Below are 57,671 nucleotides of genomic sequence, written 5' to 3' on the forward strand. Positions count from 1 at the left end.
CCCTCTTTGCGCAGCATGTGATCCTGCAGCTGGCGGAAGGCATCCGGCATCTCTGTAAACGGCGCGCCATTACGAAGGGCACCTGGTTTGCGTTGGATAACAGCAAGATAGTGGCGCCAGTCATAGATGACCTTGCCCGGCTTGCGTTTGGATCGATCAATAATCCGCGCATGCTCGCAAACCGTTTGCCCCTCAGCAACGATGACCAGCCGTTCGGGGTACACGTGTAAGCTGATCCGATGGTTCGCAAAGCTGGCAGGAACGCTGTAGCGATTGCGTTCGAATGTGATCAGGCACGTCGGCGATACACGTTTGCTGTGTTCTATGAAGCCGTCGAATGCCGGCGGCAGTGCCATAAGAACGGACTTCTCAGCTTCCCAAACATCAGTAATGGACCCCGGCAAGGACTTGTGCGGTGTCTCCGCCCACAGAGCGATGCAGCGATCTTCAAGCCACTGGTTCAGTTCTTCCAGATCGGCAAAAACAGGCATGACCTGCCACATGCGGTTGCGAGCATCCTGCACACTCTTCTCGACCTGGCCTTTCTCCCAACCCGCCGCAGGGTTACAAAACTCAGGTTCAAACACGTAGTGGCTGGCCATCGCCTTGAAGCGTGCATTGATGTCGCGCTGCTTGCCTTTGCCGACGCGGTCCACCGCCGTCTTCGCGCGTCCATTGTTCTTGAACCAATGGCGAACAAGGACTTGCTATCGTAAATCCCGCGACCGGGTACGCCGCCGAAGACCCGGAAGCCATGCCAATGAGCATCGAACAGCATCTCATGGGTTTGCAGCGGGTAAGCCCGAACCAGAAACGCTCGGCTGTGCGATAGCTTGATATGAGCAACCTGAAGTTTGACCCGTTCACCGCCGATATTGGCCCAATCTTCGCTCCAGTCGAACTGGAAGGCTTCCCCGGGCTGGAACACCAAAGGTACATAGGTGCCGCGCCCCGTTGTCTGCTCAGCGCGGTGCCGTTCGTCACGCCAGGCCCGCGCAAAAGCCGCAACGCGTTCATAGGAGCCGTCATATCCCAGCTTCACCAGATCAGCATGCATTTGCTTGACTGTGCGTCGTTCTTTGCGTGACTTTCGTGTCTGGATCAGAAGCCAAGCGGATAACCTATCTGCATATGGGTCCAGCTTGCTCGGGCGCTTGGGCGTATTGAACTTCGGCTCTACAGCGCCCTCACGCAGGTACTTCTTTATGGTGTTGCGAGACAGACCCGTCCGCCGCGCAATCTCTCTGATTGGCATATTGTCACGCAATGCCCAGCGTCTGATGACACTCAAAAATCCCATGTCGATCACTCCAAATACCCCCAACCAAAACCGTCGGGGCAGTGTGTTCACATGGGTCAATTCTCAGTGACAATTTATGGGGCTACCGGGTCAATTCTCAGTGACAATCAACATGTGAGCCGCCACCGAGATAAATTCGTAAACAACAGAAAACCTGTTTTACTTTCAAAATTCTAAGCGCGAAAATCGTAATGTCCGACATTATTGTTGATTTTGTCGGACATTATGTGTAAGCCTTGTCTCAGCAAACGCAGAGCAGGACCCGCCGTGACCCAGCCGACCAACTCAAACCAGCAAACACATACGCAGGCCGCAGGCGAAACGCTTGAGACCCTGCCGCCCGGGAGCACAAGCCGGGATGTGCTGGATGCGCTGTCGCGGATGATTGACCGCGAGGGGCTGCGGATTGGGGACAGGTTGCCGCCAGAGGTGAACATCGCTCGGCGGCTCGGCATCAGTCGGGCCAAGGTGCGTGAGGCGCTGACGTCCTGGCAGAGCATGGGCATTGTGGTGCGCAACAAAAAGGCCGGCACCAGGCTGGCAGCTGAAGTGGCGGCAAACGCCATCCATCTGCCGGTGACCATGAAACTGGAAGCCGAGAGCCTGCTGCGGACCCATGCGGTTCGCCGCCCGCTGGAGGTCGAGGCGGTGCGGCTGGCCGCGCAGAACCGCACCCCCAAACATGCCGCCATCATCACCGCCCGCGTCAGCGAGCTGATGGCGGTCTATGACGCAGGCGAAGACTGGCGCCCGGCGGATGACCGGTTCCACCGCGCCATCTACGACGCCTGCGGCAACCCGCTGTTCGAACAACTGATCTTACAGATCCAGCAGGGCTTCAAGGAAGTCTATGAAGCCCCGCTGGGCAAGCCCCATCTGGGCCATGAAACCATTCCGCTGCACCCGCTGCTGGCACAGGCAATTGCAGAGGGCAACGAGACAGAAGCGACCCGGCTGATGGAAGAGATCCTGACCATGGTCGAAGCCGAAATCCGCCAGGTGCTGGAGACCAAGAATGACTGAAGATACCGCCCTTGCCACATTGCTTGCCGCCACTCACGGGGCAGGGGGGGCGGTGACGCCTCCGATCGTGCAAAGCTCGCTGTTTACATTTGACAGCTACCAGGACTTTGCCGATCGGATGGCGGGCCAGACCAGCGCGCCGGTCTATACCCGTGTGCAAAATCCCACCGTTGCGGCCTTTGAGCAGATGATGGCGCAGGCGGAGCAGGGCGAGGCGGCGATTGGCTTTGCCTCTGGCATGGCGGCGATTTCATCGACCCTGCTGGCCTTTGTGAAACCGGGCAGCCGGGTTGCCTGTGTCGAACATGTCTACCCGGATGCCTTTCGGCTGATGGAACGGTTGCTGCGCCCTTTTGGGGTCGAGGTGAATTACCATCCCGTCAGCGCATTCGAGAACAACCCGGAGCTACTGGCGGGGGTTGATATTGCCTATCTGGAGAGCCCCAGCTCCAACATGATGGAGGTGATGAACCTGCCACGGGTGACAGAGCATGCCAAACGCCACGGCACCCTGACGATGATCGACAACTCCTGGGCCGCCGGGGTGTTTCAGCAGCCGCTGACACTGGGCGTGGACATCGTTTTGCATTCGGCCTCGAAATATATCTCGGGCCATTCGGACACGGTTGCGGGCGTGGTTGTTTCCTCCCACGACCACATCACCCGCATCCGTGATCTGACCGTGCCGCTGCTGGGCGCCAAACTGGCCCCGTTTGAGGCGTTTCTGCTGAGCCGCGGCATGCGCACGCTGGTGGCGCGGATGCGCCAGCATGAGGCTACCGCCAATCGGTTTGTCGACCGGCTGAGCGCGCTGCCGCAGGTGCGCAAGATCCGCAGCCCCGGCCCCGATGACACGCCGGGCCTGACCGGGCGATCCGGGCTGATGGCGGTGGAATTTGATGACAGCGTGGATGTTCCGACGTTCTGCGACACGCTGCGCCATTTCAAGCTGGGGGTCAGCTGGGGTGGTTTCGAGAGCCTGGTGATGCCGGCCCGGATTGGGCTGGCGCAGGCGGGGGAGCAGAATTCAATGCAGAAATTTGGCGTTTCGCCAAATCTTGTGCGGCTGAACCTGGGCCTGGAGGAGGCCGAGGATCTATGGGGCGACTTTGCTGCTGCGCTGGCAGCGGCAAGTCAGCACTGAAGCCGTGACACCAACACCAAAAACCAATGCAATAGGGAAGGGAAAGATGAAACATCTTCTGAAAGGGATTGCTGCCGCGGGCATGTTGATGGGTTCAACAGCCTATGCCGATACCACGCTCAAGCTGGTCGAGGTGATCACCAGCCCCGAACGCACCGAGACGCTGCAGGCGCTGGTGGATGAATATGAAGCCGCCAATGACGGCGTGACGGTGGAGATCGTCTCGCTGCCCTGGGGTAGTGCGTTTGAAAAGCTGGCAACCATGGTTGCGGGCGGTGACGTGCCGGACATCGTGGAGATGCCGGAACGCTGGGCGGCGCTTTATGCCGGGTCGGGCCAGCTGGCGGCGCTGGATGAGCAGGTTGCGGGTTGGGAACATGGCAGCACGCTAACCGAAAAGACCGTGCAGATGGGCACCCAGACCGGGGCCATGCATATGCTGCCTTATGGTTTCTATCTGCGGGCGATGTTCTACAACAAGAAGCTGCTGGCCGAGGCCGGTGTCGAAACCCCGCCGGCCACCATGGAAGAATTCAAGGCCGCCTCGGCAGCGGTGTCTGAGCTGGACGGCAAATCCGGCTATTGCCTGCGCGGCGGTCCCGGTGGGCTGAACGCCTGGGTGATGATGGCGGCCGCGATGAACGGCACCAATGAGTTCTTCACCGAAGACGGCAAGTCGCGGATGAATGAGCCGGGCTCGGTTGCCGGATTGCAGTTCCTGATCGACATGTATCAGGACGGCAATGCCCCCAAGGACAGCGTCAGCTGGGGCTTCAACGAGATCGTGGCGGGCTTCTATTCCGGCACCTGTGCCTTCCTGGATCAGGACCCGGATGCGCTGATTGCGGTGGCAGAGCGGATGCCTGCCGAAGATTTTGCGGTGGTCCCGATGCCGGTTGGCCCCTCGGGCAAGGCCTTCCCGACCATTGGCTACGTTGGCTGGTCGATGTTCGCGGCCAGCGAGCACAAAGACGAAGCCTTTGATCTGATTGCACATCTGTCCTCGCCCGAGGCCAACGCAACCTGGACCAAGCGGGTGGGGGTGATCCCGATCCACAAGGGCGCGGATCAGGATCCCTATTTCCAGACCGAGCAGTTCAAGGGCTGGTTTGATACGCTGAACGGGTCGCAATATGTGCCCACATTGATGCCTGCCTATCTGGAGCAGTTTGGCTATTTCGCGGACAGCATTGCGCTGGATTCCAGCCAGGAGGCGCTGCTGGGCCAGCGCACGGCGCAGGACATCGCCGATGAATGGGCCGACTTCCTGACCCAGGAATACGCAAACTGGAAGGCGGCGCAGTGATTGCCCGCGCTACAAAAACTGTCGTGCCCCGGAAACCCCGGGCACGGCGCTCGCTGTATCTTCAGTATCTGGTGGAGCCTTTTGCCTATCTGTCGCCTGCGATCGTGCTGATCGGCACGGTGATCCTGATCCCGCTGATCATCGGAATTTCCTATTCTTTCCAGTCGATTGAGCTGCTGCGCCCGTTCAACAGCGGTTGGGTGGGGTTTGAAAACTACCTCGCCCTGTGGACCGACAAGAAATTCTGGATCGCGCTGGAGAACACGTTTTTCTGGACCTTCTGGTCGGTGGTCTTGCAGTTTCTGCTGGGGCTGGGGCTGGCCTTGCTGCTGAACACGCGGTTCTGGGGCAAGCGGCTGTTTCAGGCGCTGGTGTTCCTGCCCTGGGCGGTGCCCACCTTCCTGTCGGCGCTGACCTGGGCCTGGCTGTTCAACCCGGTGATTGGTCCGCTGCCGCATTGGCTGGCGAGCCTTGGCATCCTGAGCGAGCCCGATAACATTCTGGGCGACCCGGAGCTGGCGATCTGGGGGCCGATCCTGGCGAATATCTGGTTTGGGGTGCCGTTCTTTGCGATCACCCTGCTGGCGGCGCTGCAATCCATCCCCGGTGAGCTGTATGAGGCGGCCGAGATCGACGGTGCCAGCGGCTGGCAGAGCTTTTGCAAGATCACCCTGCCGTTCCTGGCGCCGATGATTGCCATTACGGTGATGCTGCGCACCATATGGATCGCCAATTTTGCCGATTTGATCTACGTCATGACCGGCGGCGGACCCGCCAATTCGACCCAGATCCTGTCGACCTATATCTTCACAACCGCGTTCCGCAAGCTGGACTTTGGCTATGCTTCGACCATCGCGGTGGCGCTGCTGCTGATCCTGCTGGTCTATTCCGGGATCGTGCTGTGGCTGCGCAAGAAACTCATCAAGATCTAAGGACACACCCATGTCTGCCGTTCTCCGACGTCGCCCGGCTGTTGCAATTGCAAAATATGCCGCCCTGGCGGGCTACCTAGCCTTTGCCCTGTTTCCGCTGTACTGGCTGATCAAGATCGCCATTACCCCGGATGCGCTGATCTATACCGAAGGCACGCAACTGCTGCCCAGCTCGGTCACCTTTGACAATTTTGCCAAGGTCATCCTGCAAACGGATTTCATGGCCTATTTCGGCAATTCGCTCTATGTCTCGCTGGGCACCGCGGCGGTGACCACCTTGGTGGCGGCAGCGGCGGGCTATGCGTTCTCACGGTTTGATTTCGCGGGCAAGAAGCTGCTGATCGCGGTGATGCTGATCACCCAGATGTTCCCGCTGTTGATGATCATCGCGCCGATCTACAAGATCATCTCGCAGATGGGCATGCTGAACTCGCTGACCAGCCTGATCGTGGTCTATACCGCCTTCAACATCCCCTTTGCCACCTTCCTGATGCAGTCCTTCTTTGACGGCATCCCCAAGGATCTGGAAGAGGCGGCAATGATGGATGGCTGCTCGCGGTTTCAGGCGCTTTACAAGGTGGTGTTTCCGCTGACCCTGCCGGGGCTGGGGGCGACGCTGGGCTTTGTCTTCACCGCCGCCTGGTCGGAGCTGCTGTTCGCCTTGATGCTGATCTCCAAGAATGACGCGATGACCTTCCCGGTGGGGCTGCTGACCTTTGTGTCGAAATTCTCGGTCGACTGGGGGCAGATGATGGCCGCGGGGGTGCTGGCGCTGGTGCCTAGCTGCCTGTTCTTCATCTTCATTCAACGTTACCTCGTGCAAGGGCTGACGTCCGGCGCGGTCAAAGGCTAGGGAGGCCCAAATGGCACGTATCCAACTGAACGACGTCAAGAAAAGCTATGGCGATGTCAACGTGTTGCGCGACATCAACCTGGATATCCAAGACGGTGAATTCATTGTGCTGGTGGGGCCTTCGGGCTGTGGCAAATCCACCCTGCTGCGGATGATTGCCGGGCTGGAGCCGATCAGCGGCGGTGATTTCCTGATCGACGGCGAGCGCATGAACGATGTGCGCCCGCGCGACCGCGACATTGCCATGGTGTTCCAATCCTACGCGCTGTACCCGCATATGGATGTGGCCCGCAACATGGGGTTCTCGATGGAGATCCGCGGCGATGCAGCGGAGGCGCGCAAGTCCAAGGTGGCCGCCGCCGCCGAGACGCTGGGCCTGTCGAAACTGACCAGCCGCCTGCCCAAGGCGCTTTCGGGCGGGCAGCGGCAGCGGGTGGCCATGGGCCGCGCCATTGTTCGCGATCCGCGCGCCTTTTTGTTTGATGAACCGCTGTCCAATCTGGATGCCGCGCTGCGGGTCGAGATGCGGCTGGAGATTGCCCGGCTGCATCAGAAACTGGGCGCGACGATGATCTATGTGACCCATGATCAGGTTGAGGCGCTGACGCTGGCGGACCGGATCGTGGTGCTGGAGGGCGGCGACATTCAGCAGGTGGGCAGCCCGCTGGAGCTGTATGAGACCCCGGCCAATAGATTTGTCGCGCAGTTCATCGGCTCCCCCACCATGAATGTGGCGCCGGTCGAGGCCGGGGCAGGGGGCGTGACCCTTGGCGGCAGCCATCTGGCGCTGCCGCATCTGGGCGATACATCCGCCGCGCATGAACTGGGCATCCGCCCCGAGCATATCGACGTGGTGGCCCCGGGGCAGGGCATGCTGAAGGCCATGGCTGATGTGGTCGAACATCTGGGATCCGACACCAATATCTATCTGCAGGTTGAGGGCATCGGCCCGATGATGGTGCGGGTGCATGGCAATATCCCGGCGCGCTCCGGTGATCTGCTGGGGCTGAACATCCAGCCGCAGAACGCCCATGTATTTGCCGCCGATGGCACCGCGCTGCGCGCCGCCACGGCGCTGGCGGCCTGACCCCGCTTCCGTGATCCCGGCGGCCCGGTTGCGGCCGCCGCCCCCCATTCTTCCCGGCCCGCACGCACGGCGTGGCCGAATGATGCCGGTCGCCTGAGCGTGACCGCCAGACGAGGTTTTTCGTGATGAGCAAGACTGACCAAATCCGCACTGAGTTGGAGCGCAAGACCCTGTGGCTGTCGGCCTGGATGATCCACCATGCCAACCATCTGCGCGAAAAGGGCGCGATCAAGGTGGGGGGGCATCAGGCTTCCTCGGCCTCGATGAATGCGATCCTGAATGCGCTGTATTTCGACGTGCTGCGCCCCGAGGACCGGGTGGCGGTGAAACCCCATGCCAGCCCGGTGTTCCATGCGATCCAGTATCTGCTGGGCAACCAGAGCCGTCAGCAGCTGGAGGATTTCCGCCGTCTGGGCGGTGCGCAGCCTTATCCGTCGCGCACCAAGGATGCGGATGACGTGGATTTCTCAACAGGGTCGGTGGGCATGGGGGTGGCGATGACCGCCTTTGCCAGCCTGACGCAGGATTATCTGGCGGGCCATGGCTGGTTGCAGCAGCCCAAGGGCCGGATGATCGCACTGGTCGGCGATGCCGAGCTGGACGAAGGCAATATCTATGAGGCGCTGCTAGAGGGCGCGAAACACGACCTGCGCAATTGCTGGTGGATCATCGATTACAACCGGCAATCGCTGGACGGGGTGGTCTCGGACGGGTTGAACGCGCGGTTTCGCGATATTTTCACCGCCTGCGGCTGGCAGGTGATCGAGCTGAAATACGGCCGGTTGATGCAGGCTGCCTTTGCGCGGCCTGGTGGTGCGGCGCTGCGCCGGTGGATCGACCAATGTGACAATGGGTTGTATTCGGCGCTGACCTTCAAGGGCGGGGCGGCCTGGCGGGCGCAGCTGGAGCAGGATCTGGCGGCGGATGCCGAGGCGCTGGCGCTGCTGGCGGATCATGATGATGCGGCGCTGGCGGCCTTGATGGGCAATCTGGCAGGCCATGATGCGGCGCTGCTGGCGGACACCATGAACGGCATCGACCATGACCGCCCGGTGTGCTTCATCTGTTATACGGTCAAAGGCCACGGGCTGCCGCTGGCCGGGCATAAGGACAACCATGCGGGGGTGCTGACCGCGGGCCAGATCGACGGTCTGCGCCGCGAGATGAAGATTGATGCGGGCGATGAATGGGAGCCTTTGGCGGGGATCTCCGACCCGGATACGGTGCAGGATTTCCTGAACAAGGTGCCGTTCAATCAGGGGGGCAGCCGCTGCCACAAGGCCGCGCGGGTGCCTGCGGATAAACAGGTGCAGCCGCGGCTGAAAGATGTGATCTCCACCCAGGAGACATTTGGGCAGGTGCTGGCGGCGCTGGCGTCCGATGCGCCGGAGCTGGCGGAGCGGATTGTGACTACCTCGCCCGATGTGTCGGTCTCGACCAATCTGGGGGGCTGGATCAACAAGACCGGGCTGTTTGCCAAGACCGGCGTGGCGGATGTGTTCAAGGATCAGGCGATTGCCAGCCTGCAAAAATGGCAACGCAGCCCCGAGGGGCGGCATGTGGAGCTGGGCATTGCCGAGAACAACCTGTTCACCTTTCTCGGGGCGCTGGGGCTGGCGCATTCGCTGTTTGGCCAGCGGCTGCTGCCGGTGGGCACGGTCTATGATCCGTTTATCTGCCGCGGTTTGGATGCGCTGAACTATGCCTGCTATCAGGACGCGCGGTTCATGCTGGCGGCAACGCCGTCGGGGGTGTCGCTGAGCCATGAAGGCGGCGCGCATCAGTCGATTTCAACCCCGCTGATTGGCATGGCGCAGGATGGGCTGGCGACGTTTGAGCCCGCCTTTGCCGATGAGCTGGCGGCGATCATGCATTGGGGGTTCGATTACATGCAGCGCGACGGGTCGGGTGTGGCCGAGGAACAGAGCTGGCTGCATGATGAGCGCGGTGGCGCGGTGTATCTGCGGCTGTCGACGGTGCCGCTGGAGCAGCCGCAGCGGCAGATGGATGCGGCATTGGCGCGGCAGGTGATTGATGGCGGCTATTGGCTGCGGGCGCCGGAGCCGGGGACCTTGGTGGTGATAGCCTATAGCGGCGTGGTTGCGCCGGAGGCAATCCGCGCGGCGGGGCTGCTGGCCGAGGATCTGCGCGGCGTCGGCGTGCTGGCGGTCACCAGTGCCGACCGGCTGAACGCGGGCTGGCAGGCGGCGGAACGGGCGCGCCAGCGTGGTCAGGACACCGCCATGTCCCATGCCGAGCGCCTGCTGGCGCAGATGCCGCGGGATGCGGGGCTGGTGACGGTGACCGATGGCCATCCCGCCGCCCTCAGCTGGCTGGGCGGGGTTGAGGGCCACCGGGTGAAATCCCTGGGGGTTGAACATTTCGGCCAGGCCGGCACGGTAGAGGACGCCTATCGGCTGCATGGGATCGACTGCAACGCCATCCTGCATGCGGCCACGGCCTTGCGACCCGGACGCGGCGCGCGCTATGCGATGCCATTGGCCGGGTGATGGTGCTTGAAAGTTTGTTTGCCGAAATGGCGATTTGGAGAGATTGATGCCTGATATTCTGAACGACAGCACCGCGGACAGCGGCACCCTGTGGATCACCGACCCCGGCCACCGCGCGGCGCTGCTGCATGAGGCGCGGCGGCAGTTTGACTTCTTTGCCGCCAGCGTCGATCCGGCCGGGGGCTTTGACACGCTGGATTTCGACGGCAAGCCGCTGCCCGGTCAGATGCGCGAGCTGCACACGGTGACGCGGATGGTGCATTCCTACGCGCTGGCGCAGATGCTGGGCGTCGCAGGCGCCGAGCAGATTGTCGACCACGGGCTGCGTTATCTGGCCAGCCACCACCGCGACGCCGAATATGGCGGTTACCTGTGGGGGCTGGAGGGCGACACCCCGGCGGATATCCGCAAGCTGGCCTATGGGCATGTGTTTGTGCTGTTGGCTGCCGCCAGCGCCCATCAGGCGGGGCATCCGCAGGCGATGGCGCTGCTGGAGGAGGTCTGGCGGGTGCTGGAGGAGAGATACTGGGAAGAGGACCACGGGCTGTTTGCCGATGAGTGGGACCGCGACTGGACGCCGTTTTCCACCTATCGCGGCATGAATGCCAATATGCACGCGGTCGAGGCGCTGCTGACCGCCTATGAAGCCACCGGGCGGGAGATCTTTGTGCAACGCGCCGGGCGGATCCTGGATTTCTTCGTGGGCCGGATTGCCCCGGCTGAGGGCTGGCGGCTGCCGGAACATTATGATGCCAACTGGCAGATCGATCGTGCCTATAGCGGCAACCCGATGTTCCGCCCCGCAGGCAGTACGCCGGGCCATTCGTTTGAGCTGGGCCGGCTGCTGCTTCAATATTGGGACCTGCGCGGCCGCCCCGAGGGCAACGCACCGCAGGATGCGCGCCGGTTGATCGAACAGGCGCTGGAAGATTCCTGGGACGCGGTGCGCGGCGGCTTTGCCTATACGCTGGGGGCGGGCGGCAAGGTGGCAATTGCGGATCGCTACTGGTGGCCGGTGACCGAGGCAATCGGCGCCATGGCGGCGCTGCTGAAACTGGATGCCCGACCCGAGGATGAGACCTGGTATCGCCGCCTGTGGGGTTTTGCCCATGCGCATCTGATCGACCACGCCCGCGGGGGCTGGTTCCCGGAACTGGACGCTAATAACAAGACCGTGTCGAACCAGTTTATGGGCAAGCCTGACATCTATCATTCGGTGCAGGCGGCGCTGTTCCCGCTGGCCGCAGGCCTGTCGCGCAATGCGGCGGACCTGAAACGGCTGGACCCGCAAACCGCCGCGCTGCGCTGACCTGAACCGATCTTAATAAACGCGGCCCGCAAGCGCCGCCTGCAATGCCCGAAGGTGGGACTTCCCACCCGCAGCCGGAACTGCCCCACGGGGTGGTTCCGGTTAATTTGGGGTCTATTGCCGGACGGGACAGAAACCTACGCTAAGGGGGGATTACCTTTTAAGGGCTTTGATGATGTAACCGCCCCCCGACGGCATCAATGTGCCAAGGTGGGTCTGCAACGATCCACATAGGAGAGCGGTCATGTCGGAGATTATCACGGTCGGGCTCGATCTGGCGAAGAGTGTGTTCCAGGCGCACGGGGCCGACGGTAATGGTCGTGCGCAAGAAGTTGCGGCGGGCTCAGGTGCTGGATTTTTCGGCCAACTCCCGGCCTGCGTCGTGGCGATGGAAGACTGCGGCGGCACTCATTTCCGGGGTCGTGAGATCGGCAAGCTGGGTCATGACGTTCGGCTGATCCCACCCGCCTACGTCAAACCCGTCGTGAAACGTCAGAAAAACGATGCGGCCGATGCCGATGCGATCTGCGAGGCCGCGCTACGTCCGACGATGCGGTTCGTGCCTGTGAAGAGCGAAGAGACGCAGGGTGCGGCGATGGTGTTTCGCGTGCGCGAGCTTCTGATCCGGCAGCGGTTCCAGGCCATCAATGCGCTGCGAGGCATTTGAGCGAGCTCGGACAGGTCGTGCCACAGGGGGTAGCGAATGCATCGAAGCTGATTGCACTCGTCGAAGATCCGGAACGCACTCTACCTGCCGATGCGATCCCCACCCTTAAGGTTCTGGTTGCGGCACTGACGCAGTTGGAGGAAGAGATCACCAAGCTTGATGCCGAGATCACCCGACGCGCCAAAGAGAACGAAGGGGCGCGGCGTCTGATGACGGAGCCGGGTATCGGGCCGCTGATTACGACAGCCATCGCATCTTTGGCCTCGCCGCCTGACACCTTCCGTCGAGCGCGTGATTTTGCAGCCTGGCTGGGCCTTGTGCCCCGGCAGCACTCGACCGGCGATAAGCAGCGGCTCGGAGCCACGACAAAGATGGGCGAGCGGTCCCTGCGACGCCTGCTGGTCATCGGCGCCAACAGCGTCATTATCACACCGCATACCCACGCTTCGGCCAGCCGTGATGGCGACAGCCCCGTGTTAGCAGACCCTCTTGGGCAGATCCTAGAAGACGAGCAGATCGGTACCGTGACTGCCGGCGGTGTCTATGACATGCGACGCTGCCACAAGATCATCATCGAACGGCAGGCCATGCCAATCATTCCAGTCCGCAAGAACAGCCGGTTATGGAAGGATGACAGCCCATCGGCACGCGCCCGAAGTGCAACCCTGCGCGCAACGCGATATTACAGCAGGGCTTTCTGGAAACGATGGACAGGATACCACGCCCGCAGCCGCATGAAGGCGAAGATGGGCTGCCTGAAATCTGTCGGCGAGCGCATCATGGCAAGATACCTTGACCCCCAACAGCCTCATCATACCGGCTCTGTATCGGGTATGCCAAGAGCGGTGTAGCGGTTGAGCGCAGCGACGTGGGCTTGGATTTCCGTGACCTAGCGATCATACTCTTGGACCATTAGGGATTGACCCAAGAGTTTGATGCAGTTCATCTTGCTCTCAACGCGGCTCCTGTGGTGATATCCGCTCTATTGCCACCGCTTCGAAAGCACCTCAGTATGCGATGCGCGTCATCGGTGTCTAGATCGCTTTCTACAACAATCGCCGCCCTCATCAGGCCCTTGCCATGCGCACGCCTGTCGCGGCATTCAGATCAGCGGCTTTACCTGAGCTGATTCAGCTGGGTCGATACAGCACAGCAGATATCGGAGGTCAGAGACACAGGGCTGTCGGATACTACACCTCTGAGACCTACAAGGCAAGGTGTGGCTACCTAGAACGGAGGCAACCAGACGAGAAAGAGAACTAGTGAGAATGGCAGGCAGCGTGGAAATTGTGGCGCTACCCGCGCGTGACTAATACGAGCGAGGGCCTGAGTGTATTTTCACAAGGGGTAACGATATCGCAAAGCTTCTCAGATCTGAGGGCTTGGCTAGGAGATACCACGGCTACAGACGGTCAGTCTTGTATCATTGGATAAAAATGGGATCTGTGAGATTAAGACCTAAGGGCGGGTTAGCCGATGCAACAGTAGCGCACGAAGTCTGCGAAGGACATCGGACGAAAAAAAGCGAAACCATGAGCGTTGATCATGACCAGATTGATGGCGACGAAGCGTATTCAATTCGGCGAGTTGGGATTTGTAGTAGTCAGCAAGCCAGCGCTCAGCAATGCGCTGCTCAGATGCGCTCCAATATCCATTCAAGACACGCTCTCGAACCTCATCATGGCCAAGGGATTCAAGTTGGTCCAAGAAGTCACAGCTCATATCGAAATCCAGACGCATAAAAATTTGGGGAAACAGCCAAAGCCATTGAAGGCACACGAAGGATCTAGCCAAGGTAATTATGGTTGGACGAGAGGACAGGTCAAGTCTGACAACGAGGAAACGTATTGGAAAACTGGAGCCAGTGTCTCGCTCTCCAACAGAGCTCGAACCAGTTGAAGGGATATTTTGATCTTGTAACATAGAAATGAACCAAGTGAAGACGAATGCGCGAGGCACGTTTTACAGAAGAGCAAGATCTTCAGCATTTTATCAAAGTATGTGCATTTTCAACGAAGGCTGTCGATCAGGCGCATCGACGTCAAATTGAGGCATCAAGGCACGCCAACATCATTTTAACTCGTTCAGTGTTCCGCGATTGTTCTGAAGAGGTTCTGGTGGCCAAACTGGTGCCGTATGTTTGTCTGCGCATATCTCGGATTCTGCACGCGCGACGGTCATATAAATGCCTTCAAGCACTAGTTCATATTGAGCTCGATCATGCTTCTCGACTTGGCTTTACACAGTAACCATTTTGCGTTCTAGTTTCCATATTATTGAATCTTTTCGGCGGCGCGAAACGGCCCGAGCCCACCTGTTCAAGTAAGCTACTTTAAGCGTTGCCGAATAAGACCTCAGGTTGATCCTCTCAGGCACTGAAGTGCCAGGTGACTAAGGTTCTTTGCTTTCTGGTAAGTTCTGTGAGCAATGCATTCTGAGTTTTAACTAGAAGCGGTCTCATTTTATTAGGATTTTGCGATGCATGGTTATGGCGAAGCGAATACGATTCGCTTCGCGGGCCACTGTAAAGGTTATGTAATGGATAAGTTTTCGATTTCTGCACGTGTGTATCTTGGATATGGCATGCTTCTCATAGCATTGGTGGCCGGTTCAGTATTTGCTTATCTAAATGTGAATAGTCTGGGCACAACGTATCAAGGCTACCGTGGGACAGCGAAGCAGACCATTCGCATCAACAATATCGTCGAAGACCTGTTCGAGGCACGGATCGCGGCGTTGAAATATAGAATTTCACTCAGCGAGAGTGATGCTGACGACGTTCGCAACAACATTGGTGAAATTCTGCGTGATTTGAAACAGGATACGATATTGAGCGAAAATTCAATGCTCGCCAGCAAGATTTCCAACGTTGTCGAACTATCGCAAGTCTATGATCAGCTTTTTGAGGACCTACGCACCGCCGATGGTCAATTGGCTATCGCAAAGCAGGCGTTTGACACTAAAGTTGTTACGCTGTTGACGGAGCTGCGTGACCTGAAGTCGGCTGCTATTGCGAAAAATGATGCACAGTTGGTAGCTAAAATTGCCATCGCGATTGAAGCCCTAGATGTGGTCGTGGTCGACGTCAGTAGAAATGCATATGCCGAGATCAGCGAGCGAATGCGAGCTCTGGACACTGCAACGGCTGTAGTGATTGAAAACGGGGAAGGCATACTCAACGGAGAACAGGTTTCATCTCTGCAGGATCAAATTGTGGGCCTGCGCGTCAACTTGTCTGATCAGGCCAAAATTTATGCATCAATTGAAGACATCCGTTTGAATGGCCTGGATACGATTGGGCCTAAGGTTCAATCCGACCTAGAAAGCATCGTCGAGGCAATTGTTACCGAACAAGATAAGCTTGGTCCACTTGGTCAAGCTAAAGTAGACCGCGCGTTGCTTCTGACGCCGTTGATCGCGGGACTGGTTTTTATCGTGTCGGTGATCATGGCGTTTGTTGTCGGCAAGTGGATTACTAACCCGATCTCAAATTTAGTGGCGCAGACGATATCCCTGTCTGAGGGAGATACGGACGTCAAAATTACCGGCGGTGAACTGAAGCATGAAATCGGAAAAATGGCTAAGGCGCTGATCATTTTCCGCGAGTCGATTGTCGAACGACGGGCGGCTCAAAAGAAAATCGAAGCTGCGCAGAAAAAGCAGCAGAAGGTTGTCGAAGCATTGCAGATTGGGCTTGCAAACCTTTCCGAGGCCAAGCTGACGGTGCGCATTCAGGATGATTTGGGTACAGAATACGAAGCGTTGCGCAATCACTTCAATGCAGCGGTCGGAGAATTGGAAAAGACCATCAGCAATGTAGTGGAAACGACTTCCTCGATCAGTGCCAAGGCTGATGAGATCAAGGGGTCTTCGAGCGAGCTTGCCGCCCGCACCGAGAGTCAAGCCGCAACGTTGGAAGAAACCGCAGCGGCGGTGGAAGAGATCACCGCATCCATGAAGAACGCTGCAGATGGCGCGCGATCTGTCGAAGAAATCGTTCAAAATGCAACGCATGATGCTCAAAAAAGTGGAGAAATCGTTCAAACGGCGGTGGCTGCGATGGAAGAAATTCAAGCCTCTTCAATCAAGATTTCTCAAATTATCAGCGTCATTGACGACATTGCATTCCAAACCAATCTCCTTGCACTGAACGCAGGTGTTGAGGCGGCACGGGCTGGAGAAGCAGGACGCGGGTTCGCAGTTGTGGCGTCTGAAGTGCGTGGGCTTGCGCAGCGCTGTACAGATGCTGCCAGCGAGATCAAGGCGCTGATCAATAGCAGTTCACAGCAAGTGGAGAAAGGCGTCTCCTATGTTGACGAGGCGGGCGAGGCGTTGGCGGGTATTATTAGGTAGGTTAGTCATATTTCGGAGCTGGTTTCAGATATCGCCCGTAGCGCGTCAGAACAGGCGACAGGGCTTAACGAAATCAACCTCGGCGTGACACAGCTAGATAGTGTCACGCAGCAAAATGCTGCGATGGTGGAGGAGGCAAACGCTGCAGGGGAAATGCTCAACCGTGATGCCTCCTTCTTATCTAGTTTGGTCGCGAATTTTGAAGTGAGCGGAGGGGCCAATTATGATCAGGCGGTGAAACTGAATGAAGCGGTGTCGCAGGATATTGCATGGGGTGACTTTGATGAGACGGAGCCACCAATGAGAGCCTCTGGCGACAAATGGACTGACTTCTGATAAATTTCGGCAGAAACAAAGTTAATGTGTTGCCGTGTGAGACACAGGTTGTTTCAAACAAAACAACACGTTGCCAACGTGCCGCCAAGCGTTCTTAAGATCAGTGAAACGAGGGCCATAAGCTATTGTTAGATCTTTGACCCATCACTACATGTCATGTATCAATAGCTAACCAAAAGATACCTACCTTTTTTGACCAGGTGAAATATCCAAAGAATAGGATCGGAAAAACGGCTCTTCTTTTATGCGCTCACTAAGACGCATCAGGTCGCCTCTTTCTCCACGCCATGCCAAGTACTCATTTTGAGCATCGCGGTTCTTCCACCTGTGTTGAACCAAGATTTCTTTGCGTTTATGAGATATCGCTAGGAATGCATCGATACAGCCGGGAAACTGCTTAGCTTCCTCCACCATAGAGGGGAACTCATCGACTAGCTCTTCGAAGTACTCATCGAGAGGTCGTATGATCAGTATGGCGAGTTCTTGTGGCATAGGTTCCACCTTCACATGGCTGGAACTTTTAAGATATGTTAACTACTTTAACCAAGTTAACGGAAGTATATGATTTCTTTGTCATGTTGCTTGGCGGCAACCAAATTAACACTCCACGTTGAGTGACCGAAGTGAGTGGAAGGCCTGGACGTGTATCATTCGGAGCAATGATCCAAATGCGCGTCAATTAGGCCGAGCAGGTCCTTATCGGCGGATAAGACGCTTAGATTTGGGTCGGGCCATCTTGAGCAATCGGGATTGTACCAAGTGTCAGTGATATCACGCGATTAGGGCGGCGCGTGGGCGCCTTGGACTTTGGCTCTACAACATCTTTGCTGAGTTACTTCTTTATGGTGTTTCGAGGCAGCGCCGTCCGATGCGCAATTTCTCTGATTGTCATTTTGTCATGCAATGCCCAGCATCTGACGACACTCAAAAAAAACCTATGTCGGTCAATCCAAACACCCAACCAAAACCACCGGAGTAGCGTGTTCACATGGGCCAATTCTCAGTGACAGACTATTGGCTACCGAGTCAGTTCTTAGCGACAACTAACAACGCACCAGCCAGACGCTCCGTCATGGGATGGCTTTGCTTGCAGGCGCTTGGATATCTCGAAGCTGGTCGATGCACGTGTTTTTGCTCCGACTTCAAACGTTTCGTCGAATGAATGCGATGATCGCGAGGATCACGAATACGACGAAAATAACCTGTGCGATCCATGACGCGGTACCGGCAATGCCGCCGAACCCGAGTACCGCCGCCACGATGGCAACTACTAGAAATATCAAAGCCCACTGAAGCATGGTTTTTCCTTTCATTTTGCCTGACAACGCTGAGGAGCTCTCGCGGTTCCCTGCATTGTAGAAATTAATCGTCAGTTTTTTGCTTGCCATGGGAACCGTCGTGTGTTTGCGGCGTTCACAAGGGTTCGATAGATCAAGAAAACAAGGAGAAGGTGATGAACTGGGATCAAATTCAAGGTAAATGGAAAGAGATGAAAGGCAACGCGCAAGCCAAATGGGGCGAATTGACGGACGACGAACTCGACGAGATTGACGGCAACCGCGAAGCGCTGGAAGGAAAGATCCAAGCAAAGTACGGTAAGTCGAAGGAAGAAGCCAAGCGCGAAGTTGACGAGTGGATGAACTCGTAGCGATTGTCGCGCACGGTTGAACGAAGTGTTTGAAGCGCGGAGCGACCTCGTCGCGCCTCGGACACTTCGTTCAGTAAGAAAACCGTGATTTCGCAAAACCTTATCGACTGAGAAAATTACCGACAGGTTTCAGAGTTTCAAACTCGTCCGCAACAGCTTTGAATACCAGCAGGAACGGAACAGCGAGCAGGGCACCGGACACTCCCCAAAGCCATGTCCAAACGACGACGGCAAGGAATACAGAGACAGTGTTCAATTCGAGTTGACGTCCGACGAAATAAGGCGTCAGAAATTGCCCTTCCAGCGTGGTGAGAGCTTGATATGAAAATGGCGCTAAGAGCGCGTAAGCCACACTGTTAAACGTGATGATGGCGTGGGCGCCTACTAGAAGCGTGCCGATTACCCCCCCAATGAATGGCAGGTAGTTCAGCAAGAAGGCAGCAATGCCCCAAATCACCGCATTCTCGAGGCCGAGGAACCAAAGCGTCGTTCCAATCGCCAGACCAAGAACTGCGTTGATCACAGTGATCGTTAAAAGGTAGCGTGAGACTCGACGTTGGATCCCATAGACAACGGACAGAGCACGCTTTTTATCTTTCATCGATGAAAAGGACTGCACGAGCTTTGTATAGAAGAGTTCCCCTGACGCTAGGAGAAAAAATGCCAGAATCAGGGCGACCGCAATGGTCGTGGCGGAGCTTGCGAAACCGGTCACCGCAGAGGTCAATAGGCCTGGTTGCTCGACAACCACCTGTTGTTTTTCTCCAGTATTTTCCCCTCCGGTATCCTTACCGAGACGTTCCACTTCTTCCGAAGCCTCTTGGACTGCTTCAAACGCGTCTGATAGGCCGCGCAGTTTGATCTCCAGTTCTCGCCCAATATTTGGCGCATCTTCTACCCATGCGGCAACAGTCCCTCCTGCCAGATAAATGATCGAGACAATCCCGCATCCCGTTGCAAGTGTTAATGCCCCTGCTGTTAGCCCAGATGGAACGCCCACCCGAAACGAGGCCCGCGCAATCGGACTCAGCGTCATCGCGATAAGGAAGCCGAGCATGACTGGGAGGATGAGATCGCGCGCGAAGTAGATAACCACGAAGATGGCGATGACGGATAGTATGCTGGCGCTCTGACGCAGCGCTTTTAGATGTGTGTCTTGGTCTCTCATCCTAGTAAGTATCCGGGGCTTCAGCGCGTTTGTCACGAGCGCTTTCGCCAGCTATCTTCGGTTGAAGAAACAGCCCCAGCTCAACTGTGTCAGGGCACATGAGTAAAATTGTCTCTCCTTTGGCAGATCCAAAGTAAAACAGGCCCCAAATGGGCCTGCTTCACATCTATTTTGGTGCTTCAATTCTCGTATTCGGGTTGCTGCTCGAGCGCCTCCCTAGTTGCGTCAACGTAGACGCGAAAATCGTCGCCGCCTTCGTTGCGCAAAATTGTGAGCTCATCAAACGTCACCGCCACCGGGCGCTCGCCGATACCGAGGAACCCACCAACGTCGATGACGACCCGCTCGATTTCACCACCATCAGTGATTAGGATTTCCGATACCTCTCCGACATCTTCATCGTTTGCACCGTAAACACGTGCGCCAGTCAGGGTTTCGGTGGTCAACTGCTCACGCTCTGCAACCGAATATCCTTCGCGCTCGACCTGAGGGGCCGCCAGCATTGTCCGCTCCATAGCATTGTTTGCTATTGCTTGATCGTCCATTTTGGCACGTTCGAAAACTGGTGCGTTTTCCAGCATCTCGCGAGTCGACTGTACGAAGAGGAAGAGTTGGTCACTTTCGCCATCTTCGCGCATGAAACTCAAATCACCCATATTGATCGCCACATCACGTTCACCAACACCAAGAAAGCCGCCGACGCCAACAATTACGGCCGCTACGTCGCCTTCGCGAGTGACGACGATTTCGTTGATTTCGCCGATGTCATCCCATTTCGCCCGGTCCTCGTCCGTCGTTGGTGCCGCGGCATCCACTTCCTCTTCAGCGGTATAGATGCGCATCCCTATCAATTCAGAGGCAAAAAGATCGGTTTCGGATGTCACTGTGTAATCCAGGAAGGCACCGGTGTGCCCATCGGCGAGCGCGGTTGAGCCCATAGCGACGACGATTGCTGTTGTGCTTAGGAAACGTTTCATAAGGAACTCCTTTCTGTAAGTTCCCTTGGCAACGCTACAAGGGCTCAGCGGTTCCTTTAGAATTTCACGGCAGGCAGATTGGCGGTCACACATCGCAGGGATGAACGATCGTTTCTTGCGAGAGCATCCTGTGTCGCGGATTATGGCTTTTGCCAATCCATGGTGCAGCGCAGCTAACCTGCTTGAAGAGAACTAGGGCGCCAGGCGTTTCGGTCTTTGCGGCTGGAGAACTGAATGTATCCGTCGTCAAAACCCGCCTCATGTTCTAGCTTGCCGCGATCCTTTACAAGTAATAGAGCATTCCTAAAAGAGATCACGTCTTCGCGTTCAAATGACCGCAAGGTCTTGTTCATGTGAACAACGGATATTCCCAAAACGTCGGCAAATTCTTCCTGAGACATCGGGATGATGAATTGCTCAGGATCAGTGATTCCAATGATTTCGAGCCGCGCCATAAGTTCGCAAAGGACATGGGCTGTGCGTTGACGAGCGGTGCGGCGGCCTAATGACACGATACGCTCAGCCAAAAGGCTCTCCTCATGGGCGTTCACCCAGAACAGTGCGGCTGCAAACATTGGATCCCGAGCTAGGGCGCTCCCTAAGCGATCGGCTGGTAGGCGAAAGGCGGCTACATCCGTCTTGCATCGCAACTCAAAATCCGATGTTGAAAACAAGAGCGCGTTCATCGCCACAAAGTCGCCCGGTAAAGCGACGTTTACAATTTGACGAGCACCGGTTTCCAAGTGACGGGATCGAGTAACCCACCCGCGCTCCAACAGGAAAACGTCACCATAAACACCGTCTTGCGGCACGATAACTGTGCCTGCTTCTAACTCCTCCAAATCAGTGCAGATCTCGGAGAACGAAGCACTCACTTCATCAGTGATATCGAAAAATCCAGAGACCTTTCTGATAAGTACTTCTGTCACTTGGATCAGCCTATCATCGACGGTAAAAGCCATGACAGTACTCCGTTCGCGGGAAAACAACGCCTGGGCCTGCCTCGAGCGATTGGAGCATTTTTGTGATCAAAGGTCTAGCCTTACTGAGTTTCCCTCGACGCGGATTCGGTTCAAAATGGTTGCCGCTACATCGTTTTCTGAAGCCGTGTGATCTTCGTGGTTGTGTCTGTGAGCGGAAATTGCCGCATCAAAAGCATCATCGATCTCGTCTGTTTGAAGAAGCCCTTTTGCCTGTAACGTCAGAATAATCGCTTCGAGTAGTGACATCGCAGCGATTCCGTAAACGTTGGACTGTTCAACTTCGTCGTTCTGATCTTCCTGCTTGGACATTGCGATTGGCTCCTTCCTTCACATTCTGCGGACAAGATTTAGTGGGCCCCTAGGCTGTAATTTCGGCTTAAACAGTGCGCTTCAAACGTACGGTATCCACGCGGTGCCACTTTTCGAAACTTGCCTTTATCCTTCGGTCACTTAAGCCATGTCCGGCGAAACGCCCGCCGTCGGTCATTGTTCCGGCAGTCTGAGTTTGCCAGCGTTGGGATCCATTGCATCGACTATGTTCTAGTTTAGAGACACGAGCGCTCCGCACGCGTGATTGTTCCTACAGACAACGCACCAATGGACAACCGGTTCCTACCCGGATGTCAGGTTTCCGGGGGGCATTATGCTGGATGGGACTCTCAAAGAAATACCGTCATCGACCGTTCGCAATGGGGAGGTTGTAGAGCTATCTGAATCCGAGCGTTTCGATTTAGGTCTGCTTGCATATCGTAAGAACCTGAAAGCCTTCGCGTGCAGCCTCGCTCGCGATGTCGAGATCGCCGATGACTTGGTTCAGGAAACGATCTTAAAGGCCATCGTGAACAGGGATAAGTTCGATTTCGATACCAACCTGCGTGCATGGCTTTTTACCATTCTCCGGCACTTATTCGTCTCGGCCGTACGCAAACAGGCGCGAAGTGCTGAATTGACATACAGCATCTCCAATTGTTCTGACCGCGCTGTTGGCGGTGCTCAAGAAGATAGGCTGTTTCTGAAGGAAGTTGTTCAAGCACTCAGAGCGTTGCCATCGTCCCAGCGCAATGCGATTTTGCGTGTTGGCGTTCTTGGTACTTCTGTTAGTGAAGTGGCGTTGGAGGAAAAATGTAGGCCCGGAACCGTGAAAAGTCGAGCCAATAGGGGCCGCGAAACGCTTGCAAAGCAGTTATGGTAGCGTGGTGGGCAAGCCTGAAAGCACTCGCTTATAGCCGCGAGATCACTCGGCTGTTGGCAAGTTAGGCAAAAGTTCCATTGGAGGAGGTGTTTATATTCAACCTCTTGCGTGTATCAATCTGATTGATCGAACATTAAACGATTTATCGCTACCAAAGGTGCGATACTAAGCAAGGTCAGCTTCTCTACCGACCGCAGGTGAGCACATGTCAAAGCGACAGAGCGAAGAAAACACGTCCGAAACGAACTCTCAGAATAATATGTCCCGAATGCTAGCCGAATGTGCTTCAGCAAATGAGCAAGCAGCTGAGTTCAACGCGCTTGCCAGTAATTTTGCGCGCTTTGCCTCAGATGAATATCGGGTACGTAGCACCCGTCTAAGCGAGAAGATGGCGATCAAATGTGAATGACCTAATCTTCAGAGCTTCTTCTATGAAGCTAACTGGCTTTCCTTCACACGTTCTTTCGGCACACTTATTGTAAATGTGCTACCAGCACCCTTCGATGAGAGCAAAGTTACTTGGCCACCCCAATTTTCAACTGTTTTCTTAATGAAAGCCAAACCTAGACCGCTCCCTGCATTATCTGTCGAGAGTCGTTGAAATGGTTCGAATATAGATTCTTGGAATTCCTCAGGAATGCCGGCCCCGTCATCGCGAACGTGGATGTACACAGATCCGCTGTCATCCGTAGCTGTGACTTCCACAATTCCTTCTGCAGCGTCATGATGCTTGATCGCATTCCCGATCAGATTTCGCATCACCGCTTCAAATGCGATAGGGTCGACGTCTATAGCGGGCATCGTAGTCGGCTTGGTGATCAAAAATGTTTCTGGCGGACGGAGTACATCAAGCACCCTGTCTAACCTTTCACCGGAGTCGATCACTTGCCGTCGCCCAGCTTGTGTTCCAACCGAAGCATACAGGAGCAGATCATCCACTAGATCTTTCATCAATTCTGCCTCATCGCGTATCAGGTTGAGATATTCATCGACCTCATCAGGCACGGTAAAATCAGCTTCAGATAGGTCTTGTTGAACGAACTCGACAAGAGGGCAGATTCTTGACAGAGGGCTTCTAAGGTCATGTGCTGCGATTGAAGTAAAGGTTTCTAATTGATCGTTAGACTGCTGAAGTTCTTCTGCTTGATGCTGTATGGTATTCTGTAGTGCTGCCTGCGCAGTTACATCAACACGGATCGATGCATAATACTCGTCTCCTAATGAGAAGTCTCGAGCTTCATATACCAGTCCTTTTCCTGTTTTGACCATTCGCCAGTTGTCTTCTCCTTGTATGACTGAAGCCACCAAGTCCCTTACATACTCGCTGGTCGATCTACCTTCAGTAGCTGCTGTAACCAGTGCGGTTTCGTAAGAACGCAAAATCAAGTCGCCCATCGTTGCTCCGGCATCAACCTCTTGGACAAGACTTGGGAAAGCCTTGGCAAATCCGGCGTTTCGATGAATTGCGCGCATATCTTTGTCATAGATGACTATCGCGCCATTTATTTCATCTAAGGCACGGATGAGAAGGTCATTCGCTTTGTTTGCCTTCAAGATGCGAGATGCTTCACGCCGGTATTGATAAATCCTCCAGGACATGAAGCTAATGACTGTACCACAAATCGTCGTAGCAATCAGTACAAGCCAAAATCCTGTTCTTTCATACAAATACGCTTCTCGACCAAACCACTTCTCATGAAGTGATGCGACTTTAGCAGGGGGCAGGGCCTCGAGCAGCGCGTCGTCGAGCACAGCGACCAGACCGGGGCGTGTGTTCGATACAAGAAGGCCGTAGGGCATCGATACCAAACTAGGGGACAGTGAAACAGTGAGGTCCGAGGCCTTTGCACGGCGAAGTCTAGCAGTGAAGGCCGCTTTTGCTGACACTACTGCATCGATCTCACCTACTAATAGAGGAACGATCAACTCGTCGGTCTCTTGAAACTCGATAATTTCTGCGAACGGGATCATCTTGGCTGCCGTGATACCCGCACTTCCTTTGACCACCCCTACTCTCCTGCCAGCTAAGTCAAAATTGTCAGAAGCGTCGCTACTGCTGAGTACAAAAGCCGCTAACTCAAAATTTCCGATTTCACGCGTCGCAAGTGCGCGCTTCAGTCGTTCTGGTGTTGTCGCTAAAAAAGTTGTTAGGTCTGCTTCGCCTGCCTCAAGCAGTTCTAGGGTTCGAGCCGGGTTAACCGAGTAAACAAACTCTGCTTCGTAGCCTGCGGCCTTCAAAACATGCCGCACCACGTCGATAGAGAACCCCTCAGCAACACCTGCTTCATTCGTGAAACTGTAAGGGTGAAAGTCCCCGTAAGTGACTTTGAGACTTTCAGCTCTAGACACATTAGCAGAAACCAACGACATGGAAGTGATAATCATCCATCTGGAAAGTAAGCTGCGAATAAAACAAAGTTGCGGCATTTTGCACCTAATAGTTCACTGCCTTCAACGAGGTATAGCTGGAACGTAAACCAGTGGTTAACAGTGTTCCAGCAACGCGTTGCTTTTACAGCGTTTTAATGAGGTGATGAAGAGTTGGACAGAGGGTTTTTCGAGCGGGCATGGAGGGCACGTGACGTAAATTGAGCTTATCGGCGCCTGCATATTCTGCTGAGCCGCGACGCATCGACGACATGAACGTGAAAAACGTTCTTGGTCAGATCAAGGCCAACGGTCGTTGGGGTCATGGAACTCCTTTTTCAATGTGGGACCCGTATAAGGTCCCTTCTAAGGAGCGGGGCTGTCTTTCCCATCAATGGCCGACTACGTGACGAGCACCTGTTTGCTAATTTGCGCCATACCTGAGACCAGATCGCGGCCTGGCGCGAGGATTGCAATCACCACCGCCTGCATTCTAGCCTCGACGGGCTCATCCTGCGGGAGGATCACCAACGGTCAGTAGAGGACCAAACCCTGAACTGAGCGAACTAATATCCGCGGACGCTGCGTGGAGCACGTCAGCATGTTGCAGGATCTACCGAGGTCCGCTTTCGAGTGCTCGCTCGGTAGCCCAAGAAAAGCGTGCGCTCCGATTTGGGCGATAGCTCTCATGTATAACCAAACCCATGGTGCCTCTGAGCGGTCGGTGTGCAAAAATTAACCGACTCAAACGACTTACGCAGGAGGCTTAGTCAGATTGCCGACGCCGTTCATAGTATTCCCCAGAAGGCTGATATTTGTCGTCATCGGTGTGCCCTCCTTTCGGTTCCAATGGAACCATCATGGCATATCAGATGCCGTTGGTGGGGGCATCCACCGCATCAGTTCAATATGTCTTCAGGGATTTTTTGCATCGGTCATGGCAACGTCTGCGGTAAGGGGAACACGATGCTGCATCGCAAACATGACCCGCCCGCACGCCCTGCCTTGAACTCCCTAACGGACACTAAACTGCCTAGCGACAACGCACTGGGCCCATCACCGATCTGAGCGGTTGCCGTCGCTGTCCGAAGTGACCCCAGCAGCCGAGGGTGTGTGAATACTCCGAATCCAGTTTGCTGTTCGGCGAAGACCGGAGGCAGGCATGCCGGGTTATATCGAGGATACGGACCGAAGTCAGGCGACACTTTCTCCAGCCCGGCTGGAAGACAGGATAGACGCGGATAATCCGGTCAGCGTGATTGACCTCTTCGTGGACGAGGTTGAGCTTGGGGAGATCGGTTTCCTGCGGACAGCGCCGGCGTAGACAGGAGGGCCCTGCTATCACCCATCGGTCCTGCTGAAGCTTTTCATCTATGGCTATCTGAACCGTGTCCCTTCGAGCCGTGCCCTGGAGCAGGAGGCTGGGCGCAATGTCGAGGTGATGTGGCTGGCAGGTCGGCTTGTCCCGGAGCACAAGGCGATCGCCGATTTTCGGCGCGAGTTCGAAGGATCAATTCCTTGAGAATGGCCCGGCGATCCGGCGGACCTGTGCTGCCATCAATTGCTCCAAGTTCAAGGCGGTAAATAATCGCGACAAGAACTTCACCAAACCAGCGTACTTTTCATGCTAGATGCAACAGTCTACGACCTTTGATACAAAAGAGTACAATCAGACCAAGTTTGTCGACGTAGGATGCGTTAACTAGCGTTATGCAAAACACCACACCACATATCTTGGTCGTTGACGACCATAGAGAAATTCGAACTGCAGTTACCCGATATCTTGAAAAAAATGGTCTGCGGACTTCGATGGCAAAAGATGTAAGAGAGATGGATACCGTGTTGGTAACCAATAACATTGATCTTGTCGTATTGGATGTGATGATGCCTGGCGAAGACGGTCTGTCCGCGTGTAAACGGCTGTCTCAGGTTGGCGATGTTCCGGTTCTGTTGCTGACTGCTCTCGGTGAGGACATTGACCGGATTGTCGGTCTGGAAACCGGAGCGGATGACTATTTAGCTAAGCCGTTCAATCCCCGCGAGTTGTTGGCACGAATTAGAGCTATTCTGCGACGAACTTCCGGTACCGCGTCTCCGGCAGGCAAGCTTGCGGGAAAACGCATCCGGTTTGCGCAATGGACCCTGGACACGGACCGGCGTGTTATCGTGGACAGCGATGGTCGAGAAACCAGTCTGACCAGTGCTGATTTCAAGCTTCTTGTCGTGATGCTAGAGCGGGCTAGACTGGTGTTGAGTCGCGAGCAACTTATGGAATTGACATCTGGCAGGGTAGGGGCGCCACTTGACCGGACAATCGACAACCAGATCAGCCGCCTAAGGCGCAAAATCGAGAAAGACCTGCTACGCCCGAGCCTCATCACGACATTTCGAAATGGGGGTTATTGTTTATCAGCAGATGTAGAAGTTTTAGAAAAGTGAGGTTCGCACCGCAAAGCCTTCGGGCCCAAATTGTTAGCTTGGTCCTTGTGTCACTTGTGATTGCGCAAGTTGTTACACTAGTCTTGTTGGAGGACCAGAGAGATCTTGCTGTGCGGGCTGCAATTGGCGACGAGGCAACGGGTAGGGCAGTTAATGTTGTACGATTGATTGAAAAAGCACCAGAAAGCCTACGTGGTCAGATTGTAAGCGCGGCCAATTCACCTTTGGTGCAATTCGAGATTGGCACCGTTCCTGTAGTCGACCATGCTTCTCATGATGCGAGAGGGGTCACGGAAGCAAGGGTCCGTGCTCTGCTCGGCGATGATTTCAGTCGTGACATTCGGGCTGAGTTACACGAGATAGACAGTTCAGCGCTGCCGTTCACCTATCTTGAGCCAAATATGGCGGAACTGCATAGAGAGATGATGCGGGGTCAATTGCTTGCAGTCGAGATGCAGCTTTCGATTGCTCTATCAGGCGGTGATTGGCTTAACGTTTCTACTAGGTTTGAGCGCCCGCCTTTTCAATGGCCACAATTTGCTACTCTATCTTTCGGATTGAGCGCGGGTTTCATACTTCTAGTTTTGTTTTGGTACCTCCTTGCGCGGGTCACTGGACCCTTGCGTCTGTTGGCGGATGCCGCCGAGAAGCTTGGACCGGAACAATGCGGACCGGTGCTTCCCTCAGCAGGGCCGCGCGAAGTAAAGGAACTAATCCAGACCTTTAATCGAATGCAAGACCGGATAGTTAGGCTCGTAGCAGAGCGCACGCGTATGCTTGCAGCAATGGGGCATGATCTGCGTTCACCGCTGACAGCAATGCGTGTTCGTACTGAGATGGTCGAAGATGATGAAACCCGCGATAGTCTCATAGCGTCAATTGTGGAAATGCAGCATATGGTCGAGGAAACTTTGTCCTTTGCTCGAGGATTGGCGGACGCCGAACCGCGGCAAAACGTTAATATAGGGTCGTTTCTCGAAACTCTACGTGAGAGTATGCTGGAAAGTTTTACCTTGATCCAAGGGGATGGTGTGCGGGTGCGAGTTCGGCCCAATGCAATACGGCGCGCCCTGCGAAATGTTATTGAGAATGCTCAAAGGTACAGCGGAGGCGCAGAGGTAAGCTACGCATCAGTTGCTGATACTGTCGTTATACGTGTCTGCGACCGAGGCCCAGGCATTCCCGAGCCGGAACTGGAGCGGGTGTTCGATCCATTTATGCGTTTGGAGGCCTCTCGTTCGCGAGATACTGGCGGGCACGGGCTGGGTTTATCAATCGCGCGCAGTATTTTGCGTGGGCATGGCGGCGACATTGTGTTGACCAATCGCTCCAGTGGGGGGCTCTGTGCTAGCCTAATACTGCCTATAGAAACATGAAGTCGAGTTCAGGATTTCGGGCTTTGTGCGGTGTTTTCGTGGGCCGTAGCATCAGACGTGTGACAGGATTTCCCACTCAATCTATGCAACACGAAATGTAGGCCAAGGCAAACGGCAAGCGGCACAATGATCCAAAGATTACCTGATATTGTTGTTAGGCTATTATCAAAGATTATTGCGATGGCGATAGGCGCAATGATTACTAGGGAGCAAATTAGCATCCCCCATTTGGCTAGCCAGGGAGCACTATCGTTCCGAGATGTGGGCTTATGCTTCATTTTGATGAACCCTTCGTTTCGATTTCACCAAACCCAACTCGCACTTTCCTGCGTGGGAAGGTCAAGGATACATATCGATACAAAACAAATCTTGCCGCTGAATTGATCTTCCCGCACTGAAAGAAAGCCCGCCTTACAAGGTGGAACGCAATCCAATGGCTTTCATCGGACAGTTGAAGACAATGAGAAAGTTTACTGGGGTAGCTTTAACAGTAGTTTTAGTTGGAATTTGCCTTTTCGTGTGGAGCCGCCTCGAAATTGGACAACAACCGCTACCGTCAGGATCGCCGGGTGTAACTGAGTTGGAAGAGCCATCGGTCATTACCGATGTTACCTTGCCAGATCAGCTGTCTGAGAACGCCCAAATTGGAAAGCGGGCTTTCGAGGTGAAGTGTGCCGTGTGCCATGGCCAGAGTGCTGCTGGTAAAAATGGTGTCGCCCCCCCTTTGGTACATTCAATATATCGGCCCGGCCACCACGCCGATGCAGCTTTCCTGATCGCTGCTAGAAACGGCGTGCGAGCGCATCACTGGAAGTTCGGAAGTATGCCGCCGGTTGAGGACATCACCGAGGGAGAGGTGCGTTTGGTCACCCAGTATATCCGCGAACTACAACGGGCGAACGGGATCGAATGATGTCGGCCTCAGTGGGTCGAACACCGCAAGACAGTAAGGCAAAACTATGTTGAGCAGACGTTCCTTTCTATGGGCATCGGGTGGGGTGACCGCTATGACCGCGCTTCCCGCAGCCGCGAAACGTGCCCTGGCCACTACGCCCGAGCTGGTAGCGAGCGCGCACCCGGTGCAGCTGCTGCCGTCGGGCTACCCGGAAACCTCAATCTGGGGTTATGGCGCTCAGACATCGGGCCCGGAGATTCGGGTGAAGCAGGGCGCGCGGATCTCGCGCCGTTTCGTCAACCAACTGCCGCAGGCCAGCTCAGTTCACTGGCACGGGCTGCGTGCGGAAAACGCGATGGACGGGGTTTCGGGGCTGACGCAGGAGGCAGTGTCGCCAGGGAATAGCTTTGACTATGATCTGGCAGCTGAGGATGCCGGTACTTTCTGGTATCACTCGCACAATCGCTCGGCCGAGCAGGTGGCGCGCGGGCTTTATGGAGCGCTGATCGTCGACGAGCCTACGCCGCCTGATGTGGATCGTGATGTGACGCTGATGTTGGACGACTGGCGGGTCGACCCCAAGACCGGCCAGATCACTCAGGATTTCGGCGCTTCACATGATCTGTCGCACGGCGGGCGCCTAGGCAATTTCATCTCAACCAACGGCGAGGCCACCTATCGACTGCCGGTCAGGCGGCACGAGCGGCTGCGGCTGCGAATCGTGAATGCGGCGAATGCTAGGCTGTTCACGCTTGGGCTTCAGGGGCTTGACGGTTGGCTGATGGCCTACGATGGAATGCCGGTAACAAGCCCCGAGCCGGTGCCAGAGACCTTCACGCTGGGTCCCGGTCAGCGGGTTGATCTGTTCGTGGATGTCATCGCCGAAGATGGCGTCGAGGCGTTGCTGGGGCGCATTGACCAGAGCAAAGGTTATGTACAGGCGATTTTTCCGGTGTCGGGCAGCAGCAGCGCCAATCGCCGCCTCGTGCCCGCGCCGCTGCCTCTCAACAGAGCGCCGGATATGACCGATCTCGCCGAGGCTGCAACTCTGAGGCTGGAGATGAGCGGCGGTGCCATGGGCAGCATGCGCGAGGCCATCTGGAACGGTTACAGCCGAAAAGCGGGGGAGCTAATGGAGAACGGGCAGTTCTGGGCTTTTAACGGGCTTGTCGGAATGACCGAGACTCCGCTGGCACGCCTGTCGCTTGGTCAGGTCGCACGAATGACCGTGGTCAACGACACTGTCTTTCCACATGCGATGCACCTGCACGGGATGCACTTCCGGGTGCTCGCCCAAGACGGAACCCCCGGGCCGCTGCGGGACACGCTGCTGACTCTGCGCGGGGAAAGCTACGAGATCGTCTTTGCCGCTGACAACCCGGGCCGTTGGGCCTTTCATTGCCACATGCTTAGCCACGCGGCTTCGGGCATGATGACTTGGATCGAGGTGACGGCATGAAACCCATCTATCTTGCCAGCCTTGCCGTTGCGATCACCGGCTTGGCCGCTGTGGTTTATGTTGTAGGCATACCATCGCGGTCCGTATCCGCAGTCGCATCTATTTTTGCAAGCAACGCGAGCGAAGCCATGCTTGCGCAGGGGCAGATTCTTTATCAGGAAAACTGCGCCTCCTGTCATGGTAAGTCGCTGGAGGGACAGCCAAACTGGCGTGAACCGGATGCGGACGGCCGTCTGCCGGCGCCCCCGCATGACGAGAGCGGACATACCTGGCACCACCCCGACAGCATGCTGTTTGATTACACCAAGTTTGGCGGACAGGTGACGCTGGCCACAATGGGGGTGGAGATGGAAAGCGGCATGCCCGCCTTTGGCGAGCGCCTGAGTGACGATCAGATCCGTTCGGTCCTAGACTATATCAAATCGACTTGGCCCGCGCGCGTACACGCCGCCCAAGCCGAGCAGACCCGCGCCGACGAAGAGGCACGAAACAAATGACCCGAGCCAAGCATATCATCCTTTGGGCCAGTCTCTCGACGATGCCTTTAATCGCTCAGGCCAGCGAGCGCAGCGACGACGAGATCAAAGCGCAGGTATATCAGGCGATCCTGGAGCGCCCCGAGATCCTCCTGCAAGCAGTCGAACAGTTGCAACAGGCTGAAGAGGAGGCACAGGCGGCCTCGGCCCATGCAGCGCTGACCGGAGACCGGGACAGCCTGTTCAACGATCCTAACGCGCCGGTTTTGGGCAACCCCGAAGGCGATGTGACGGTGGTGGAGTTCTTTGACTACAACTGCCCCTATTGCCGCCGCGCTATGGCCGAGGTTCAGGGTCTGGTCGACGCAGATCCGAATGTGCGGCTGATCTATCGTGAGTGGCCAATCCTCGGAGATGGGTCTGATTTTGCCGCCCGCGCGGCGCTTGCTGCTCGTCAGCAAGGCAAATACGAGGCGTTTCACTGGGCGTTGATGGGAATGTCGGGCAAGGCGAACGAGACTAGCGTGCTCCGGATCGCCCGCGAGGTTGGTCTGGATACCGAGCAATTGCAGCGCGATATGGAGGCCCCCGAAGTCGCCGCGCATATCGCGCAATCCATGATGCTCGCGCAGAAGCTAGGGTTCAACGGCACCCCCTCTTTTGTGGTCGAAGATCGTCTGGTGCCCGGTTTCGTCGAACAATCAAAGTTGCAGGAAGAGGTCGATCGCGCGCGCGGCACTTCGACTGACTAACTCGTCTGCGAGATATATTTCGAACAAAACTCCTTCTAGCCGCGCCCTCGCTCGTAGCTTTCTTTCGAGGTGAGATATCTGAAAATTGTAACAGCCTGTCGCAGCATCTAGGCCTAGTTACACACCGATACAAATGTCTCTCGGGTTGTGCTGCTACTGCCCGAGGTCACTGCTTATATCTGGCGAAGCAGCACTCCGCTGTCTTCCGTTCAACCTTCAGTTACAGGTGCAAAGTTGCTGAGCAGACAAGTGCAGAGGTCGTTGTCCAAGCGTCCGATAACGGTCGCGCTACTCGCCGTTCTGGCGGGGGCACTGACGGTTGGATTGATCGTTGGATGGGGCGGGCTGAATCAACAGAATGTTGCAACCATACTGGAACGGGCCGGTCCTTTGGGACCCATCGCCATTGTCGTACTGATGATGCTGGCCGTGGTTATCAGTCCTTTGCCTTCGGCCCCAATCGCGATCGCCGCTGGTGCTGCTTACGGCCATGTTCTGGGCACCGGGCTAGTGCTGGTCGGGGCACTGGTAGGTGCCATGATCGCCTTCGCCTTAGCACGGTTGCTAGGGCGGGCATTCGTGGCTCGATGGATCGGGCCTATGCCCGATGCGGGCCTGTTCGGATCGCAGAATTTTTTGACCTGGACCGTCTTCGTCAGCCGCCTGGTGCCCTTCGTGTCATTTGACCTAATCAGCTACGCGGCGGGGATGTCGATTCTGCGCCCTTGGCGGTTCGTGCTGGCAACCTTAGCCGGGATAGTGCCTGCCAGTTTCGGGTTGGCTCATCTGGGTAGCGCGTTGAGCCAACCCGCTTCGGACGGCGTGTTCTTGCCTGTTCTGGCGCTCGGCCTTCTGACCGGCGTGCCTGTGATCTGGGCCACATGGCGATCTTGGCGTGTCACTGGGTTATCGGATGCAGATTGCTCGCCCACTCAATCAACCAAATTGTCAAGGAATCTCTGATGATGCTCATTTTCTATACCCTATTGTTGTTCCCGTTCGTCGGGCTGGCTCTGCACCGCGTGGTGCAACGCCAGTTGATCCGTATTGAAAAACCGACCTGGAAAGGAGTTTCTTCGTGATCCGTTTCCTCATACTACCGGTGTTTGGTTTGACTAGCGTATTGACATCATGGGCTGCGCAGGCCGGGGTCGTCTATATTCCTGAAGGCAGTGCCGGTTCTGTCCTTATGGTCGAAAGCGAGACCGGCCAGCCGATCGGACGGATCGCAGGTGTCGAGGCGGTGCATGGGCTCGCCGGCGCGCCCGGCATCCCATATCTGGTGGCGGGTAGCTTCACAGAGATCGACCATGAAAGCGCCGCGCAGACCGCCAAACCCGAGGGTGTCAGCCAGGCCGATCACAACGCCCATCACGCCAAACCCGCCAAGGCCGCGATGCCGACCAACAAAGGGCTAAGCCTCTTGTCAGTACTCGACGCTGGGACTGGGGAGGTCTTGCGGCGGATAGAGGTGCCGGGTGCGGTGCATCATACAGCAGTATCCCCCGATGGTCGCTGGGCCATGGCAACCCATCCAAGCGGTGATGGCGTATCGCTGATCGACTTGTCCACGCTGGAATATGCCGGTTTCATCACAACCGGCCCGACACCAAATTATGTGTCGTTCAGCCCCGACAGCAGTCGCGCTTATGTCAGCAATACTGGGAACGGTACGCTCAGCGAACTAGACCTCGACCGGCGTATCCTGTCGCGCAACCTGCTTGCGGGAGAAGGACCCGAACATTTCGTCTTGTCCCGCGACGGCGCCACCGTCTTTGTCGTCGATGCCGAGGCGGGTGCAGTGCTGCGGCTGGACATTGCCTCGGGCGCTGAAACCGCGACCTATGGGTTCGGGGCCGAATTGCACGGGCTTGACCTGTCCGATGGTGAGGAGACTCTGTTCGTCGCGGTCAAGGGCGCCGATAAGGTGGCGGCCGTCGACCTGACCTCGGGTGCTGTCCGTCTGCAAGAGCTTGCTCCAGCGCCCTATCACCTGACCGCGGCCGATGGCAGTGAAATATTGCTCGTCAGCAGCCGTGAGGAAGCCAAGATCTGGGCGATTGATCAAGCCTCGCTTCAGGTAACATCCGAGATCGCGGTCGAAGGTGAAGGCCACCAAATAGTAGTCCTGCCCTAATACCGGCAACCCGCTCTGCCAATCACATAGTCAACAAACGGACGCAGTATGGAACATTCCACCCACACCCATCAGACACCTGAAGGGACAGAGATCTTTACGTGCCCGATGCATCCTGAGGTGCGGCAATTCGTGTCGGGCAACTGCCCGAAATGTGGCATGCCCCTCGTTTCGGAACACGAGGCGGCAACCGCGTCGCATGCCCAGTGCCACGGTCGCGGCGGCACGGACGAACCAGGGGGCAACTACGACAGCGTACCCACTGACTGGACCGGCAGTATCTATACCTGCCCGATGCACCCGCAGGTTCGCCAGACCGACCCGGGTTCCTGCCCGCTTTGCGGCATGGGGCTGGAACTGGACGGCGCGGCTCTGGCCGATGACGGCCCCAATCCGGAACTGGTGGATTTCACCCGCCGGTTCCGGGTGGGTGCGGTGCTGACGCTGCCATTGCTGGTGTTCACCATGGGACCTTATCTGGGCTTTCCGCAAGTGCGCGAGTGGTTCGGTGAGCGCATGACGCTGTGGATCGAACTGGCATTGGGCACACCGGTCGTCTGGTGGTGCGGCTGGCCGTTTATGATGCGGGGCTGGACGTCGTTCCGCACCCGGCATCTGAACATGTTCTCACTGATCTCAATGGGGGTGCTGGCCGCCTGGCTGTTCAGTGTCATTGCGGTGCTGGCGCCACAGATCTTTCCCGACGGGTTCCGCGATGTCGAGGGCAATGTTGGCGTCTATTTCGAGGCGGCGGCGGTGATCGTCACCCTCGTTCTGCTGGGTCAGGTGATGGAACTGCGCGCCCGCGAGGGCACTGGCAAGGCGATCCGGGCGCTTCTCGACATGGCCGCCAAGACCGCACGGGTGATCCGCGACGACGGAAGCGAAGAGGAGATCGCCCTGGAGGCGGTACGGCCGGGCGACCGGCTGCGGGTGCGCCCCGGTGACAAGGTACCGGTGGACGGGGTGGTGACCGAGGGCCGCTCTTCAGTCGATGAAAGCATGATCACCGGTGAACCTGTCCCGATTGAAAAGGTGGCGGGGGACCCGCTGACCGGCGCCACCATCAACGGCACCGGCAGTCTGGTGATGCAGGCGACGCGGGTCGGCGCCGACACTATGCTGTCTCAGATCGTCGAAATGGTGTCGAATGCCCAACGCTCGCGCGCACCGATCCAGAAATACGCCGATCAGGTGGCCGGGATGTTCGTGCCTGTGGTGATTGTGATTGCCATCTTGTCGTTCATCGCCTGGGCGATATGGGGGCCAGCACCTGCCCTTTCTTATGCTCTCATTTCGGCTGTGGCAGTCCTCATCATCGCCTGTCCCTGCGCTCTGGGTCTGGCCACGCCGATGTCGATCATGACCGCCACTGGGCGCGGCGCGCAGGCGGGCGTGCTGATCAAGAACGCCGAGGCGCTGGAGCGGTTCGAAAAGGTCGACACGCTGATCGTGGACAAGACCGGCACGCTGACTGAAGGCAAGCCCCGTCTGGTCACGGTCCTCCCCGAACCGGGCCGTGACGAGGCCGAGGTATTGCGTCTGGCCGCCTCGCTGGAACGCGGATCAGAACACCCGCTGGCCGAAGCGATCGTGCGCGGCGCTGAAGAGCGCGGTGTGGACATGGCCAAAGCCAGCGATTTCGAGGCCGTGACCGGCAAGGGTGTGAGGGGCGTGGTCGATGGCCGCGCCGTGGCGTTAGGCAATCTCGCGCTGATCACCGATATGGGGCTTGAGGGGCGGGAGCTGGCCGACAAGGCCAATGCCCGGCGTGACGAAGGTGAAACGGTCATGTTCGTCGTTCTCGAGGACGAGATTGCCGGGTTGGTCAGCGTGGCCGACCCGGTGAAGGAAACGACGCCAGCCGCGCTCAAGGCACTGCACGACCTGGGCTTTCGCATCATAATGGCAACCGGTGATAACGAGCGCACGGCCAAGTCCATTGGCGCGCGGCTGGGGATTGACGAGATCCGCGCCGATGTGCTGCCCGAGGACAAGGCGCGCATCGTGCGCGAGCTTCAGGCCGAGGGACGCAAGGTCGCTATGGCTGGCGACGGGGTCAACGACGCCCCGGCTCTGGCGCAGGCCGATGTCGGCATTGCCATGGGCACTGGCGCGGATGTCGCAATCGAAAGCGCGGGCTTTACCCTTATCAAAGGCAATTTGGACGGGATTGTGCGGGCCCGTCGGTTGGCGCGGGCGACGATGCGCAACATCCGGCAGAACCTGTTCTTCGCGCTGATCTACAACGCTTCTGGCGTGCCGGTGGCGGCGGGCGTTCTATATCCCGTCCTTGGCATTCTGATCAGCCCGATGTTCGCCGCTTTCGCGATGAGCGCATCGTCTATCTCAGTGGTTTTGAACGCGCTGCGCCTGCGCGGCACGAAAATCTGATGCAAAGTACGCAAAGAGATACGGTTTGGATTCTGGGCGGCACGGGTGTTGTCGGCCAGAACCTACTCCGCTTATTGCGCGCGCAAGAACTTGACCGGGTTATGACGGTGTCGCGACGCCCCCTTCTAGACGGTACAGCGCATTTGGCGCGAAACCTTGCAGACTCGCGGTCAGACTTTCCCTGCACACGCGGTGATATCGTGGTCAACCTGACCGAGCAAACCTCGGCCGAGCTCGTCAGGACTGTGTTACAACGGGGCGCCTGTTTTATCGAAAATTCTGCCAGCTCCGACTACATGATGACAATTCGGGAGATGGCTCGATCAGTAAGGGGTCCCGGCTTTCTGGTCGACGGTTGCGGCGTCGCGCCGGGGCTGACTAATCTGCTGGCCTACCAAGTATTGCAGATCCACCCGAATACCCGTGCGCTTGAAATTGTTGTAGATCTCGGTCTGGGCAAACACGCGGGAAAGGCGGCGTTGACATGGTTCATACGTAGCCTGGCGCGGCCTTATACCGCGAAAGTGGAGAGGGCTTGGCAGGTTCTATCCCCGGCCGATACCGAAATCCGGGTCCAATGGCGGCAGGGTGATCAACTGAGTTTAGCCCTCGGTTTTCCGTTTGCCGAACAGCAGATCCTGGCCGAAGAGTTAGGGCCTGCTTGTGACACGGTTCAGTGCTTCCTGTCGATGAGACCTGGGTGGGTAACTCAATTGTTCAAGAGACTTCTTGGTCTGGGTGCGGGGCATGAAACGGGTACTATGACTTTATCATGTGGTGACCAGTCCGAAGCGACTGCCGCAGTGCTGGCACGAACCTTGCTTGCTGCAAGGCAGTTTAGTGGAGTTGGGCCAATTTGTCCCCTGCCTGAACTGTTGTCTCTCGAACAGGCATTTGAGGCGATTCATAAGGTTCATCACGATGCTTCTTTCCGCCACACGTCGCCGACGATCCTAGCCTGACACTGCTTCGGAAATAGGAAACACTTAAATGAAGATGCAACAACACGAACACGGAGCGCCACCTAAAGATGGCGGGAGTATTAGCCTGACCAATGCGGTCGCGATGGGCACCGGAGTGATGATTGGAGCAGGGATATTTGCCTTGACTGGGCAGATCGCAGGGCTCGCAGGGCCTCTCTTCCCACTATCGTTTGTTTTGGGCGCTGTAGTGACGATGTTTAGTGCATACAGTTACATTGTTATGTCAAACGCTTGGCCATCGTCTGGTGGCATCGCAATGATCTTGACCAAGGCCTACGGTCCCGGCGCGGTGGCGGCGGCGGCCTCGGTGCTGATGGCGCTGTCGATGGTAATCAACGAAAGCTTGGTGGCGCGCACCTTTGCCACCTATGCACTGCGCCCCTTCGGCATTCAGGACGGGCCGCTGGTGCCCGCGATCGGCGTCGCGCTGATCGTGATGGCCTATTTGGTCAACGTCTCTGGAAACCGGTCGGTGGGCATTTGGTCGCTGGTGATGTCGGCGGTCAAGATCGGCGGTATCGCATTGTTTGGTATCGCCGCCCTGTGGGCCAGCGGAGTGGGAAACTGGGCACCCGTCGCCCGCCTGTCGGAGAACGGGATCACAGGTTTTGCCGCCTCGGTGGCGCTGTCGATCCTGGCGTTCAAGGGGTTCACGACGATCACCAACAGCGGCGGCGAGATCACCGATCCCAAACGCAATGTCGGGCGGACGATCCTGATTTCGATCGGGATCTGTGTCGTCGTCTATCTGCTGGTTGCGCTGGCGGTCGGATCGGCCCTGACACCGGAGCAAATCCGACTGGCGCGCGACTATGCGTTGGCCGAGGCAGCGCAGCCCGTGTTGGGCCAGGCCGGGTTCTTTATGACTGTGGCACTTGCTATGGTGGCCACTGCGTCGGGCCTGATCGCCAGCGTCTTCGCAGTGTCACGCATGCTGACCATGCTAACCGAGATGAAGATGATCCCGCACAGCCATTTTGGCATGTCCGGCGGTATCCGGTCACACTTGCTGATCTACACGGTGGTGATCGCTGCCATCCTGACTGTGTTGTTTGATCTTGGCCGAATTGCCTCGCTTGGTGCGTTCTTCTATCTAGTGATGGACATGGTGGTGCATTGGGGCGTGTGGAAGAACATGCAACACCGGATTGCGGCCCGGGGTTGGATCATCCTGACGGCGCTGGCGTTGGACGCCGTCGTTTTGGTCACCTTCATGCTATTTAAGTGGCGTTCCGATTCCGTCACCGTCATCGTCGCTTTTGCCACTATATTGGTCGTTTTTCTGGCCGAGCGGCTGTATCTTGGGCGGTTCGTATCCCGGGATGACGTCTTAGATCATAGTGGGCATCAATAGGTTTAGTTGGGTCATGTCGCGCTGTCCTTTGGGCGCGGCGGACCCGGTCTCTCGATCAGAAACTCCAGAACCGCACGATAGCGAATGCGGGAATCTTCGAGCTGCTGATAGTAGCGGAAGAGCTCTTTCAGCGGTGCCGAAAAGTCCTTGTGTGCGGCCAGGACTGCGATCAGGGCACCTAGGGTGATTCGTTCTTCAATGACGAAATAGCCACCCAGCGAATAGAATAAGAACGGGGTAAGTGCGGTCAGAAAATTGTTGAGCGCCTTTGCCAGAAACTTGACCCGGTGAATACGATAACGGATTTGCTCCAGCTCTCGCAATGAAGACGCCGTTTTTCTGATACCATCAAGACCATTTTGCTCAGGCGATAATTGCTCGGCTAGGCCGCAAGTCAGTACCCGCATGGCCCGGATGCGTTCGCGGCTCAGCTGGTTCACGATCCGTTGCAGATAGGGTAGTAAGGCCAGTTGTACTGGTAAAACGGTAAGTGCCGCAGCCCCTAGGATCGGGTCCTGAAGGAACATGAACAACAGGATAGTTAGCAGCGTCCCGCCTTGGGTCACCGGTAAAGCGATCAGATCGGCAGCGAAACCGCCGATCGGTTCTACTTCAGCACCCAGGACTTGCACGATTTCGCTCTGGCGATGGTGCGGCAACCGATACCGCCAATGCCGATAGATCAGCAGCCTCAACCGCCTGAGCAAATGTTCTGCGACCAGACCCTTGCACCTGTTCAGCGTGTATTTGCCCAGACCGTTCAGCGAGATCGCGGCAAGATAGATGGTGCTGAATAGGCCCAGCATTTGCGTCTGACTGAGAGTGAAGTCGAAAATCTCGACCGGTCCAGCCGACGGTTCCAGTACATTGTTCACGATCTGTTTGGGCATTTCCAGCGAGAGATAAAGTGGGGGCATCAGCGAAAGGCTGAGCAGCAGTAGACCCACTTGACGACGGCCGGTTCTGCGCAGGAGCTGAGTGAGCAGGTTCCGATCCAGCCCGCCGATGCGCGGCCTCCTCCGGTGCCTAAGGTCGCGTTTATCATGGTGTTGTAGCAGCGGCCGCAATGTGCGGACTATCAACGCAAGCAACGATATCATGAGCAGCGAGGGGGCAAGCACCAGGATCAGATGCATCAGAGGATGTACCCAAGTGGGGGCTCCGCTGTCGTAGTCTGTCCCCAACCACCCGGCGGCTGTATGCGCCAGCGTGTGAATCTCCGGGAACCAAGAACCAGTCATTATTAGGGGAAATCCAGAAAAATGCGCGGCAACCCCATCGAATTGCCGCGCAAGTGGGCACCTTTTTCGTTGAGTGGTGAGGTGCCGGGAGGTTAGTTTACAGCGACTTTCCCGAACATGCCGGATTCGTAGTGACCGGGGATTAGGCAGGCGACCTCGAAGGTGCCGGGATTGCTGAAGGTCCAGATGATTTCGCCCTTTTCACCTGGCTCTAGCGTAATTGCGTTCGGACTCCGGTGGGTTTCCATCTGCTGTGCCATCGCTTCCTTGTGCATGGCATTCCGCTCGAGGGTATCTAGGATGAACTCATGCTCCAGTTCACCTTTGTTGGTCACCATAAAGCGGATTGTTTCGCCTTTCTTGATTTCGAAATCCGACGGGGTAAAGATCATCTCGCCGTCGTCAGTTTCGCTCATCGTTACCATGATCATGCGGTTTACCTGGCTTGCCTTTCCTGGCATGCCCGTTTCCATCATGTCTGAATGACCGCCACCGCCGTGGCCCTTGCTTTCGTCACCATGGCCGGAAGGGCCAGCCATAGCGATACTACTGCCGATCACGGTTACGAAGGTGGCCGCGAGAAGGTTTTTCATAATTAACTCCTGTTAAGTCTGAGGGTAGGTGATATTGGCGGCGCAGCGATTTTTGGCTGACCACGCCGCTGGTGACCGGGCTGGCTGCAGCCAGCCCGATTTCAAGTCAGAACATCAGTCTGGTTCCGAACACGACCGAGAGCACGCCGTTCTTATCGCCTGCGGCGCGGATAAGATCCGCAGTGCCGCCGTAGGATCGTTCGTAGTTCACCCCGACATAAGGCGAGACGGCTCGGTCAATCAGGTCGTAGCTGAGCCGCAGCCCTGCTTCGATCGTGGCACCGCCAGCGGCCTGATCGTAGGCCAAGTCATCTTGCAGTGGCACGGTCAACTCAAGGTTCGGAGTCAGGATCAGCCGGTTTGTCAGCATCGCCTCGTATTCGCCCTCGAAGCGAAAGAAGGAGTGGTCCGACAGATAAAGGTCAGCGTCGATCTCGAACCATTGCGGTGCCAGTCCCTTGAGACCCAGAACCGCGTTATAGCGATCCGGCATGCCGTCGGGTGTGCTTGCCTGAATGCCAACCACCGCATCGAAGAAGGTTGAAACCGGGAATTGCAGGCGCAGCTGGTTTTCGAGCGCCTCGAATCCTTCCGTCCCCTGTACACGCTCGCCTTCACTGCGCCAGACGAGTTTCAGTTCGTCGGTGCCGATCAGGGCATCGAAATCCCATACAAAGCTGTCTTCGCCATCTCCCTGCCGGTATTCTAGCAGTTCGGCCTGAAACCCGTAGATCAGCTGTTCCGCCTGCGCTGGAAGCGCCCAAGCCATCGCCATCGCCCCGGCGAGGGCGGCATTGCGCATTCTATTCATCTCTGTGTCTCTTTCCTTGGGTAAACGCATCAGGCGGGGCCGCCTTCGATCACGACCTTGCGGAACATGCCTGCGTCGGCGTGGTAAGACAGGTGACAGTGGAAGGCCCACTGACCGGTCACATCAACCTCAGTTTCGGTATAGACGGTGGTGCCCGGCGCGACGCTGACCGTGTGTTTGATCGGGTCGTACTTGCCCTTGCCTGTATCCAGGATCGACCACATTCCATGCAAGTGCATCGGGTGGGACATCATTGTCTCGTTGACAAATTTGAACCGCACCCGTTCACCGTATTTCAGCACAATCGGCTCGGCCTCGGACAGCTTCTTGCCGTTGATCGACCAGATATACCGTTCCATGTTGCCAGTTAGGCGCAGCTCGATCTCACGGGTGGCGGGGCGATCCTTGTAGAGCGGTTTGCGAGCTGTCAGGTCGTCGTAACTGAGGAACTTGCCGCCATTTGACGCATTCGGGGTCAGCCCGCTGCCCGGAGCATAGAACGGGTCGTCCTGCCCCTTAGTATTTTCCATCGCAGAATGATCCATGCCCGCCATCGAGTTGTCGGAACCAGCCATGGTGGAGTGGTCCATTGGTTTGGCTTTGGCCTGAGGTGCCGGTGCGGCACCGGCCATCTGACTGTGATCCATACCCGCCATCGGTTGGTCCGTGCCGGTCATGGCTGAGTGATCCATGCCACTCATATCGTCGAGCGGCATAACGGCATTTTGCATGACGTGACCCTTCATACCCATGCCACCCATCATGCCACCCATGTCGGCCATGGTAAGGCGAGGTTTTTCCCGCAGCGGCGGTACCGGACCAGCCATGCCTTCGCGCGGGGCCAGGGTGCCGCGCACAAGGGCAGTGCGGCCCATCGACTCCGCCACAATGCTGTAGACGCGGTTTTCCTTGGGCTGTACAATCACGTCATATGTCTCGGCCACCGAGATCCGTAACTCGTCCACCGTGACCGGCTTGACGTCATTGCCGTCTGCTTGAACCACGGTCATTTTAAGACCCGGAATCCGCAGATCGAAATATGCCATGGCCGAGGAGTTGATCAGCCGCAAACGTACCTTTTCGCCGGGCTTGAACAAGCCAGTCCAGTTCTGCTCAGTACTCTCGCCGTTGATCATGGGAGTGAAGCCCTGGACGTCCTCTACATCTGTAGGCATCATCCGCATTCGGCCCCACATCTTGCGATCTTCCAGAGCCGCTTTGAGGCCAATATTGCCTGAATCCTTGATCAGATCCTGCAATGTGCGCTGCGAGCGGTTGTAGTAATCCGCCGACATCTTCAGGTTGCGCATGATCCGCTTGCCGCGCTGCGGATGGGTGTCGGTCAGTTGCACTACATAATCGCGGTTCGCGCGGATGCGCTCTCCGCCCCTGGGCTCGATCACGATGGCACCATAGGCTCCATCGGGCTCTTGGAACCCTGAATGGCTGTGAAACCAGTAGGTTCCGGCCTGTTTGATCGGAAAGTTGTAAGTGAAGGTTTCGCCGGGCTTGATGCCGTCAAAGCTGATCTTCGGGACCCCATCTTGATCAAATGGCAGGATCAACCCGTGCCAATGGATCGATGTATCCTCGCCCAAATTGTTTGTCACGTTTAGCGTAACATCCTCACCCTCTTTGAAGCGCAAGATTGTAGGGGTCTGACTATTGTTGTAACCGATCCCAGATTTTCGAAAATCGCCAGCGTCGATGCGGATTTTGTCCACTGAGATGTCATAGGTTTCAGAGTGTGCCGCGGTAGTTGCGGATAGGATAATGGAAGCGCCGGCGGCTATGGCCGCGCGCCAAGGTTCGATGGTTGGCATCGTCAGTCCTTTGATCTGTTGAGATACTAGTCCGCTGGCCCCGCAGGTATCCCCAAGTGCAGCGTATTAATTGTTGTTATCAACCGGAGCAGCGTTCAGTTGCAAAACGGGGCAATTACACTCTGCATCCCTCAAACGGAGGCAATGTCATCGGTTGGTCAAGCCTTGGGGCTATACTTTGGGAGGCGGAAGGTGCGCTTCAGGCGCCAAGGAAGCCAGGCTGAGACTGCTCGGGACGACCGTGAGTTCTCCTGCTTCCATGATGATGGAAGACTGCTGCCAAACTTGGAATGAAGCCGAGCCTTCGCAGGCCGAAGCCTTGTGGCATTTGCCAAGGGCGAAATGGTTGTGGCCTTCCTTTGTTTCATACTGATATACAGTAGCGTTTTCAAATGGCCCTTCTGCTTCAGTAATCAAATGCGCGGAAATCGCTGACATCGCCAGCAACAGCGCTAGTCGAAACGCCGTCCACAGTCTTCCCGCTTTTGAGCGCATTGACACAACTCCGCTTTCTTTCACCTTATCTAGCTAGCCAGCGAAGTACTGCAACTCAAGGATACGTTTTGATACATTTCGATTGGGATGCACTCTGGTAAACGATCGGCTTTCTGATGCACTACCGACCTCTGAACTGATGCGGTGGATGCTTCCACCAATGGCATCTCTATGCCATGATGGTTCCATTGGAAACGAATTGCAGCGGTCTGTTTTGGCTCTGTATCGAAGGTCGTGATCGCTGATGTATATCCGGCTTCTTAGGGCGGCCTGACAGATCATCGCCTCGAGCCTCGATGGATTTTCGCTTGCTGCTCCCTCGTCGCCCTTAAGGCATTGGTGCTGACCGCGCCGTTTCACACACCAGGTTCAACAAGCAAGGGGCGTGACCCTTCTCCATGTCATGGCAAATGTTGCAATATTCCTTTCAGCCTTCCTTAGCTTCATCTTTCGTGATTTGACTCAGACGGTGTGTCGCGGGTTGTATTCTTGGTCAGTCGAAAGAAGCGACCAAAAGATCCGCGCGTTCTTGTTAGCCAAGGCGACTGCGACGACATTCGGGTGACGCCGTTCTCGCATACAGTTGATCCTTTGGCTTTGCGTGTCACTTTTTCCAGCAGACCGTCCCAGGACCGCGCGCCCCGTGGACCAACATCGTCCGCAAATACCTATCACTTCGTTCGCTAATGCCGAACAGGCGGGCCTTGCCACCGCTTGAGTGCTGCTTTGATACCGGGCCGAGCCAAGCTGCAAATTGACGGCCATTTTTAAAGCAAGACTTGTCGCCAGCTGCCGCGACCAGCGTAGTCGCGGTGATCGGTTTGATCTCTTCGATCTGGCCGATGCGCTGGCACATTTCATTGGACTGGAAGAAGCTTTTGATCCGTCGATTGTAGCCTGTGAGACACATCTCCAATTCGGCCAGTTCCTCACGAATGTCACGCAACATCTCAACGAAGAGCCTCCCGACTGCCCGTCTTCAATTTCGCTAAGGGTGAGCCGAATGCGGTTGAAATCACGTGGCACCACGACACCGTGCTCTCCGAGCAGACCTCAGACTTAGTTCATAAGTCGGGTACGATTTGCGACCGCTCGCTGGCGTGTCCGGTGGACTGCTTGGATTTCCAACTGCTCTGGTGATTGTGGCGGCACTAACCGCATCGAAAGCCTGCCAAACGCTTCACAGATCGCTTCGGCGTCATTTCGATCATTCTTGTTTGACTTGACATAGGGCTTCACAAACTGAGGTGAGATCAACCGAGCCTCATGCCCCAAATCGGTGAGAACTCGGGCCCAATGGTGCGATCCACAACACGCTTCCATCCCGACGACGTAAGGCTCCAACTCAGCGAAGAGCTGCGCAGCAGCACCTTGTCTCAGCGTTTTGCAAAGCACAACCTGTTCGTCCTCATCGGCGGCGTGGACCTCCAGAATGTACTTGGCCAGATCAAAGTCGATTCTTTTGATTTCCATGGCATGAACCCTACAATCTGCTTATCCAAAGTACGCCAACCGAGGGCGGCAGCGTCCATACCATTGCTCATGGATCGAAGCACTGGTAGAGCGACGCGAACCTTTAGTTATTACTGTTGTCGTTGCTGCCAAGTTGGCTCGAGTCATCTGGGCCATACTCTCACCGGGGAGGTGTTCCGAATCGCATAGTGTCAAATCCAAAATCAGCCCAGTAAAGCGAGATGGCTGAAGTGCAATGACAGCGTGATGGCAAATCCGCAGATCTGGGGATCGAAAAAGACTAAAGAGCTTTTAAGTGCATCAAAACACGTCCCGTTGATGAGACCTGAAGCCGCTGACACCATCAGGGGCCAGTAGTCATGTTAGGTCTGCGAAACAGGCTGAATACATGAACGCACCCGCCGAAGAAGATTGCGATCAAAACACTTGTGCCCGCGCGGCCGTCTATACGAAACTCCCGATATACGCATTCTGTGTCGGTTTGCCTGGATCGATGAAATGCAACTGCACGCACTTGTCATCAGCCTAAGTTTCAAGCGCGCGACCTCGCAGTTCGGACCCATTATCCAAAACCAGAATGTCAGCAGACCCGCATTCATGGGCAACCAGGTTCAGCATTTCCACCGCACGCTCGCCGGGCAATGAGAAATCCGCCTCATTGGCGCGACACTAGCGAGTGCAATCATCTTAGAGATTTGCCGTGCGGGATACGCGCCCGTTCGCGAGTGCGTCACTGGTGAAATCCTACGATCACCGTTGGTTGGCCGCAATCGGGCACTAACCACACTAGCGGCTTGCTTTGGGGATATTCTTGCGCTTGTTGCAGCGCAACTAAAGCCGTTGTCCGCGGTAAACCCGTTCGACAACTTTGAGTTCACCTTGAAGCCCTCGCGCACCAGCTTGGTGTAGAACATGCGAAACCACACCTTCGATGTTTGCCTGACAGCGTGATCAAGCGCTTGCTAAGCCGCGCGTGGCGATCCGAGTGTGCGTGATAGGTCAGGCTCGATCTGGATACCCCCACTAATCTGCACACTCGCCTTTTCGTGGACTGATGATCGCGCATCAACATTTCCATCCCGCGGCGAGCGAGAGACATGATGAGTTTTCGCCAGCAGACTCTTCTGATCTGCGTTCTCTGCCACAAGGTCGTTCAACCGCCGCAGTTCCGATACCCTCATGCTGCCATACTTGGCTTTCTGCTTGTGTAGGGTGGCGTCGGACATATCGTGTTCGCGGCAGAGCTCCGAGACCTTCGCCTCTGCAGCATAATCTTGAAAAATCCCAACGATCTGTTCTTCAATGAAACGTGACTTCGGCATTCTTGGTCTCCTCGTTGCTTCGAGTGTTACGAGAACAAACTTTCGTTTTGAATGGTCCGAAATCTCGGAGACAGGTCAGTTCCGGTTTAGAACGCCTGCAAAGACATCGTCTCTGGTGACCCGCGCATCCACTATGCCTTAGGATGGATGCCGAAGGCGCAGCCCTATTTCAGAAACAGCGATTTGGAGCTTGGTAACAAAGCGATTAAACGCGCCTTCAAACAACTTTGCCGCCAGCAGGCAAACTAGATGTCGCGGTTTCCGAGGGCGACAAATCCATGGTTGTCACCTTTGCTCCGATCAAAACAGCCAAGCTCAATGACATTTGTCCGCAAACATTGCTCACATAGCTTCTGACCCAGATCGTCGAGAGCAAAAATCACACGTACCGACGAGTCTTTCCGCTGACATCACGCAGTTCACCAGACGAGGCGCATACTACTTAAACACATTGGAACACAGGACCCGATTAACGAAAAATTTCGACGGCTGTCTTATCAAGATCAGCGTGTCTTCCGGCAAGTAGAGGGCAGGCACGCGTTCAGACAAGACACTTGCGAAGGCTCTTACCTATGACCCGTATCATTCTTACGGCAACTGACGCCGAAGTATCCTGGCTCCAGCGTAAGGATGAAGCCGAGACCGCTTGGGCCGAGCTTCCAGAAACATTTGACGTTGATGACTTCGACCCTTGGGAAGATGAGTGGGATCTCGAAGAAGAAGAAGAAGAAGAAGAACCCGAGCACATTGACAATAAGCAATTCTTCCAAACTTCAGAAACGGGGGATGAAGGGTTGCTGGGCAACCTTTTGAAGCTCACCGGACGAGACAACGCGGCGGCCAATGCCAATGGCAACGCAAACGGGTTATTCAAGCTGGTTCTTGGCGGCGATGCTGACGACCACCTGACAGGCTCTGCAGGTGATGATGCGGTGATGGCGGGGCGCGGCCACGACAGTGTCGAAGGTGGAGAAGGCAACGATACACTTCTCGGCGATGAAGACGGGCAGACCGGCTCAGATGCAACACCTTTGGTGCTGAACATTAGTAACCTAGTCAGTCAGTCCTACTACGATGGTTACTCCGCACGGGCTGGGGATACTGCGATCTATCGCGATGTAGCTTTTCTCGAGGATGGGACAGCGGTGTGGGGCCGCCTTGTGCTGGTGAACGCCAGCGATCAGAATATGATCATTGACCTCTCGGGTGACCGCGGAGCAGAAATCTCGATCACCGGCAACGGCTATGGCGATACGGCGGAATTCCGGCTTGAGTTCTTCAACCCTACGACCGGCGAGCCAGTCAATATCAATTCGACCGCTACTTTCAACGATCTCGACCAGAACTATTACTCATACGATGTTGAGGCCGTATCATTGGATACGAATGAATATACCGCCTTTGGCACTTCGAGCGATACATCTCTCAATGTCACCAACCAACATGGCACTATACGAGCTGGCGGGACAGAACAAAACAGCCCTGATGACCAAGACGCCTGGTTTTCGGCAGAATTCGAAGACCGCGATTTCATTACCTTCACCCTAGAAGCACGCAGCACAATCTCAGGGTTTACCCTATCAGGAGACTTGATCGAGGATGGGGTCTACGTCCCGATTGAACATGGCAATGATACCTTGCTTGGTGGGCTGGGTTCAGATGTGATAATGGGTCAGGGCGGCAACGACTTGCTCGATGGCGGAGAGGGCGACGACAGTATCGATGGGGGTGAGGGCGATGACGTCCTGACCGGTGGAGCTGGCTCTGATGTGCTTTTTGGTGGGCTTGGCGGTGATACGATTTCTGGGGGCGATGGCGACGACCTGATCGACGGTGGCGAAGGCGACGATGTCCTCTCAACCGGCATTGGCAACGATACGCTGCTCGGCGGCGCCGGCAATGACACGCTCCACAACTCGGCCGGGGACGACAGTCTGGTCGGCGGGGTTGGTGACGACAGCATTGTGGCGACCGAAGGAAATGACACGCTTGAGGGCGGTGACGGCAACGATACGCTTTATGCCGGGGTCGATAACGACCGCCTCGATGGCGGTCTCGGCAATGACAGTATGTTTGGTGAGGCCGGTAGTGATATTATGTATGGCGATGCCGGCATGGATTACATGGAAGGCGGCATTGGCAACGACACCATTGATGGCGGTGATGATGACGACACAATCCTTGGGGGCGACGGCGACGATCTGATTTACGGCGGGGCAGGCAATGACAGCCTGACCACCGGTGCCGGGAATGACACACTCTTTGGCGGTGATGGTGACGATACGCTGCGCAACTCTGTTGGCGATGACAGCCTGGTTGGCGGCACCGGCAATGACAGTATTGTGGCGACCGACGGTAATGATACGCTCGACGGAGGTAGCGGCAATGACACTATGTATGGGGGCAATCACAACGACCTTCTGATCGGTGGAACTGGTGCTGATCTCATGTATGGTGAGGCGGATGCTGACACGTTCCGCGTCGAGGACAACTTCGGCAATGACACCATCGTTGGTGGCGAGGCTGGTACGGATCACGACATCGTTGATCTCTCGTATATGACTGGGCCTGTGACCGTAACCTATACTGGTTCTGAGTCGGGAATGATTACCGACGGAACCGACACGATCCAATTCTCCGAGATCGAAGAGCTAATCCTCACCGATCAGGATGACGTTGTTGACGCCAGAAACGATGCTGCCGGTGTTCAGATCGATGCGGGTGCAGGTAATGATACTTTAGTCGGCGGTAGCGGCAATGATCTGTTCACTGGCGGCGCTGGTGAAGACCTGATCTCTTTGTCCTCCTCGGGAGGAGTAGACCAGATCACAGATTTTGACATTACCGACACGGATACCGATGGCTTTTATAACGACCAACTGGATGTCTCAGACCTTATAGGTGGTTCCGGGGATGGTGGGGCTGTCCGCACAATTGATATCACCACAAGCGATGATGGCTTTGGCAATGCACTATTGACATTCCCCGGTGGGGAACAAATTGTTTTGCAAGGCGTCACCCCAACGCAGATGACAACCCACGATCAGCTGTTTGCTGCTGGTATCCCCTGCTATACTCCCGGAAGTCGCGTCATTACCGCTCGCGGTGAAGTGCCTGTGGAGCAGATCCGCGAGGGAGATCTGTTGCAGACAGCTGACAACGGGCTTCAGCCGGTGATTTGGGTCAGTCGTCGCAACCTATCCTCAGCAGATCTTGAACGTCATCCCCATTTGCGGCCTATCCTATTGCGCCCCGGTGGCTTGATCGCGAACCAACGCAGGATGCTTGTCTCGCCACAGCACCGTTTCTTGGTTCTCAAGGATGGACAATCCAAAAGTGAGTCCCTTGCTCGTGCGCGCCTCTTGCTCGAGCTGGATCCGTTTCATGTCCGTACAAAAGAAAACACATCACCCGTATGCTACATCCACTTGATGACAGAGGCTCATCAGGTGATTTTCGTCGATGGATGCGCGACAGAAACCTTCTGGCCAGGCCCTGAAGCTTTGCGCAGTCTGAGTAACAGTGACAAGCGCGAGATCTTTGATCTATTTCCAGAACTCATGCCTGTACTCGCCAAACGAGGTGCAATAGGGCGGGATCTGGTTGCCACTCATTACGGCGCTCTTGCCCGCCAAGATCTCCGTCGCAAGGATATCGCCCAAATGGAGCCTATTCACCCGCGTCACTTGCACCGACCGCTAAGTGTCTGTACCAACGCTGCATCGATCACACGAGCCGTTCGTAGCTGATCAGCGCTTATAACTTTGCCCTTTTTCGGCATTAAGGCCGCCCGAGCAATATATTATGGCGCAGGCAACGCATCCCCGGTCAATCTATCTGCTCTGTAGGCGAACTCTGTGACGAATAAATTGACCAGATATCATATAGCGGGCAGTATTAATTCGTTCGCTTCCCGCACATTGATAAACCTCGGTTGAGAAGAAATACATCCGGTTCTACAGGTGCTTTTGAAGGTGCGAGCTCATAACTGATGGACGAAATTTCAATGAAGACGCTGTGTGTTTCGCTATTGTTGCACAGGAGAGAAACCCCATGAAGATAACGCCATAACGCCATAACGCCATAACGCCATAACGACCATGGCTACAGTTCTAGGTCATGTCGACAAATGGCGTGTCCAGAGGCGGATGGACGTGATGTCGACAAATCCGAGGAAGCTCTCTGTAATCTTATCGTAGCGGGTCGCGACGCGGCGAGCATTTTTCAGGTTATCAGCCATGACCAGATCAAAGCCAAGATAGTCGGAGGTTTGCCCAGCGGTGATCTCGGTCCTCATAGGCAGCCCAGCGGCACTGCACAGGAGGTGGATCTTGGTCGTGAAAACCACCGCGCGAACGGCCGAAACCCAGCTGCGGAATTTCCTTTTAGCGCCCGTTGCCTGATGGTGCGCGCGAATAACCGTGTATCGATCATCTGGAGGGCATGCGGCACCACCCCGCTTTCGGTCAGAGCGTCCTTGACCTGCTCGCAGAGGCTCGACAATGTCCAACGCCGAAACTGTCGATAGACGCAGGAACATTTCCTAAACTCTGCGGACAGGTCCCGCCACGAAGCGCCGGTGCGAGTGATCCAGAAAATTCAATCAAGAACAAAGCAGTGGTTGGTAGGTTCGTGCCCGTTCGGCGTGCGGGCTGACAGTATGAATCGCTCAAAGAGCGCCTATTCATTCGCCAGGAAAACAGTTCTCCAAACTGTTTTCTGGTCTGTCTCATTCCGACATCAAGTCTCGTGCCAAGCTGGTCTCTATAGCAGCTACCAGCTTAAATCACGCCCAAAGTCCGATGTGAATCCCTTTTATCAACACGATCTAGGATATCACAAAGCTTGGAAACTGATTACAGCTGAGCATCTGAGTAGTTATAGACAAAAAATAATTTTTGTCTGTATGTGGCTGGCACGCGAAACACTCTGTTCAACGCGGTGATGAAATGTAGCCCAACAGTTCGCGTGGGCTACGGTGCTTGGGGGCGTTCAACTCATCACAGGATTACTCTGTATTTTAGCGTCGCGCACCGGTATGGCAACGGGGTGTCATAGGCGATGGCGGCGGCCCGCCAGCGACATCTGGCGGGCGCAGATGGCTCAACAAGCAGCGGTGATGATGATTTCCACTTTCAACTCAGGACGGGCTAGTTTTGCTTCGCCGCAGGCCCGGGCGGGGGCGTGGCCCTCCGGTAACCAAGCATCCCAGACCGCGTTCATTTCGGCAAAATCGGCCATGTCAGCGACCCAGATGATGGCCTGCAAAATCTGTTCGGGCGAGGAACCCGCCGTCTCCAGCAGCGCCTCAACTCGCGACAGGCACTCGCGGGTTTGTTCCGCAATGGTGGTGCCATCGCCCACCTGGCCGCATAGATAGGCAACACCATTGTGCTTGACGATCTTGCTCATGCGCTGGCCGGTTTCGATACGTTCGATCATTGGTCTGTCCTCAGTTTTCCCCGGTGGCGGGTGGGGTCTTCAGTGATGCCAACTCACCCAGGGTCACGGGCTTCAGTGGCGGGCGAATGCGATAGTAGCCAGTCTGGTCCGGCGTCTGCCCAGTGGCCTCGGCCAGAAGGGCGGTGACTGTCAATCCGCAATAGCGCCCTTGGCATGGCCCCATGCCGACGCGGCCAAAGGCCTTGGTCTGATTGGGGCCGAGGCATCCAGCGCGGGCATGAGCGCGGACCGTGCCGGCGGTCACCTCTTCGCACCGGCAGACTAACGTCTCATCTCTTGGCGACAATGCCTGCGCGCAGGGCGGATAGGCGGTATCCAGAAAGGGGCGCGGGGCCTGTTCGCGGGCGCGCGCGGATCTGAGCGGTCTGGCTCGCTGGTCCCGCTCATCCGGCGTAAGGCGTGCGGCGTCGCAGGCGATGGCCAGCGCGGCAAGACGGCCCGACAGGGCGGCTGCCTTGGCCCCGCCGATGCCCGCGCCATCCCCTGCGACAAAGACTCCGGGCACATCGCTGCGCCCCCAGTAATCCAGCGTCGGGACGAAACACTGCTGCTGCGTACTCCAGTGATGGGCGACGCCAAGTGCGCGCGCAGCCTGCGTATTTGGTACCACTCCGTGATGCAGGAATACGGTCTCGCACGCCAGACGCCGGATCCGGCCACGATGGCTGAAACACAGCACCTCGGCGCGGGTGTCGCCTTCGATCCGGATGTCCTGAGCGCCGATGTAGCGCGGAACGCCTCCGCGTTTCAGCTCCGCCAGCATCCGCAGCCCCTTGGCCATGTAGGGCCAACCGCGCAGGGCGCCGCCCAGATGGCGCAGGGCGGCACGGCGGTTGCGGCCGGTTTGTGTCTCGACAAGCGCGAGGGGCGGCTGGCCGGCGCGCAGCATCTGAACCGCGATCAGGTACAACAGTGGCCCCGCCCCTACCAGCACCGCGGAACGGGCCAGCACGCCGGATTGCTTCAACAGGATCTGCCCCGCCCCGGCCGTCATCACTCCGGGCAGGGTCCAGCCCGGCAGCGGCATGGGTCGTTCCAGCGCGCCGGTGGCCAGAAGCACCCGGTCGGCAGTCAGCTGCGCGCCGCGCCCGTCCCGCGAGTAGGACAGGCAAAATCCCGGCTCGATCGACCAGACCACTGCTCCGGTTACATGTTCGACCGGGCTGCTCCGAAGCGCGACAGTGAGGTCGCGACCGGCTGTATAGTCGGGCCCAAGCAGCGCGGCCCGGTGATCCGGCACATGATCCACATCGCGGTAGATCTGCCCCCCGGCGCGGGGCTGCTCATCCAGCAATGTCACGCTGAGGCCCGCGTTGGCGGCCTCGGTGGCGGCGGCCATGCCGGCGGGACCGGCCCCGACGATTACAAGATCACGATGCGACATGACGGACCTCCGGGCTACCGGGTCGGGTAATCTGAAGTCCTTCGGCAACCTCGATCATACACGCCTGTCGCTGCACGCCGTCGATCTCCACCAGGCAGTCGAAACAGGCGCCCATCATGCAAAAGGGCGCACGCGGGGCGCCGGACACGGGCGTGTTACGAAAGCGCTCAATTCCGGCGGCCAGCAGTGCAGCGGCCAAGTTTGCCCCCAGCGGCAACAGCAAGGGGGCGCCGTCGAACCGGACCTCCACCCGAGGGGCGCTGCTGGCCTCGATCTCAAGAAACGGCAAAACGGGATTCACTGAATACCTCCAGGTCGGGAGCCGCCGCGGTGCCTTCCAGCCAGTCCGGCAGAAGCATCGCATGGGCGGCAGCAAGGGTGATGCCACTGTGGCAGGTGACAAGGCTGGCACCGGGCATTTCGGCGCTGCGCTGGTAGATCGGCAGCCCGTCGGGTGACAGCACCCGCAGCGCGCCCCAGCTGCGCACCAACTGTGCCCGCGCCAGCGCCGGGTATGCAGCGATCGCCTCGGCTGCAAGGCCGGAGAGGCCGGACTGGGTGACGCCATCGTCGTGGCCGACCTCCTCGTTGGTGGCGCCGATCTGGATGCCGCCCTCATCGACCTGCCGGGCAATCAGGGAGGGGCGGTTGATCAGCTTTGGCAGCTTCTCGGTGATCAGCACCTGCCCGCGTTGCGGGCGGATCGGTGCCTTGAACCCCATCTGCCGCCCAAGGCGCGCGGCACCAAGCCCCGCAGCCAGCACGACCTTGGCAGCGCGGACCCGCGTGCCATCGGCGCAGGCAAGTTCAAAGCCATCCGGCTGGGTCACCTCGGTCACGGTCTTGCCGGTCAGGACCCGCCCGCCTCGGCGCCGCACGTCGCGAGCGAGGGCCAGCAGCAGCTTCAGCGGATTGGCGTGGCCGTCCTGGTGATGCAGGATCGCGCCGACCACCTTGGGTCCGATATGCGGCTCTTCCTTGCGCAGGGCGTTGTGGCCAAGCACATCATAGGGGTAGTCGCCATCCAGCTCCGCCTTCAGGATTTCGTATTTCTCCACAGTCGCCTGCAGCGTGTCTTCGGAAAAATGCAGATCATACCCGCCGTTCTGCTCAAGCGGCACCGCGTTGCCGGTGTTCTGTTCCAGCTCGGCGGCAAACTCGGCCCAAAGCCTCGCCGAACTCTGTGACCAGCGGGCGTAGCGGGGTTGTTTCATCCCCTTCGACTGAACCCAGACCAGACCAAAATTGCCGCGACTGGCCCGAAATGAACCGTCATCGCCGTCCAGCACTGTGACCGTCAGCCCGCGCCGCAACAGGCCCCAGGCCACCGCAAGGCCGACAATGCCGCCGCCGATGATCGCGTAATCGCTGTCCATGCTCGTTTTCCAGGTCTTGGGGTCAAAGGGGGAGGCCGGGCGGGGACGCTCTCTCCCCGCCCGAACTGTGGCTCTGCATCTCCTGTCCCCTGCGGGTCAGGCGCGGGCAGCGCGGATCACTCGGCGGCCGCGGCCACCTTGTCGAGGATCGCGCGGCCCCAGTCTGCGCCCACATCCTCCAGCACTGCCGGCCAGACATCGCTACGCACCTTGGCCGCCATTGCCGCCAGCTCCGCGTCGCTGAGGCTGATCACGGTGGCGCCCAGCTCGTCCACGAGCCGCTGTTCGCTGCGCTGCTGGTCGGCCTCGGCCACATCCCAGCGGGTCGCCTCAAAGGCCTGAGCCTGCTCGATCAACGCGGACTGATCTTCATCCGACAGGCTGGCGAGGCTCTCGTTTGAGATGATCATGTACCAGACCTCGAAATGGGTATTGGCGGGGATGTAGGTCTTGGTCACATCGCGGAAGGAGGCGTAATAGCCTTCGGCGCCAGAGCCGATGACCCCATCCACAACCCCGGTCTGCACCGCGGTGAAGGCCTCGGAGAAGGGGATCGGCGCGGGGATGTAGCCAAGCGCCTCGCCGGTCAGCTGAAAGCTTTTGATGCCCGGCACGCGCACCTTGATGCCGTTTGGATCGACTGAGCCGGCGGCGGGGTTTTCGACGTTGAGGGAAATGCCGCCGAAATAGACCGGATAGGCGGCGAGCATGGTGATCTCCTGCTCGGCGTAAAGCTCCGCCATCACCTCGCGCACGGCCCCACCGGGGCCATAGACCGCGCGTGCCTGTTCCCAGTTACCCGCAAGATAGGGGAAGGAGGAGATCTGCATGCGGCGGTCAGCGGCGGTGGCAGCTGGCTGCGTCGCCATGTCGATGGCACCGACGCTGATGCGCTCCTGCACGGTGGTATAGTCCCCCAGGGCGGAGGCGGGGAACAGCTTGACGCTCAGACCACCGCCGGTGGCGTCTGAAACGGCAGCGGAGAAGGCGCGCAATTCGGTATCGATGGTGGTGTCCTGCGGGCGCACATGGCTCATCTTGAGGGTTTCGGCGCTCGTGTGGGTGCCGATCGCCATCAGCGCTGCCGCGGCAGTGGTCAGGAATGCATGTTTCATAGGGTGTCCTCCGTGTTGATTTCTGAATGTCGGGTTGCGTGCGATTTGAGGGATCAGGGGGTGATGTCGTAGCCGAACAGGCGCGGCAGAAAGAGCGACAGATCGGGCCAGAGCGAGGTCAGGAAGACCACTGGAACATAACCGAACAGGATCAGCTTCATCGCCGGCGGGATCACCTTTGTGACCTTCACCTTACCGATGCGTGCCCCGAGATAGAGGATCGAGGCATAGGGCGGCGTAACCCCGCCCATGGCGGTGTTGACGCCCATGATGGCGGCGAACTGCACCGGGCTGATGCCGATCGCCTGCATCAGCGGCAACAGCAGCGGTGCGATCAGGATGATGGCGGTCACGTCATTCACTACCATGCCCACCAGGAACAGCAGGATGTTGATGAGGATCAGAAGCAGCACCTTGTTTTCGGTGATCGCAAAGATGCCCTGCACCAGCTGTTGCGGGATGCTTTCGTAGACAAACATCTGGCTCAGGATCATCGAGAACAGGATCATCATCATGATCGCGCCCACGGCAGTGGCGGCTTCCTTGCCGGCAGAGAAGAAATTGTCCCAGCGCAGGCCCTTGTAGATAAGGAACCCCACCGGCACCGCATAGATCACGGCCACGGCGGCGGCCTCTGTCGGGGTCATGATGCCGCCGTAGATGCCACCAAGGATGATCACCGGCATCAACAGCGCCGGGAAGGCGTGAAACCCGCGCCGGGCGACCTCGCCGGAGAGTTCGGTAAAGCTCGGCTTGTCATCCAGCACCAGATCGAAGTTGCGCGACATCACCAGGTTGATGATCGAGAAGGCGGTCATGATCAGCAGGCCGGGACCAAGCGTGGCTAGAAAGCAGGCCAGGATCGACGTGTCGGTGACCCAACCGTAGACGATCATCGTGACCGAGGGCGGGATGAGCAGACCGAGAATGGAGGAATTGGCGATCAGGGCGGTGGCATAGGCCCGCGGGTAGCCGCGCTTCTCCATCTCCGGGATCAGCAGTGGGCCGATCGCCGCAATCCCGGTAAGGCCGGAGCCGGAGATTGCCCCGATGACGGCGCAGGACACCGCAGCCACCACACCGAGGCCACCGCGCACATGGCCGATGAATGCATTGACGAAACGCAGCAGCGAGGCGGCAATGCCGCTTTCGGAC

At 57.0% G+C, this 57,671-nt stretch carries 46 protein-coding genes and 8 pseudogenes (1 of these 54 running past the window's edge); 30 read left to right on the forward strand and 24 right to left on the reverse strand.

The window, feature by feature from the left end; all coding sequences use genetic code 11:
- Nucleotides 1-1,300: pseudogene (gene istA / locus UB90_RS16765) on the reverse strand (IS21 family transposase); the annotation flags it as partial.
- Nucleotides 1,301-1,567: 267 nt separating this feature from the next.
- Here istA and UB90_RS16770 point away from each other — a divergent pair.
- The 10 genes and pseudogenes from UB90_RS16770 to UB90_RS23010 all read left to right on the forward strand — a co-directional run.
- Complete coding sequence (locus UB90_RS16770) at nt 1,568-2,323, forward strand: FadR/GntR family transcriptional regulator (protein ID WP_227512074.1); 756 nt, start codon at nt 1,568-1,570, stop codon at nt 2,321-2,323.
- Complete coding sequence (locus UB90_RS16775; RefSeq protein ID WP_065325671.1) at nt 2,316-3,467, forward strand: PLP-dependent transferase; 1,152 nt, start codon at nt 2,316-2,318, stop codon at nt 3,465-3,467. The genes UB90_RS16770 and UB90_RS16775 overlap by 8 nt, the downstream gene beginning before the upstream one ends.
- Nucleotides 3,468-3,513: 46 nt before the next feature.
- Nucleotides 3,514-4,773: an ABC transporter substrate-binding protein gene (locus UB90_RS16780; RefSeq protein WP_065325670.1), complete on the forward strand. Its 1,260-nt coding sequence runs from the start codon at nt 3,514-3,516 to the stop codon at nt 4,771-4,773.
- Nucleotides 4,774-4,796: 23 nt separating this feature from the next.
- Nucleotides 4,797-5,705, forward strand: a complete 909-nt coding sequence (locus UB90_RS16785; protein ID WP_227512075.1) for a carbohydrate ABC transporter permease — start codon at nt 4,797-4,799, stop codon at nt 5,703-5,705.
- A gap of 10 nt (nt 5,706-5,715) precedes the next feature.
- Entirely contained in the window at nt 5,716-6,558 is an 843-nt protein-coding gene (locus UB90_RS16790; RefSeq protein WP_065325668.1) for a carbohydrate ABC transporter permease, read from the forward strand.
- A 10-nt stretch (nt 6,559-6,568) separates the two neighbouring features.
- The gene (locus tag UB90_RS16795; RefSeq protein ID WP_065325667.1) at nt 6,569-7,645 is read left to right on the forward strand and encodes an ABC transporter ATP-binding protein; all 1,077 of its coding nucleotides are present in this window, start codon (nt 6,569-6,571) and stop codon (nt 7,643-7,645) included.
- 125 nt (nt 7,646-7,770) lie between these two features.
- Nucleotides 7,771-10,155, forward strand: a complete 2,385-nt coding sequence (locus UB90_RS16800) for a transketolase (protein WP_065325666.1) — start codon at nt 7,771-7,773, stop codon at nt 10,153-10,155.
- Nucleotides 10,156-10,201: 46 nt separating this feature from the next.
- The gene (locus UB90_RS16805; protein ID WP_065325665.1) at nt 10,202-11,464 is read left to right on the forward strand and encodes an AGE family epimerase/isomerase; all 1,263 of its coding nucleotides are present in this window, start codon (nt 10,202-10,204) and stop codon (nt 11,462-11,464) included.
- 244 nt (nt 11,465-11,708) lie between these two features.
- Nucleotides 11,709-12,583: pseudogene (locus UB90_RS16810) on the forward strand (IS110 family RNA-guided transposase); the annotation flags it as partial.
- Nucleotides 12,584-12,934: pseudogene (locus UB90_RS23010) on the forward strand (transposase); the annotation flags it as partial.
- 8 nt (nt 12,935-12,942) lie between these two features.
- Here the strand turns inward: UB90_RS23010 and UB90_RS22740 are convergent.
- A pseudogene (locus UB90_RS22740) lies at nt 12,943-13,113 on the reverse strand (IS5/IS1182 family transposase); the annotation flags it as partial.
- A 563-nt stretch (nt 13,114-13,676) separates the two neighbouring features.
- Here UB90_RS22740 and UB90_RS16815 point away from each other — a divergent pair.
- From UB90_RS16815 to UB90_RS23145, 4 genes are all read left to right on the forward strand, one after another.
- Nucleotides 13,677-14,030, forward strand: a complete 354-nt coding sequence (locus tag UB90_RS16815) for a hypothetical protein (protein ID WP_065325664.1) — start codon at nt 13,677-13,679, stop codon at nt 14,028-14,030.
- A 47-nt stretch (nt 14,031-14,077) separates the two neighbouring features.
- On the forward strand, nt 14,078-14,380 hold the full coding sequence (locus UB90_RS22845; RefSeq protein ID WP_131818816.1) for a hypothetical protein: 303 nt from the start codon (nt 14,078-14,080) through the stop codon (nt 14,378-14,380).
- A 229-nt stretch (nt 14,381-14,609) separates the two neighbouring features.
- Nucleotides 14,610-16,484, forward strand: a complete 1,875-nt coding sequence (locus UB90_RS16820; RefSeq protein ID WP_235859304.1) for a methyl-accepting chemotaxis protein — start codon at nt 14,610-14,612, stop codon at nt 16,482-16,484.
- Between the two features lie 84 nt (nt 16,485-16,568).
- Nucleotides 16,569-16,820, forward strand: coding sequence for a hypothetical protein (locus tag UB90_RS23145; protein ID WP_235859305.1), 252 nt, complete (start codon nt 16,569-16,571; stop codon nt 16,818-16,820).
- 183 nt (nt 16,821-17,003) lie between these two features.
- On the opposite strand, the gene UB90_RS16825 is transcribed toward UB90_RS23145, so the two are convergent.
- On the reverse strand, nt 17,004-17,312 hold the full coding sequence (locus UB90_RS16825) for a putative quinol monooxygenase (protein ID WP_065325663.1): 309 nt from the start codon (nt 17,310-17,312) through the stop codon (nt 17,004-17,006).
- A gap of 650 nt (nt 17,313-17,962) precedes the next feature.
- On the reverse strand, nt 17,963-18,208 hold the full coding sequence (locus UB90_RS23340) for a DUF1328 domain-containing protein (protein ID WP_430472398.1): 246 nt from the start codon (nt 18,206-18,208) through the stop codon (nt 17,963-17,965).
- Nucleotides 18,209-18,273: 65 nt separating this feature from the next.
- Here UB90_RS23340 and UB90_RS16835 point away from each other — a divergent pair, with 65 nt between their 5' ends.
- The gene (locus UB90_RS16835) at nt 18,274-18,468 is read left to right on the forward strand and encodes a CsbD family protein (protein WP_065325662.1); all 195 of its coding nucleotides are present in this window, start codon (nt 18,274-18,276) and stop codon (nt 18,466-18,468) included.
- A 100-nt stretch (nt 18,469-18,568) separates the two neighbouring features.
- On the opposite strand, the gene UB90_RS16840 is transcribed toward UB90_RS16835, so the two are convergent.
- The 4 genes from UB90_RS16840 to UB90_RS16855 all read right to left on the reverse strand — a co-directional run bounded on the left by UB90_RS16840 (nt 18,569) and on the right by UB90_RS16855 (nt 21,905).
- Nucleotides 18,569-19,636, reverse strand: a complete 1,068-nt coding sequence (locus UB90_RS16840) for an AI-2E family transporter (protein ID WP_081285602.1) — start codon at nt 19,634-19,636, stop codon at nt 18,569-18,571.
- Nucleotides 19,637-19,815: 179 nt separating this feature from the next.
- Nucleotides 19,816-20,613, reverse strand: coding sequence for a PRC-barrel domain-containing protein (locus UB90_RS16845; protein WP_065325661.1), 798 nt, complete (start codon nt 20,611-20,613; stop codon nt 19,816-19,818).
- A gap of 173 nt (nt 20,614-20,786) precedes the next feature.
- Nucleotides 20,787-21,575, reverse strand: a complete 789-nt coding sequence (locus UB90_RS16850; RefSeq protein WP_065325660.1) for a Crp/Fnr family transcriptional regulator — start codon at nt 21,573-21,575, stop codon at nt 20,787-20,789.
- 66 nt (nt 21,576-21,641) lie between these two features.
- Nucleotides 21,642-21,905 (reverse strand): hypothetical protein, encoded by a 264-nt coding sequence (locus UB90_RS16855; protein WP_065325659.1) that lies wholly within the window; start codon nt 21,903-21,905, stop codon nt 21,642-21,644.
- 334 nt (nt 21,906-22,239) lie between these two features.
- Between UB90_RS16855 and UB90_RS16860 the strand changes: the two genes are divergently transcribed.
- Nucleotides 22,240-22,788, forward strand: a complete 549-nt coding sequence (locus UB90_RS16860; protein WP_065325658.1) for a sigma-70 family RNA polymerase sigma factor — start codon at nt 22,240-22,242, stop codon at nt 22,786-22,788.
- Nucleotides 22,789-23,217: 429 nt separating this feature from the next.
- On the opposite strand, the gene UB90_RS16865 is transcribed toward UB90_RS16860, so the two are convergent.
- Nucleotides 23,218-25,215, reverse strand: a complete 1,998-nt coding sequence (locus UB90_RS16865; RefSeq protein WP_065325657.1) for an ATP-binding protein — start codon at nt 25,213-25,215, stop codon at nt 23,218-23,220.
- 321 nt (nt 25,216-25,536) lie between these two features.
- On the opposite strand from UB90_RS16865, the pseudogene UB90_RS23150 reads away from it, so the two are divergent.
- The 13 genes and pseudogenes from UB90_RS23150 to UB90_RS16920 form a co-directional block, all read left to right on the forward strand.
- A pseudogene (locus UB90_RS23150) lies at nt 25,537-25,716 on the forward strand (integrase core domain-containing protein); the annotation flags it as partial.
- A 601-nt stretch (nt 25,717-26,317) separates the two neighbouring features.
- Nucleotides 26,318-26,765, forward strand: a pseudogene (locus tag UB90_RS22540) (transposase); the annotation flags it as partial.
- A gap of 100 nt (nt 26,766-26,865) precedes the next feature.
- Nucleotides 26,866-27,594 carry a response regulator gene (locus tag UB90_RS16870; protein ID WP_065325656.1) on the forward strand — a complete coding sequence of 243 codons (729 nt, stop codon included), beginning with the start codon at nt 26,866-26,868 and terminating at the stop codon, nt 27,592-27,594.
- Between the two features lie 110 nt (nt 27,595-27,704).
- Nucleotides 27,705-28,970 (forward strand): ATP-binding protein, encoded by a 1,266-nt coding sequence (locus UB90_RS16875; RefSeq protein WP_227512077.1) that lies wholly within the window; start codon nt 27,705-27,707, stop codon nt 28,968-28,970.
- A 433-nt stretch (nt 28,971-29,403) separates the two neighbouring features.
- Nucleotides 29,404-29,883, forward strand: a complete 480-nt coding sequence (locus tag UB90_RS16880; RefSeq protein WP_227512078.1) for a c-type cytochrome — start codon at nt 29,404-29,406, stop codon at nt 29,881-29,883.
- 94 nt (nt 29,884-29,977) lie between these two features.
- Complete coding sequence (locus UB90_RS16885; RefSeq protein ID WP_235859306.1) at nt 29,978-31,324, forward strand: multicopper oxidase family protein; 1,347 nt, start codon at nt 29,978-29,980, stop codon at nt 31,322-31,324.
- On the forward strand, nt 31,321-31,821 hold the full coding sequence (locus tag UB90_RS16890; protein WP_065325653.1) for a c-type cytochrome: 501 nt from the start codon (nt 31,321-31,323) through the stop codon (nt 31,819-31,821). The genes UB90_RS16885 and UB90_RS16890 overlap by 4 nt, the downstream gene beginning before the upstream one ends.
- Nucleotides 31,818-32,552 (forward strand): DsbA family protein, encoded by a 735-nt coding sequence (locus tag UB90_RS16895; protein ID WP_065325652.1) that lies wholly within the window; start codon nt 31,818-31,820, stop codon nt 32,550-32,552. Before UB90_RS16890 ends, UB90_RS16895 begins: the two co-directional genes overlap by 4 nt.
- 261 nt (nt 32,553-32,813) lie before the next feature.
- Entirely contained in the window at nt 32,814-33,515 is a 702-nt protein-coding gene (locus UB90_RS16900; protein ID WP_081285611.1) for a TVP38/TMEM64 family protein, read from the forward strand.
- Nucleotides 33,516-33,630: 115 nt separating this feature from the next.
- Nucleotides 33,631-34,689, forward strand: coding sequence for a YncE family protein (locus UB90_RS16905; protein WP_065325651.1), 1,059 nt, complete (start codon nt 33,631-33,633; stop codon nt 34,687-34,689).
- Nucleotides 34,690-34,737: 48 nt separating this feature from the next.
- Nucleotides 34,738-37,083 carry a copper-transporting P-type ATPase gene (locus tag UB90_RS16910; protein WP_065325650.1) on the forward strand — a complete coding sequence of 782 codons (2,346 nt, stop codon included), beginning with the start codon at nt 34,738-34,740 and terminating at the stop codon, nt 37,081-37,083.
- The gene (locus UB90_RS16915; RefSeq protein WP_065332042.1) at nt 37,083-38,045 is read left to right on the forward strand and encodes a saccharopine dehydrogenase family protein; all 963 of its coding nucleotides are present in this window, start codon (nt 37,083-37,085) and stop codon (nt 38,043-38,045) included. Before UB90_RS16910 ends, UB90_RS16915 begins: the two co-directional genes overlap by 1 nt.
- A gap of 34 nt (nt 38,046-38,079) precedes the next feature.
- Nucleotides 38,080-39,420, forward strand: coding sequence for an APC family permease (locus UB90_RS16920; protein WP_065325673.1), 1,341 nt, complete (start codon nt 38,080-38,082; stop codon nt 39,418-39,420).
- Nucleotides 39,421-39,431: 11 nt separating this feature from the next.
- Here UB90_RS16920 and UB90_RS16925 read toward each other — a convergent pair whose 3' ends face one another.
- The 8 genes and pseudogenes from UB90_RS16925 to UB90_RS16960 form a co-directional block, all read right to left on the reverse strand.
- A complete protein-coding gene (locus UB90_RS16925) occupies nt 39,432-40,556 on the reverse strand; it encodes an ABC transporter transmembrane domain-containing protein (RefSeq protein ID WP_065325648.1) in 1,125 nt (374 codons plus the stop codon).
- A 197-nt stretch (nt 40,557-40,753) separates the two neighbouring features.
- Nucleotides 40,754-41,254, reverse strand: a complete 501-nt coding sequence (locus UB90_RS16930; RefSeq protein ID WP_065332043.1) for a cupredoxin domain-containing protein — start codon at nt 41,252-41,254, stop codon at nt 40,754-40,756.
- Between the two features lie 106 nt (nt 41,255-41,360).
- Nucleotides 41,361-42,065: a copper resistance protein B gene (locus UB90_RS16935; RefSeq protein ID WP_065325646.1), complete on the reverse strand. Its 705-nt coding sequence runs from the start codon at nt 42,063-42,065 to the stop codon at nt 41,361-41,363.
- A 29-nt stretch (nt 42,066-42,094) separates the two neighbouring features.
- Nucleotides 42,095-43,888, reverse strand: coding sequence for a copper resistance system multicopper oxidase (locus UB90_RS16940; protein WP_065325645.1), 1,794 nt, complete (start codon nt 43,886-43,888; stop codon nt 42,095-42,097).
- 171 nt (nt 43,889-44,059) lie between these two features.
- On the reverse strand, nt 44,060-44,383 hold the full coding sequence (locus UB90_RS16945) for a hypothetical protein (RefSeq protein ID WP_065325644.1): 324 nt from the start codon (nt 44,381-44,383) through the stop codon (nt 44,060-44,062).
- 462 nt (nt 44,384-44,845) lie between these two features.
- Nucleotides 44,846-45,856, reverse strand: a pseudogene (locus UB90_RS16950) (IS110 family RNA-guided transposase).
- A gap of 444 nt (nt 45,857-46,300) precedes the next feature.
- Nucleotides 46,301-46,366, reverse strand: coding sequence for a transposase (locus tag UB90_RS23315; protein WP_227512080.1), 66 nt, complete (start codon nt 46,364-46,366; stop codon nt 46,301-46,303).
- A 452-nt stretch (nt 46,367-46,818) separates the two neighbouring features.
- Entirely contained in the window at nt 46,819-47,178 is a 360-nt protein-coding gene (locus UB90_RS16960) for a transposase (protein WP_065325643.1), read from the reverse strand.
- A 572-nt stretch (nt 47,179-47,750) separates the two neighbouring features.
- On the opposite strand from UB90_RS16960, the gene UB90_RS16965 reads away from it, so the two are divergent.
- Nucleotides 47,751-50,927 (forward strand): Hint domain-containing protein, encoded by a 3,177-nt coding sequence (locus UB90_RS16965; protein ID WP_110613687.1) that lies wholly within the window; start codon nt 47,751-47,753, stop codon nt 50,925-50,927.
- A 368-nt stretch (nt 50,928-51,295) separates the two neighbouring features.
- On the opposite strand, the pseudogene UB90_RS22545 reads toward UB90_RS16965, so the two are convergent.
- The 7 genes and pseudogenes from UB90_RS22545 to UB90_RS17000 all read right to left on the reverse strand — a co-directional run.
- Nucleotides 51,296-51,840, reverse strand: a pseudogene (locus UB90_RS22545) (IS5 family transposase).
- A 441-nt stretch (nt 51,841-52,281) separates the two neighbouring features.
- Nucleotides 52,282-52,620: a RidA family protein gene (locus tag UB90_RS16975; protein ID WP_065325642.1), complete on the reverse strand. Its 339-nt coding sequence runs from the start codon at nt 52,618-52,620 to the stop codon at nt 52,282-52,284.
- 10 nt (nt 52,621-52,630) lie between these two features.
- Entirely contained in the window at nt 52,631-54,025 is a 1,395-nt protein-coding gene (locus UB90_RS16980) for an FAD/NAD(P)-dependent oxidoreductase (protein WP_065332044.1), read from the reverse strand.
- Complete coding sequence (locus UB90_RS16985) at nt 54,012-54,326, reverse strand: (2Fe-2S)-binding protein (RefSeq protein ID WP_065325640.1); 315 nt, start codon at nt 54,324-54,326, stop codon at nt 54,012-54,014. The genes UB90_RS16980 and UB90_RS16985 overlap by 14 nt, the downstream gene beginning before the upstream one ends.
- Complete coding sequence (locus UB90_RS16990; RefSeq protein WP_065332045.1) at nt 54,301-55,401, reverse strand: NAD(P)/FAD-dependent oxidoreductase; 1,101 nt, start codon at nt 55,399-55,401, stop codon at nt 54,301-54,303. The genes UB90_RS16985 and UB90_RS16990 overlap by 26 nt, the downstream gene beginning before the upstream one ends.
- 116 nt (nt 55,402-55,517) lie before the next feature.
- On the reverse strand, nt 55,518-56,516 hold the full coding sequence (dctP, locus tag UB90_RS16995) for a TRAP transporter substrate-binding protein DctP (RefSeq protein ID WP_065325638.1): 999 nt from the start codon (nt 56,514-56,516) through the stop codon (nt 55,518-55,520).
- A 53-nt stretch (nt 56,517-56,569) separates the two neighbouring features.
- Nucleotides 56,570-57,671: the 3' portion of a TRAP transporter large permease gene (locus UB90_RS17000; protein ID WP_065325637.1), read on the reverse strand. It continues 209 nt past the right edge of the window; 1,102 of the gene's 1,311 nt are visible here — the last part of the coding sequence; the start codon falls outside the window, past its right edge; its stop codon occupies nt 56,570-56,572.

The sequence above is a fragment of the Tritonibacter mobilis genome, assembly GCF_001681715.1.
Taxonomy (GTDB): domain Bacteria; phylum Pseudomonadota; class Alphaproteobacteria; order Rhodobacterales; family Rhodobacteraceae; genus Epibacterium; species Epibacterium mobile.

Coding starts and splice junctions, on each gene's coding strand:
- UB90_RS16775 (WP_065325671.1), top strand. CDS start 2,316: ATGACTGAAGATACCGCCCTTGCCACATTGCTTGCCGCCACTCACGGG.
- UB90_RS16780 (WP_065325670.1), top strand. CDS start 3,514: ATGAAACATCTTCTGAAAGGGATTGCTGCCGCGGGCATGTTGATGGGT.
- UB90_RS16790 (WP_065325668.1), top strand. CDS start 5,716: ATGTCTGCCGTTCTCCGACGTCGCCCGGCTGTTGCAATTGCAAAATAT.
- UB90_RS16795 (WP_065325667.1), top strand. CDS start 6,569: ATGGCACGTATCCAACTGAACGACGTCAAGAAAAGCTATGGCGATGTC.
- UB90_RS16800 (WP_065325666.1), top strand. CDS start 7,771: ATGAGCAAGACTGACCAAATCCGCACTGAGTTGGAGCGCAAGACCCTG.
- UB90_RS16805 (WP_065325665.1), top strand. CDS start 10,202: ATGCCTGATATTCTGAACGACAGCACCGCGGACAGCGGCACCCTGTGG.
- UB90_RS16815 (WP_065325664.1), top strand. CDS start 13,677: ATGACCAGATTGATGGCGACGAAGCGTATTCAATTCGGCGAGTTGGGA.
- UB90_RS22845 (WP_131818816.1), top strand. CDS start 14,078: ATGCGCGAGGCACGTTTTACAGAAGAGCAAGATCTTCAGCATTTTATC.
- UB90_RS16820 (WP_235859304.1), top strand. CDS start 14,610: ATGCATGGTTATGGCGAAGCGAATACGATTCGCTTCGCGGGCCACTGT.
- UB90_RS16825 (WP_065325663.1), bottom strand. CDS start 17,312: ATGCCACAAGAACTCGCCATACTGATCATACGACCTCTCGATGAGTAC.
- UB90_RS23340 (WP_430472398.1), bottom strand. CDS start 18,208: ATGGCAAGCAAAAAACTGACGATTAATTTCTACAATGCAGGGAACCGC.
- UB90_RS16835 (WP_065325662.1), top strand. CDS start 18,274: ATGAACTGGGATCAAATTCAAGGTAAATGGAAAGAGATGAAAGGCAAC.
- UB90_RS16840 (WP_081285602.1), bottom strand. CDS start 19,636: ATGAGAGACCAAGACACACATCTAAAAGCGCTGCGTCAGAGCGCCAGC.
- UB90_RS16845 (WP_065325661.1), bottom strand. CDS start 20,613: ATGAAACGTTTCCTAAGCACAACAGCAATCGTCGTCGCTATGGGCTCA.
- UB90_RS16850 (WP_065325660.1), bottom strand. CDS start 21,575: ATGGCTTTTACCGTCGATGATAGGCTGATCCAAGTGACAGAAGTACTT.
- UB90_RS16855 (WP_065325659.1), bottom strand. CDS start 21,905: ATGTCCAAGCAGGAAGATCAGAACGACGAAGTTGAACAGTCCAACGTT.
- UB90_RS16860 (WP_065325658.1), top strand. CDS start 22,240: ATGCTGGATGGGACTCTCAAAGAAATACCGTCATCGACCGTTCGCAAT.
- UB90_RS16865 (WP_065325657.1), bottom strand. CDS start 25,215: ATGCCGCAACTTTGTTTTATTCGCAGCTTACTTTCCAGATGGATGATT.
- UB90_RS16870 (WP_065325656.1), top strand. CDS start 26,866: ATGCAAAACACCACACCACATATCTTGGTCGTTGACGACCATAGAGAA.
- UB90_RS16880 (WP_227512078.1), top strand. CDS start 29,404: ATGGCTTTCATCGGACAGTTGAAGACAATGAGAAAGTTTACTGGGGTA.
- UB90_RS16885 (WP_235859306.1), top strand. CDS start 29,978: ATGACCGCGCTTCCCGCAGCCGCGAAACGTGCCCTGGCCACTACGCCC.
- UB90_RS16890 (WP_065325653.1), top strand. CDS start 31,321: ATGAAACCCATCTATCTTGCCAGCCTTGCCGTTGCGATCACCGGCTTG.
- UB90_RS16895 (WP_065325652.1), top strand. CDS start 31,818: ATGACCCGAGCCAAGCATATCATCCTTTGGGCCAGTCTCTCGACGATG.
- UB90_RS16910 (WP_065325650.1), top strand. CDS start 34,738: ATGGAACATTCCACCCACACCCATCAGACACCTGAAGGGACAGAGATC.
- UB90_RS16915 (WP_065332042.1), top strand. CDS start 37,083: ATGCAAAGTACGCAAAGAGATACGGTTTGGATTCTGGGCGGCACGGGT.
- UB90_RS16920 (WP_065325673.1), top strand. CDS start 38,080: ATGCAACAACACGAACACGGAGCGCCACCTAAAGATGGCGGGAGTATT.
- UB90_RS16925 (WP_065325648.1), bottom strand. CDS start 40,556: ATGCATCTGATCCTGGTGCTTGCCCCCTCGCTGCTCATGATATCGTTG.
- UB90_RS16930 (WP_065332043.1), bottom strand. CDS start 41,254: ATGAAAAACCTTCTCGCGGCCACCTTCGTAACCGTGATCGGCAGTAGT.
- UB90_RS16935 (WP_065325646.1), bottom strand. CDS start 42,065: ATGAATAGAATGCGCAATGCCGCCCTCGCCGGGGCGATGGCGATGGCT.
- UB90_RS16940 (WP_065325645.1), bottom strand. CDS start 43,888: ATGCCAACCATCGAACCTTGGCGCGCGGCCATAGCCGCCGGCGCTTCC.
- UB90_RS16945 (WP_065325644.1), bottom strand. CDS start 44,383: ATGCGCTCAAAAGCGGGAAGACTGTGGACGGCGTTTCGACTAGCGCTG.
- UB90_RS16960 (WP_065325643.1), bottom strand. CDS start 47,178: ATGCCGAAGTCACGTTTCATTGAAGAACAGATCGTTGGGATTTTTCAA.
- UB90_RS16965 (WP_110613687.1), top strand. CDS start 47,751: ATGACCCGTATCATTCTTACGGCAACTGACGCCGAAGTATCCTGGCTC.
- UB90_RS16975 (WP_065325642.1), bottom strand. CDS start 52,620: ATGATCGAACGTATCGAAACCGGCCAGCGCATGAGCAAGATCGTCAAG.
- UB90_RS16980 (WP_065332044.1), bottom strand. CDS start 54,025: ATGTCGCATCGTGATCTTGTAATCGTCGGGGCCGGTCCCGCCGGCATG.
- UB90_RS16990 (WP_065332045.1), bottom strand. CDS start 55,401: ATGGACAGCGATTACGCGATCATCGGCGGCGGCATTGTCGGCCTTGCG.
- dctP (WP_065325638.1), bottom strand. CDS start 56,516: ATGAAACATGCATTCCTGACCACTGCCGCGGCAGCGCTGATGGCGATC.